Origin of the sequence: Burkholderia sp. Ac-20392 (assembly GCF_017104585.1) — a bacterium.
GTDB lineage: Bacteria > Pseudomonadota > Gammaproteobacteria > Burkholderiales > Burkholderiaceae > Burkholderia > Burkholderia lata.
In genome coordinates this window covers 1-43718 of record NZ_JAAGPB010000024.1, presented here as the reverse complement: position 1 = coordinate 43718, position 43718 = coordinate 1, and the positions used below count along the sequence as shown (strand labels likewise).

At 65.2% G+C, this 43718-nt stretch carries 38 protein-coding genes and 2 tRNA genes; 15 read left to right on the top strand and 25 right to left on the bottom strand.

Annotation, left to right across the window (positions count from 1 at the left end):
* Positions 1-145: 145 nt before the first annotated feature.
* Positions 146-607 carry a (2Fe-2S)-binding protein gene (locus G3N99_RS05965; protein WP_206121892.1) on the bottom strand — a complete coding sequence of 154 codons (462 nt, stop codon included), beginning with the start codon at positions 605-607 and terminating at the stop codon, positions 146-148.
* Positions 608-1246: 639 nt separating this feature from the next.
* Positions 1247-2332: a branched-chain amino acid ABC transporter substrate-binding protein gene (locus tag G3N99_RS05960; protein WP_241011495.1), complete on the bottom strand. Its 1086-nt coding sequence runs from the start codon at positions 2330-2332 to the stop codon at positions 1247-1249.
* A gap of 211 nt (positions 2333-2543) precedes the next feature.
* Between G3N99_RS05960 and G3N99_RS05955 the strand changes: the two genes are divergently transcribed.
* Together G3N99_RS05955 and G3N99_RS05950 are read left to right on the top strand one after the other, a co-directional pair.
* Positions 2544-3647 carry a LysR family transcriptional regulator gene (locus G3N99_RS05955; protein ID WP_346778472.1) on the top strand — a complete coding sequence of 368 codons (1104 nt, stop codon included), beginning with the start codon at positions 2544-2546 and terminating at the stop codon, positions 3645-3647.
* A 23-nt stretch (positions 3648-3670) separates the two neighbouring features.
* The gene (locus G3N99_RS05950) at positions 3671-4192 is read left to right on the top strand and encodes an ureidoglycolate lyase (protein ID WP_206121891.1); all 522 of its coding nucleotides are present in this window, start codon (positions 3671-3673) and stop codon (positions 4190-4192) included.
* Between the two features lie 109 nt (positions 4193-4301).
* On the opposite strand, the gene wecB is transcribed toward G3N99_RS05950, so the two are convergent.
* Positions 4302-5519 (bottom strand): UDP-N-acetylglucosamine 2-epimerase (non-hydrolyzing), encoded by a 1218-nt coding sequence (gene wecB / locus G3N99_RS05945; protein WP_174934789.1) that lies wholly within the window; start codon positions 5517-5519, stop codon positions 4302-4304.
* A 1330-nt stretch (positions 5520-6849) separates the two neighbouring features.
* On the opposite strand from wecB, the gene G3N99_RS05940 reads away from it, so the two are divergent.
* Positions 6850-7938 carry a hypothetical protein gene (locus G3N99_RS05940; protein WP_206121890.1) on the top strand — a complete coding sequence of 363 codons (1089 nt, stop codon included), beginning with the start codon at positions 6850-6852 and terminating at the stop codon, positions 7936-7938.
* 48 nt (positions 7939-7986) lie between these two features.
* Positions 7987-9804, top strand: coding sequence for a glutamine--fructose-6-phosphate transaminase (isomerizing) (glmS, locus tag G3N99_RS05935; protein ID WP_206121889.1), 1818 nt, complete (start codon positions 7987-7989; stop codon positions 9802-9804).
* 51 nt (positions 9805-9855) lie between these two features.
* On the opposite strand, the gene G3N99_RS05930 is transcribed toward glmS, so the two are convergent.
* Positions 9856-9932 (bottom strand) — tRNA-Arg (locus tag G3N99_RS05930).
* Positions 9933-10099: 167 nt separating this feature from the next.
* Positions 10100-10930, bottom strand: coding sequence for an undecaprenyl-diphosphate phosphatase (locus G3N99_RS05925; protein ID WP_011351628.1), 831 nt, complete (start codon positions 10928-10930; stop codon positions 10100-10102).
* Positions 10931-11407: 477 nt separating this feature from the next.
* On the opposite strand from G3N99_RS05925, the gene G3N99_RS05920 reads away from it, so the two are divergent.
* From G3N99_RS05920 to G3N99_RS05895, 6 genes are all read left to right on the top strand, one after another.
* Positions 11408-12319 carry an aldose epimerase gene (locus G3N99_RS05920; RefSeq protein ID WP_206121888.1) on the top strand — a complete coding sequence of 304 codons (912 nt, stop codon included), beginning with the start codon at positions 11408-11410 and terminating at the stop codon, positions 12317-12319.
* 153 nt (positions 12320-12472) lie between these two features.
* Positions 12473-13174: a peptidoglycan DD-metalloendopeptidase family protein gene (locus G3N99_RS05915; RefSeq protein ID WP_174934807.1), complete on the top strand. Its 702-nt coding sequence runs from the start codon at positions 12473-12475 to the stop codon at positions 13172-13174.
* Between the two features lie 68 nt (positions 13175-13242).
* Positions 13243-13389 (top strand): hypothetical protein, encoded by a 147-nt coding sequence (locus G3N99_RS05910; protein WP_174935323.1) that lies wholly within the window; start codon positions 13243-13245, stop codon positions 13387-13389.
* Positions 13390-13541: 152 nt separating this feature from the next.
* Positions 13542-15161, top strand: coding sequence for an acyl-CoA synthetase (locus G3N99_RS05905; protein WP_206121887.1), 1620 nt, complete (start codon positions 13542-13544; stop codon positions 15159-15161).
* Between the two features lie 76 nt (positions 15162-15237).
* Positions 15238-15561, top strand: a complete 324-nt coding sequence (locus G3N99_RS05900) for a DUF2288 domain-containing protein (protein ID WP_069247660.1) — start codon at positions 15238-15240, stop codon at positions 15559-15561.
* A gap of 10 nt (positions 15562-15571) precedes the next feature.
* Positions 15572-16936, top strand: coding sequence for an MATE family efflux transporter (locus G3N99_RS05895; RefSeq protein WP_206121886.1), 1365 nt, complete (start codon positions 15572-15574; stop codon positions 16934-16936).
* A 19-nt stretch (positions 16937-16955) separates the two neighbouring features.
* Here G3N99_RS05895 and G3N99_RS05890 read toward each other — a convergent pair whose 3' ends face one another.
* On the bottom strand, positions 16956-17132 hold the full coding sequence (locus G3N99_RS05890; protein WP_174941319.1) for a hypothetical protein: 177 nt from the start codon (positions 17130-17132) through the stop codon (positions 16956-16958).
* 136 nt (positions 17133-17268) lie between these two features.
* On the opposite strand from G3N99_RS05890, the gene G3N99_RS05885 reads away from it, so the two are divergent.
* Positions 17269-17439 (top strand): hypothetical protein, encoded by a 171-nt coding sequence (locus G3N99_RS05885; protein ID WP_011351621.1) that lies wholly within the window; start codon positions 17269-17271, stop codon positions 17437-17439.
* A gap of 201 nt (positions 17440-17640) precedes the next feature.
* Here the strand turns inward: G3N99_RS05885 and G3N99_RS05880 are convergent, their stop codons facing one another.
* Both G3N99_RS05880 and sixA read right to left on the bottom strand, forming a co-directional pair.
* Complete coding sequence (locus G3N99_RS05880) at positions 17641-18447, bottom strand: GNAT family N-acyltransferase (RefSeq protein ID WP_011351620.1); 807 nt, start codon at positions 18445-18447, stop codon at positions 17641-17643.
* Between the two features lie 170 nt (positions 18448-18617).
* On the bottom strand, positions 18618-19079 hold the full coding sequence (gene sixA / locus G3N99_RS05875) for a phosphohistidine phosphatase SixA (RefSeq protein ID WP_174934815.1): 462 nt from the start codon (positions 19077-19079) through the stop codon (positions 18618-18620).
* Between the two features lie 160 nt (positions 19080-19239).
* Here sixA and G3N99_RS05870 point away from each other — a divergent pair.
* Positions 19240-19316: transfer RNA gene (locus G3N99_RS05870), tRNA-Pro, on the top strand.
* A 354-nt stretch (positions 19317-19670) separates the two neighbouring features.
* A complete protein-coding gene (locus G3N99_RS05865; protein WP_174934827.1) occupies positions 19671-20105 on the top strand; it encodes a hypothetical protein in 435 nt (144 codons plus the stop codon).
* Between the two features lie 97 nt (positions 20106-20202).
* On the opposite strand, the gene ppx is transcribed toward G3N99_RS05865, so the two are convergent.
* Positions 20203-21717: an exopolyphosphatase gene (gene ppx / locus G3N99_RS05860; RefSeq protein ID WP_174934829.1), complete on the bottom strand. Its 1515-nt coding sequence runs from the start codon at positions 21715-21717 to the stop codon at positions 20203-20205.
* Between the two features lie 279 nt (positions 21718-21996).
* On the opposite strand from ppx, the gene ppk1 reads away from it, so the two are divergent.
* A complete protein-coding gene (ppk1, locus tag G3N99_RS05855; RefSeq protein WP_174941237.1) occupies positions 21997-24060 on the top strand; it encodes a polyphosphate kinase 1 in 2064 nt (687 codons plus the stop codon).
* A gap of 128 nt (positions 24061-24188) precedes the next feature.
* On the opposite strand, the gene phoR is transcribed toward ppk1, so the two are convergent.
* From phoR to G3N99_RS05800, 11 genes are all read right to left on the bottom strand, one after another.
* Positions 24189-25508 carry a phosphate regulon sensor histidine kinase PhoR gene (gene phoR, locus G3N99_RS05850; RefSeq protein ID WP_174941235.1) on the bottom strand — a complete coding sequence of 440 codons (1320 nt, stop codon included), beginning with the start codon at positions 25506-25508 and terminating at the stop codon, positions 24189-24191.
* Positions 25509-25565: 57 nt separating this feature from the next.
* Entirely contained in the window at positions 25566-26267 is a 702-nt protein-coding gene (gene phoB, locus G3N99_RS05845) for a phosphate regulon transcriptional regulator PhoB (RefSeq protein ID WP_011351614.1), read from the bottom strand.
* Between the two features lie 31 nt (positions 26268-26298).
* A complete protein-coding gene (phoU, locus tag G3N99_RS05840) occupies positions 26299-27003 on the bottom strand; it encodes a phosphate signaling complex protein PhoU (RefSeq protein WP_043182294.1) in 705 nt (234 codons plus the stop codon).
* 18 nt (positions 27004-27021) lie between these two features.
* The gene (gene pstB / locus G3N99_RS05835) at positions 27022-27870 is read right to left on the bottom strand and encodes a phosphate ABC transporter ATP-binding protein PstB (RefSeq protein WP_011351612.1); all 849 of its coding nucleotides are present in this window, start codon (positions 27868-27870) and stop codon (positions 27022-27024) included.
* 15 nt (positions 27871-27885) lie between these two features.
* Positions 27886-28779 (bottom strand): phosphate ABC transporter permease PstA, encoded by an 894-nt coding sequence (gene pstA, locus G3N99_RS05830; protein WP_206121885.1) that lies wholly within the window; start codon positions 28777-28779, stop codon positions 27886-27888.
* Positions 28776-29762 (bottom strand): phosphate ABC transporter permease PstC, encoded by a 987-nt coding sequence (gene pstC / locus G3N99_RS05825; protein WP_011351610.1) that lies wholly within the window; start codon positions 29760-29762, stop codon positions 28776-28778. The genes pstA and pstC overlap by 4 nt, the downstream gene beginning before the upstream one ends.
* 94 nt (positions 29763-29856) lie before the next feature.
* Entirely contained in the window at positions 29857-30891 is a 1035-nt protein-coding gene (pstS, locus tag G3N99_RS05820) for a phosphate ABC transporter substrate-binding protein PstS (RefSeq protein WP_174934835.1), read from the bottom strand.
* A 454-nt stretch (positions 30892-31345) separates the two neighbouring features.
* Positions 31346-32701, bottom strand: coding sequence for a phosphoglucosamine mutase (glmM, locus tag G3N99_RS05815; protein WP_206121884.1), 1356 nt, complete (start codon positions 32699-32701; stop codon positions 31346-31348).
* Between the two features lie 27 nt (positions 32702-32728).
* Positions 32729-33670, bottom strand: a complete 942-nt coding sequence (gene folP, locus G3N99_RS05810; RefSeq protein WP_206121883.1) for a dihydropteroate synthase — start codon at positions 33668-33670, stop codon at positions 32729-32731.
* A 35-nt stretch (positions 33671-33705) separates the two neighbouring features.
* Complete coding sequence (ftsH, locus tag G3N99_RS05805; RefSeq protein ID WP_122944991.1) at positions 33706-35604, bottom strand: ATP-dependent zinc metalloprotease FtsH; 1899 nt, start codon at positions 35602-35604, stop codon at positions 33706-33708.
* A 166-nt stretch (positions 35605-35770) separates the two neighbouring features.
* Positions 35771-36433 (bottom strand): RlmE family RNA methyltransferase, encoded by a 663-nt coding sequence (locus tag G3N99_RS05800; protein ID WP_174941229.1) that lies wholly within the window; start codon positions 36431-36433, stop codon positions 35771-35773.
* A 193-nt stretch (positions 36434-36626) separates the two neighbouring features.
* On the opposite strand from G3N99_RS05800, the gene G3N99_RS05795 reads away from it, so the two are divergent.
* Positions 36627-37154 (top strand): YhbY family RNA-binding protein, encoded by a 528-nt coding sequence (locus G3N99_RS05795; RefSeq protein WP_166963144.1) that lies wholly within the window; start codon positions 36627-36629, stop codon positions 37152-37154.
* Between the two features lie 79 nt (positions 37155-37233).
* Here the strand turns inward: G3N99_RS05795 and G3N99_RS05790 are convergent, their stop codons facing one another.
* The 5 genes from G3N99_RS05790 to carA all read right to left on the bottom strand — a co-directional run bounded on the left by G3N99_RS05790 (position 37234) and on the right by carA (position 43448).
* Positions 37234-37692, bottom strand: coding sequence for a DUF4149 domain-containing protein (locus tag G3N99_RS05790; protein WP_011351602.1), 459 nt, complete (start codon positions 37690-37692; stop codon positions 37234-37236).
* A gap of 14 nt (positions 37693-37706) precedes the next feature.
* Positions 37707-38183, bottom strand: a complete 477-nt coding sequence (greA, locus tag G3N99_RS05785; RefSeq protein ID WP_011351601.1) for a transcription elongation factor GreA — start codon at positions 38181-38183, stop codon at positions 37707-37709.
* A gap of 118 nt (positions 38184-38301) precedes the next feature.
* Complete coding sequence (gene carB, locus G3N99_RS05780) at positions 38302-41556, bottom strand: carbamoyl-phosphate synthase large subunit (protein WP_174987142.1); 3255 nt, start codon at positions 41554-41556, stop codon at positions 38302-38304.
* Between the two features lie 49 nt (positions 41557-41605).
* Positions 41606-42265: a leucine efflux protein LeuE gene (leuE, locus tag G3N99_RS05775; protein WP_174915262.1), complete on the bottom strand. Its 660-nt coding sequence runs from the start codon at positions 42263-42265 to the stop codon at positions 41606-41608.
* A gap of 37 nt (positions 42266-42302) precedes the next feature.
* Positions 42303-43448, bottom strand: coding sequence for a glutamine-hydrolyzing carbamoyl-phosphate synthase small subunit (carA, locus tag G3N99_RS05770; protein ID WP_041492797.1), 1146 nt, complete (start codon positions 43446-43448; stop codon positions 42303-42305).
* Positions 43449-43718 lie beyond the last annotated feature (270 nt).

Below are 43718 nucleotides of genomic sequence, written 5' to 3'. Positions count from 1 at the left end.
TGCGGATTCGCGCTGACGGGCGGCTGCACCGGCACGGCTGCGCGCACGAGCGACGGCACGCCGAACGCGAGCAGCAGCCCGCCGGACGCGAAGCCGAGCAGCAGCGCGCGGCGGCTTTCGTTATGGACGGAGAGTTCGGGCGCGCTCATGCGGCACCTCCGCGGCGCACGGCCAGGCGGATTGCCGCGCGAATACGCGTATAGGTGCCGCAGCGACAGATGTTGCCGGACATCGCATCGTCGATGTCGGCGTCGGTCGGATGAGGATTCGTCTTCAGCAATGACGCGGCCTGCATGATCTGCCCGGACTGGCAGTAGCCGCACTGTGCGACGTTCAGTTCCTGCCAGGCCTGCTGCAGCGGATGATCGACGTCAGTCGACAGGCCCTCGATCGTCGTCACGCGCTTGCCGGAAGCGGCCGCGACCGGGGTGATGCACGACCGGATCGCAACGCCGTCGAGGTGCACGGTGCACGCGCCGCACAGTGCCATGCCGCAGCCGAACTTGGTGCCGGTGTGGCCGAGGACATCGCGCAGATACCAGAGCAACGGCATGTCGGGATTGCCGTCGAAGTGCTGCTCGCTACCGTTGATGGTCAGCGTGATCATCGTTCACCTCCTGGTCGAGGCGCCCGCATCGCACCACGGGTGCCGGGTGGGGATTCGATCGGCAGCGGGCGCGCTCGGCTGCGCCGGCCCGGTGCCGTCTCGTGGACTGCTCCGCCGGCAGGACCAGCGGTCGATGCGTGGTTATCGGTGCGGCTGGCTGAGGATGGCTATCGGGCATGCGATCCGGATTGATGGCGGACCCGCACCAGCCCGGATTCTGCCCCACGCCAACCGTCACTCAGGCAACACGAGCATGTCGGGACTGCCAGAAACGGCGCCCCGGATCGCGGCACCTGCGTGCCAGGTTCGGCCCCGGCGGCTTCGACATGGCTCAGCGGAGCCAGAATCGTATGTGGAATGGCCCGGGCTCCAACTCTAACTGATGTGCGGCGGTTTTGCGCCGACGGCGCGTATGGGCACTGGCGTGGCGAACCGGGGGAAAGGAGGAAGGGAATCGATGACGCATGACGTGCGTCATGCGGCCGGGACCGACTGACACGCCGGTCCCGGCGAGCGATGAGGGCGCGATGCCGCCGCGTCACCCACGAGCGACGTGGCGCGTACCCAAGGGGATCGAGCGCCACGCCTGAACGGGAAGTCCCGCGAATCAACGCGCGGCGGGTTCGCGGCGGCGCTTCGTTACATCCGCACCACGTCCGCTACCGCCTTCTTGCGGTCCTTGAAGCGATAGATCGTGATCGCGGCATTCTTCAGGTCGCCGTGCGAATCGAACGCAATCCGCCCGGTCACGCCGTCATACTGCGTGGCGGGCATCGCCGCGAGCACTTTCGCCCGATCGGTCGTCCCGGCACGCTTGATCGCATCGTAGATGACGTACACCGCATCGTAGGCAAACGGCGCGTACGCATCGATCTGCGCGTTGTAGCGGGCCACGTACCGATTGTTGAAATCCTGCCCCTTCGGCATCTTCGACAGGGCAAGACCGGCCTCCGAGCAGACCAGGTTGTCGATCGCGTCGCCTGCCAGCCCGATCATCTTGTCGGTGCACGCCCCGTCTCCGCCCAGCACGCGCGCCCGAATCCCCAGATTCGCCGCCTGCTTCACCAGCGGGCCGGCGGTCGCGTCCGATCCTCCGTACATGATCACGTCGGGCTGCAGGCCCTTGATCTTGGTGAGGATGGCGCGAAAGTCGATCGCCTTGTCGTTCGTGGCCTCTCGCGTGACGACCTGGGCACCCGACGCCTTCGCGGCCTTCTCGAACTCGTTCGCGAGCCCCTGGCCGTACGCGGTCGAATCGTCGATGACGGCGACGCGCTTTGCGCCGAGTGTCGTGATCGCGTATCGCGCCAGCGCCGGCCCCTGCATCGCGTCCGTCGCGACCAGGCGATAGGTGGTTCGATAGCCCTGCTGCGTGAACACCGGGTTCGTCGATCCCTGCGATATCTGTGTGACGTGCGCGTCGTTGTAGATCCGGGAGGCCGGAATCGACACGCCCGAATTGATGTCGCCGACAACCGCGACGACGCCGTCGTCCACCAGCTTCTGCGCCACCTGCGTGCCGGTACGCGGATCCGCCGCGTCGTCCTGCGAATCGAGCTGGAAACGCACGGGTTTGCCGCCGACGACCGGCTGCCGGCTGTTGATTTCCTCGATGGCAAGACGCGCGGCATTCTCGCTGTCCTTGCCCATGTTCGCCAGTTGCCCGGTGAGCGGCGCGGCATGCCCGATGAGCACGACGGACGGACTGTCCGCACGGGCCTGCATGCTTGCCGCGACCAGCACGACGGTTGCGCCGACGAGCGGCATGCGGGGAGAGATGGGCTTCACTGGCGGCTCCGTGATCGAAATGAACGAACGGTGCAGCCTCGTCGATTCACGACCGTGCGACTGCATGCGAACCAGTGTTCAATCGCCGAAATTCCGCGTCCAACGACAAATTCCGTTCGCCGCCGACAAATAAAACTTATCGCCCCGCGTGCCGCGCGCGGCCCGGCCATCGAACCGCGCGCGGCAACGAAAGCGCCCATGCTCGTCCGGATTTTCCCGCGTAAACCACGAGGCTTTTCTGCCGCGACGGCTGGCGCGCCGCGCTAAACTGCCGCTCAATCTTGCAAAAATTGGGTCACGCGACATGAACGTGCGTTTTCTCGAGACCTTCGTCTGGCTGGCCCGTTTGCGCAACTTCCGCCTGACTGCCGAACGCATGCACGCGACCCAGGCGGCGATATCGAGCCGCATTTCCGCACTCGAACAGGAAATGGGCGTGCGGCTGTTCGACCGCGGGCCGCGTGAAGTCACGCTGACCCAGGTCGGCACGAAAGCGCTCCCTTTTGCGGAACAGATACTCAAGCTGAACCAGCTGATGCTCGACAGCGTCGGCGACCGCTCGAAGATTTCCGGGCTGCTGAGGCTCGGCGCCGTGGAATCGATCATTCACACGTGGCTGCCGGAACTCCTGAAGCGCGTACGCGACGCGTATCCGAATCTCACCATCGAACTGACCGGCGACACCTCATCGCATCTCGTTGCCCAGCTGGCCAGCGGCCACATCGACGTGGCGCTGCAGACCACCGTGACGACCGGCACGGAGACGTCGAGCATTGCGCTCGGCAGCCTGCCGATGTGCTGGATCGCCAGCCCGTCCCTCAACATCTCGGACGAGGCGCTGTCGGAAGCAGAGCTCGCCGCCTTCCCGATCATCGGGTTCGCGCGCCACTCGCTGCCGCACACCTTCCTCGTCGACCTGTTCGAATCGGTCGGCGAACCGACGGCCCAGATCAACTGCATGTCGTCGGTCGCCGCCATCATCCACATGGTGATCGACGGCTTCGGTATCGCCGTGCTGCCGAGTGCCTTCGTGATGAAGGAGCTGGCCGACGCCCGACTGCAAATGCTGAAAGTCACCCATCGCGTGCCAGCCTTGCCGCTGATCGCCGCCTACCGGCGCAATCCGGACAGCCTGCTGCCCGAGTCGATCGCGCAACTCGCACTCGCCGTCATGCTCGACTTCGCGCTCGTGAACGGTCCGCAATTCGCGCTGCTTCCGGAAACCGTCAACGCGCCCCCGTCAAACACCTGATCCCGACGACACCCCTCTGCGCCATGCCGATCATTTCGATTCAGCCGCTAACAGCGGACGCCTGCTCGCCCTACGGCACGATGCTCGGCAAGCCGCCGAGAACCGAAGACGACGCGTCCGCGTTCCTCAGTCCACCGTCCGATTTCTGGCGCGAACATCTTTTCGATCCGGGCACGCCGGACACGGCCGAAATTCTGTGGGTCCGCTATCGCAATCGCGACATGAGCGTCAGCACGCTCGAAGCACACGATCTGACCGAGCAGGCGATCGTCCCGTTGACCGGTTCGATCGTTCATGTCGTCGCCTGTTCGACGCCCGACAATACGCCTGACCAGTCGACCATGCGCGCGTTCCGCATCGACCCGGGACAAGGGCTCGTGATGCACCCGCTCACGTGGCATGCAACGCGCGTGGAGCAGCCCGAAGTCACCTGCCTGATGTTGACCCGCGCATCGACGACTCGCGATCTCGTCATTCATCTGCGCACCGGCGCGCCGGCACGCGAAAGCCGGATAGGCGCGATCGAAACGCACCGGATCGATTGAGTCCGGCTTCGTCCGTCCCGCACCGCCGTGCCCGATGAATCATGCGTGAAACACCGTCGGCTTCACGCGGTGCCGAAGCCGAGCGCAGGTGTTTCACGCAATCGGGCACTCACCGCGACCTCAACGCCTGCAACCCCAGCGTGAGCGGGTTGAACGGCATCTCCGACGCCCCCATCGAGAAGCTCGTCGCCTTCGACGGCACCCCCGGATTACGCATCAGCGCGTGAACGATCCGCTCGCTCGCATGACCGTCGCCATACGGATTGCTCGCGCGCGCCATTTCCCCGTACGCGCTCTCGCTGTCGAACAGCCGTGACGCCTCCCACACGATCCGCTCCTGATCGGTGCCGACGAGCCGCGCGGTGCCCGCCTGGATCGCCTCCGGCCGCTCCGTCGTCTCGCGCGTGACCAGTACCGGCTTGCCCAGCGCCGGTCCCTCCTCCTGAATGCCGCCCGAATCGGTGATGATGAAATGCGCACGCGACATCAGGAATACGAACGACAGATACTCCTGCGGCTCGATCAGGTAGATGTTCGACAGGTGGCCGAGCCGTGCGCGCGCCGGCTCCCGAACGTTCGGATTCATGTGCAGCGGATAGACGAACTGCGCGTCGGGATAGCGATTCGCGAGCGTGCACAGTGCGTCGCAGAAATTCTGGAACGGCTCGCCGAAACTTTCTCGTCGATGCCCGGTGATCAGCACCACGCGCCGCGACGGTTCGAGAAACGGAAACTGTTCGGCGACCTTTTCCGTCAGCGCGCCGGTACAGTCCAGCATGCGCTTGACCTCGTGCAGCGCATCGATCACGGTGTTGCCCGTCAGCACGACCGCCCCGCCCGGCACGCCCTCGCTGAGCAGGTTGTCGCGTGCCTGCCCGGTCGGCGCGAAATGCCACGACGACACCGCGTCGGTCACGCGGCGGTTCAACTCCTCCGGCCACGGCGACCAGATGTCGCCGCTGCGCAAGCCGGCCTCGACATGCCCGACCGGCAAATAGCGGTAGAACGCAGCAAGACTGACCGCGAGCGTGGTCGTCGTATCGCCGTGTACCAGCACGACGTCCGGACGCAATTCGTCGAAGACGATGCCGATTGCCTGCAGAATGCCCGTCGTCACGTCGGTCAACGTCTGGCTTTGGCGCATCACGTTGAGGTCGTAGTCGGGCTTGATGTCGAATAGCGTCAGCACCTGATCGAGCATTTCGCGATGCTGCGCGGTCACGCATACCCTGGCGTCGACACCCGCTTGCGCCTTCAAGGCACGCACCAGCGGTGCCATCTTGATGGCCTCGGGCCGAGTCCCGAACACAAGCAAAATCTTTTTCATCGTTATCCTCGTTGAGCCATTTCGCGCTGAATGACCCTGCTCGTGGCGCGAAGCATGTATTCAGGCGGCACCTCCCGTACTCGCACGCGGTCGACACGATGGGGTGTCGCGGAGCGAGCGCGCCGCCCGGTTCACGCGGTCTACGCCGCGCGAATCGTCGTACTACCGGCGTCCCGTTGCACTTGATCTGTCACGTCATGAGTCGTTCCTCGCTTGGCCAGGCGTCACGTCTGTTCGTCACGTCTTTTCCTCTACAGCAATATTCAAACCAGCCGCCCTGCGACCGTGCCCGGTTCACACTGCACGCACCACGCACATGCGGTGCGCGACGGAATGTTTCACAACTGCTACGCGTGTCTCAGCGCCAATCAGGCGCGATACAGGCAAACATCGGGGCAGTTGCACGGCCCCTCCGACGACGTCGTCCGACGAATCTCGAACGCATGTCGAGCATCCAATGCGCATCGAATCGCTCGCATCTGTCGAAGCGCGTTGCGCTTCCTTGATCCGCCACTTTTGTCTGTGCAGTCGGCCGCACGATCGAACGCGTGGCCACGGTTGCGCACGAGGGATCAACCCGACACGCAACGTCATTCACGTCGCACGAATCAACGGGGCGCGAAATGTTGCGAATGTGTAACGCGGGTCCGGAACGGGGTGCTTGCATCGGAGTCCGGCCCATGCAGCGCACGTGCTCTCGTCGAACACTCCGGCAATCCGGCCGATGCACACGCAACGAACGACGCGATGCGCATCTCCGTGCAACGTCGTGCCGTCAAGGCGGCGCAGGTTCGGCAGACAATTCGCTCGACGCACGACGCGTACGGGCTGCGACGCCGATCGCGCGCGGGCATTCGGCCTGCGCGCACGCTGATTCTTCGATGAATCAAAATTCGCCACCGTCGCTCGCGCCACGCGCCCACCCTCCACCCCCGCCCCTTGCTGCGCGCGGCATCGCGGCCGATGGCTCACGCCTTGCTTAATGACAGTCAGGTGTGCCCCGAAGCACTCGCCCGGCAGCGGACGAACGGGGACGCCCACGCAGCAACAAGACAGGAAGGAAACGCGACGCGTGCACCCGGAGCGAAAGACAAGCGCTCCTGCGTGCCGAACGTGCCGACGTGCCCTGTTGAAGTACGCGCGATCTACGCGCCTGGTTCCGGCTCCAGAGTAAAGAACCGGCCCGTGAACGCAAATATCGGTACCAGCCTCGGGTTCACCCTCGCCACGGTGAAACGAGCCACAACGTCGACACGCTCGCCAGGCGCGACGCGGCCAACGCCGCGCCCGGCGACGATTGCACAGGACCGCCGCGCAGGAGCCCAAGACCATGAATCGGCCCGCGCTTTGCCCGACCGTACGCTCGCGCGTAGCGGCCACCGTCGCGCTGTGTCGCCGGTGGCACGTCGCCTGCTGTATCGCCGCGTGCGGTTTCGCGCTGCACGCGAGCGCCGCCGAACTCCGCCTCAACGGGCTGTACCAACGCGCCGACGGTGCGATCACCGTGCGCCTGAACGGCGTCGGCATCGACCCGTATTTCGCGGCGAAGGCACTGCTTGCCGCGTCCGACGCGCAACTCGACGCCCGTCAGGCCGCACTCGCGTGGATCGCATGGCTGCTGCCGCGCCAGCGCACGGATGGCAGCTTCGATCGCTACTGCGTGAAGAACGGCCGCTACCGCGCATGTGCCGACGCGGAAACCGACGACGCGATGATGGCGACCTGGATCGAATTGCTTGCCCGCTTCGCGCCGCCCGACGGCTTGCCCGCCGCATGGGAGCTCAGCCTGAACCGCGCCGGCGTGCATCTGGACACGCTGCTCGACAAGCCCTCCGGCGTCTATCAGATCTCGTCATCGCTGCATGTCGCATTGCTGATGGACAACGTCGAAGTACACAGCGCATTCCAGGCCCTCGCGGCGTACTACGTCCGGCGCGCCGACTACACGCATGCGGGGCCGTGGAGCCAGCGTGCCGACCGGCTGGCATCCGCGATCCTGAAGGTGTTCTGGCGCGGCACCGAATCCGGCTTTCGCGCCAGCACGCAGCAGGTCAGCGATACGAGCTTTTATCCCGCGAAGATCGCGCAGATCCTCCCGCTCCTGTCCGGTATTCAGGTTCCCGAACAATCCGGCGAGACGATCTACGCGCAGTGGATGCGGAAGTACGGCAAGAGCTGGCCGCAACTCGCCGACACCGACTATCCGTGGAGCCTGATCGCGCTGGTCGCGCTCAAGATGAACGATTGGGGCACGGTTGCCTGCTGGAAGGCCCGGTCGGGTCCATACCGGCACGGCGCGCACTGGAACGTACTGGAGGAGTCGCTTTATCTGGCATTCGAAAGCCGGATGGCCGACCCCGTCATACCCGCTCGATGCGGATTCACGACGGCGGCGGCAACGGCGACCGCATCGCGCTGACGCAATGGTGCGCGCGGTCCATGATGACTAACAGGGAGGTGACGTGTCATGTGTGGCATCGTCGGCGCGGTCGCGCAACGGGACATCGTCCCGATTCTGATTGAAGGTTTGCGTCGCCTCGAGTATCGCGGCTACGATTCATGCGGCGTGGCGACGGTCGTCGACGGCCAGGCGCGTCGCGAACGCAGCGTGTCGCGCGTCGCCGATCTCGACGCGCACGTGCGCACCGCCGGCCTGACCGGCAGCACCGGCATCGCGCACACGCGCTGGGCGACGCACGGCGCGCCGGCAACCTGCAACGCGCATCCGATCTTCTCGCGCGATGAAATCGCGCTCGTTCACAACGGCATCATTGAAAACCACGAAACGTTGCGCAAGCAACTTTCCGATGCGCACTACGAATTCGATGGCCAGACCGACACCGAGGTCGTCGCGCACCTGATCCACAGCAAGTACCGCGGCGACCTGCTCGCCGCCGTGCGCGCAGCGACTTCACAGCTTCACGGCGCCTATGCGATCGCCGTGTTCAGCAAGCACGAGCCACAACGGCTGATTGGTGCGAAGGTCGGCTCACCGCTCGTCGTCGGCGTGAAGGACGGCGAATGCTTTCTCGCCTCCGACGCACTCGCGCTCGCGGGCATCACCGATCGCTTCATCTTTCTCGAGGAAGGCGACATCGTCGAGTTGACGCCGGGCGGCGTGCGCGTACTCGATCGCGGCGGCGCACCGGTCGAGCGCGCGATACAAACCATTTCCTCCGCGCAGGCCGCGGTCGAACTCGGGCCGTACCGGCATTTCATGCAGAAGGAGATCTTCGAGCAACCGGAGGCCGTGGCCGCGACCATCCCGGATGCGGGGCTGTTCGATCCGGCCGTATTCGGCCCCGACGCCGCGCGGGCGTTCGAGCAGATCGACAACGTGCTGATTCTCGCGTGCGGTACGAGTCACTACTCCGGCCTGACCGCGCGGCGCTGGCTCGAAACGATCGCGCGCGTGCCCGCGCAGGTCGAGATCGCGAGCGAATACCGTTACAGCGACGCGCTCGCGATGCCGAATACGCTGGTGGTGAGCGTGTCGCAATCCGGCGAGACCGCCGACACGCTCGCCGCGCTCAAGTACGCGCAGGCGCTCGGCCATATCGACACCTTGGCGATCTGCAACGTGCCGACCAGCGCGATGATGCGGCAGACCGGCCTGCGCTTCCTGACCCGCGCCGGCCCGGAAATCGGCGTCGCGTCGACCAAGGCGTTCACGACGCAGCTCGTCGCGCTGTTCATTCTCGCCGTCACGCTCGGGCGGCTGCGCGGCTATGTCGACGATGCGCAGCTTGCGCGCTATACGATGCAGTTGCGGCGGCTGCCCGGCGCGCTCGAAGACGTGCTCGGGCTCGAGCCGCAGATCGAGCGCTGGGCGGCGGAGTTCTCGCAGCACGAGAATGCGCTGTTTCTCGGGCGCGGGCTGCACTACCCGATCGCGCTGGAAGGTGCGCTGAAGCTGAAGGAGATTTCGTATATCCACGCGGAGGCGTATCCCGCGGGTGAGCTGAAGCATGGGCCGCTCGCGCTCGTGACGCACACGATGCCCGTCGCGACGATCGCGCCCAACGATGCGCTGCTCGAGAAGCTGAAGTCGAACATGCAGGAAGTGCGCGCGCGCGGCGGGCAGCTTTACGTGTTCGCCGACGCCGATACGCGGATCGACAACAGCGAAGGCGTGTCGGTGCTGCGGATGCCGGATTACTACGGGCTGTTGTCGCCGATCCTGCATGTGGTGCCGTTGCAGTTGCTCGCGTATCACGCGGCATGTTTGCGCGGCGCGGATATCGACAAGCCGAGGAATCTGGCGAAATCGGTGACGGTTGAGTGACGGGGTTGGGTGACCCGGGGCGGACTGGTGAAGGTCTTTGAGGGATGTAGCTGGCCCGCCCTACACGATTCGAACGTGTGACCTACGGCTTAGAAGGCCGTTGCTCTATCCAACTGAGCTAAGGGCGGTCGGGGAGAAAAGACACGGCTGGCGCGGACCGCATTTGACACAAGGCATCGAGCAACGACAAAGCCACCCAACTCGAAACCCCGAAACAAAACGGGCCCGGCATGAAGCCGAGCCCGAAATTATACCCGATCATCGCGCCACATCACGCGAGCCGGCCAACCCAGCGTCAAACCGGCTGCGGATGCAGCATGAACCAGCCGAGGCAGAACACGCCGGCGATCACGCAATACACGCCGAACGAAGCCAGCCGGCCACGCCCTTCGAAGTAGCGCATCAGGAACCGCACGCTCAGGTACGCGGCGATCGCCGTCAGCACACCGCCGAGCAGCGCATCGGCGAGCTGGTCGCGCGCATGGAACAGCTTCGGCAACTCGAGCACACCCGCCGCGAAGATGATCGGCGTACCGAGCAGGAACGAGAATTCCGCGGCCTTCTCCGCCGTCAGCCCTGCTGCATTGCCGGCGATCATCGTCAGACCGCTGCGCGAGAAACCCGGAATCAGCGCGCCGATCTGCGCGAGACCCACGAAGAACGCCTGCTTGAACGTCATTTTCTCGGGCGCCTGATGTGCGCGGCTACGCTGGATGCGATCGCCAAGCCACAGCAGCACGCCGTTCACGATCAGCGCGATCGCGACGATCCGCAGGTCGTGGAACACGCGTTCGATGCGCTTCTCGAGGAGCAGCCCGACGATGCCGGTCGGGATCGTCCCGATGATGAGCGCCCACATCAGGTGCCCGTCATCGTTCTTGCGGCCGCCGAGCTGCGCGAAGAAGCCGCCGATCAGCGCGACCCAGCGTGCGCGGAAATACCACAGCAGCGCCAGCGCGGTGCCGAGGTGCAGCGCGACGAGGAACGGCAGCAGTTGCGGTGCGTGCTTGTCGATGTGCATGCCGAACAGCGCCGGCACGAGCAGCGTATGGCCAAGGCTGCTGACGGGGAAGAGTTCGGTGACGCCCTGCAGGACGCTCAGGAATACCAGAAACCAGAGACTCACGCGTCGGTCCTTTTATGAAGATTGAGCGGGAAGAAAAGCGGACGACGCGATGCGCGTCCGAAAAAACGCGCCCCGATTATGCCGAGCCAGGATTACTGCGCCAAGGCATTTGGCTGGATATTGCGGCAATGCACACAAACGCTTGCAATTTGTAAGCAGTCAGAAAGCAAAAAGCCCGCCATTTGCATGGCGGGCCTTTCGACTTCGGCAGGAATTGCCGTCAGCGGCCGAGCTGATAGAAAAATAATACCGTGCTGCCTGTGAACATGCCGAACAGTGCGATACCCATTGCCATTGCCAGATCCATGGCCCCCTCCACGAAGTGTCATGACCCGGCAACCTCACCGGTTTAAAGGCATTATCCCGACCGTTGACAGTCTTAAAAACTCGCGATTTCCCGAGAAGGGTTTTCCCCGAGCCGCCACGGCCCGATAATGGAGCGCGCCGTTCCCGTCCAACCGCCCAACCCGATTCGCCATGCCGACCTTCCAGCAACACGAGATTCACGAACTTCACGCCGGCCCGTCGCTCGTCCGGGTCGCTCCGCAATTCGGCGGCCGCCTGCTGTCATGGGATGTCGACGGCGAACCGGTGATCTTCTGGCCGGAAACAGCCGACTGGAGCAACCTCGCGCGCGTGCGCGGCGGCAACCCGCTGCTGTTCCCGTTCCTCGGCCGTCACCGCGTCGACGGCGAACTCGGCCGCTGGCGCGATGCCGCCGGCGTGGTGCGCGACCTGCCGATGCACGGCTTCGCGCGCGACCTGCCGTTCGCCGCGCAACCGTCGGCCGATGGCGCCGCGCTGTCGATGACGCTCGACGCGACCGACGCGCTGCGCGCGAGCTACCCGTTCGATTTCCGGTTCGAAACGACCTACCGGCTGGCCGACTCGCACACGCTCGAAGTCGCGCTGACGACGACCAATCGCAGCGACACGCCGCTGCCCTACTACGCCGGCCACCATTTCTATTTCGCGCTGCCGCACGGCGAGCGCGCCGAAACCACGCTCGAACTGCCGCCGACGCATCGTTGCGCGCAGCAGGCGGACGGTTCGATCAGTACGCCCGAACCGGGCGAAGCCCGTTATCGCCTCGACAACCCGGACATCCTCGACCGCTTCCACTGCCTCGACGGCGTGCCGGCCACGCCGGTGCGCATCGTGATGCCGGGCCGCCGCCGCACGATCGAGATCGCGCTCGACGTGCCGGGCTCGATCCCGTGGTACGCGGTGACGACCTGGACCGAAAAGCCGGATTCGGACTTCTATTGCGTCGAGCCGTGGCTCGGCCTGCCGGATGCGATCCACAACGGCCTCGGGCTGCGCATGCTCGCGCCGGGCGCGACGGAAACCGCCACCCTGCGGATTCGCGTCCTCCCGCTCGCCGGCTGATTACGTAGGCCAAGACACCGTCAATCCGCGCGCCGAACCGGCGCGCCGCAGCCCCGGCAACGACCCAAACTGCGGTGCGCGGGTCGAACCCGTTAAAATCGGACGTTTTGTGTTGCCTGCCGCGTCACGAGCGGCAGGGTTTTGCGAGGTTCAATGTTCGGAACAACAACGAAGCGACTCTTCGCAGCCGCCTGCGCCGCCCTGCTCGTCGCGTGCGGCTCCGCGCCTGTCGGCCCCGGGTTCTATCGCGTCGAGCGCGGCGATACGCTCTACAAGATCGCGCGCGACAACCGCACGTCGGTGTCGAACGTCGTGCGCTGGAACCAGATGACGAACCCCGATGCGATCGAAGTCGGCCAGGTGCTGCGCGTCGCGCCGCCGCCCGGCACGACCACCGCATCGACGCCGTCGACCACCGGCACCGGCAGTGCCGGCCGGGCCCGCCCCGCGCCTTCCGCACCGGTCGAATCGGCCGTCAAGCCGGCCACGAGCATCGCGCTGATCTGGCCGGCAGCCGGCAACGTGGTCCGCACGTTCGACGGCTCGAAATCGAAGGGCATCGACATCGCGAACTCGCCGGGCACGCCGGTGGTCGCGGCTGCGCCGGGTGTGGTGGTCTACGCGGGTAACGGGCTGCGCGGCTACGGCAACCTGATCATCCTCAAGCACAACGCCGACTACCTGACCGCCTACGCGCACAACCGCGCGCTGCTGGTGAAGGAAGGCCAGTCGGTCACGCAGGGGCAGTCGATCGCCGAGATGGGCAACAGCGACAGCGATCGCGTCGCGCTGCATTTCGAGCTGCGCTACGGCGGCCGATCGATCGACCCGTCACGCTACCTGCCGGCACGTTGAGCGCCCGATGGACGATACGCGATGCCGGCGCGCATCGCGTGCCGTCGCGGCGAAACTCGGGAAAGGTGATGTCAGCGCTTGCGCAGACGTCCGGTGAACCGGCCGGACAACGGATCGACGTGACGGGCAAACGCTACCAGTACGCCGATTCCGATCAGGCTGAACCCCGCAGCTATCAGAAGCAAATCCATGGTCACACACTGATTTTTTCGTGATCTTATGCGTCATTGTGGAATCGTGCACTGAGCCGAGGCCATTGGACGAGTACGAAGATTCCCTACCCTCAGACGCCATTGTGGATTCGTCTGCGTGAAATCCTGATGTAATCCGCTCGCGCGACACCCCGTTCGCCCCAGGAGACACCTCGATGCTGCCCGCCGCCGACCGCTACGACGACCTGCTCTCCCGCTTCGCGTGGGGCGTTCCGGCGCGCTACAACATTGGCGTGGACGTCTGCGACAAATGGGCCGACGGCAGCGGACGCCTCGCGCTGATCCACGAAACGGCGCAAGGCGACGTCTTTCGCATCACGTTCGACGACTTGAAGAATGCCTCTAACCGGCTCGCGAACAGTTTTGTGCGCGCAGGCCTGAAGCGCGGCGACCGTATCGGCATCTTTCTCGCGCAGGGTCCCGAAACGGCCATCGCGCACCTCGCCGCGTACAAGCTCGGCGCGATCGCGGTGCCGCTCTTCACGTTGTTCGGCGTCGATGCGCTCGAATACCGGCTCGCGAACAGCGAGGCGGCCGCACTCGTCACCGACGCGGCCGGCTACGCGAAAATCGCGCCGCTGCGCGCCCAGCTGCCGGCATTGCATACCGTCTACTGCATCGGCGACGATGCGCCCGATCAGCCGGGCGTGCTGCACTACGACGCAGCGCTCGCCGCCGAAACGCCCGATTTCGTGCCGGCCGATACGGCCGCCGACGATCCGGCGGTCATCATCTATACGTCCGGCACGACGGGCAAACCAAAAGGCGCGCTGCACGCGCATCGCGTGCTGCTGGGCCACCTGCCGGGCGTCGAGATGTCGCAGCAGTGCTTCCCGCGCGACGCGCGCCTGTTCTGGACGCCCGCCGACTGGGCATGGATCGGCGGCCTCCTCGACGTGCTGTTGCCGTCATGGCATCACGGCGTGCCCGTGCTTGCGCGCCGCTTCGAGAAATTCGACGGCGATGCGGCATTCGCGCTGATGGCACGGCACGGCGTCACCCATGCGTTCCTGCCGCCCACCGCGCTGAAGCTGATGCGCACCGTCGCGGCACCGCGCGAACGCTACGCGCTGTCGCTGAAATCCGTCGCGAGCGGCGGGGAATCGCTCGGCACCGAGCTGACGGCCTGGGGTCGCGACGCGCTCGGTGTGACGATCAACGAGTTCTACGGGCAAACCGAGTGCAACATGGTGCTGTCGTCGTGCGCGGCGCTGTTCGATGCGCAGCCTGGCGCAATCGGCAAGGCGGTGCCCGGCCATGCGGTCGCGATCGTCGACGCGGACGGCATGCCGCTACCGCCCGGCGTCGAAGGGCGCATCGCGGTGCGCCGCCCCGATCCGGTGATGTTCCTCGAATACTGGCGCAACGCCGACGCGACGCGCGACAAGTTCGCCGGCGACTACCTGCTCACCGGCGACACGGGCACGATCGACGCCGACGGCTTCGTGCGCTTCGTCGGCCGCGACGATGACGTGATCACGAGCGCCGGCTACCGGATCGGCCCGGGCCCGATCGAGGACTGCCTGCTCACGCATCCGGCGGTGCGGATGGCAGCCGTCGTCGGCGTGCCCGATGCAACGCGCACCGAGATCGTCAAGGCGTTCGTGGTGCTGAATCCCGGCCACACCGGCGACGAAGCGCTCGTGCAGGCGCTGCAGGCACACGTGCGCACACGCCTCGCCGCGCACGAGTATCCGCGCGCGATCGCGTTCGTCGACAGCCTGCCGATGACCGCGACCGGCAAGATCGTGCGCCGCGCGCTGCGCGACGCGTAGGCCGGCCGCCACCCGCGCCGCCCGCCGGTCCGGATGGTTTATAGTGGCGCCACTACGCAGTCTTTCCAAGAAAACGATGTCCTCTGATCACCACTCCGACGCGGGCGCGTCGCACAGCCCGCTCTACGCCAAACTCCTCGGCGAAACCGCCAAGATCGACTGGTGCGATCTCGAACGCTTCTTCGCGCAGGGCAAGCTGCTGTCCGTTGCACGCGACCTCGATCTCGTCAGCGTCGCGGAAGCCGTTGCCGACGACGATGCCGAGCAGGTCACGCGCTGGCTGTCGGCAGGCCTCGTCGCACGCATGCCGGCCGAAACCGCCGCCGATTACGCAGCGCGCAACCCGGAGCTGTGGGCGGTCGTCGTATCGCCGTGGGTCTGCGTGCAGGAACGCGCCTGACGCGTCCGCCATGTCCGAATCCGCGTTACCGCACGGGGCCGGCTCGGCCCCCGTCACGCATCGGCGTGTCCTCGCGCTCGCGTTCCCGATCGTCCTCGCGAACCTGACCCAGCCGATCCTCGGTGCCGTCGACACGGCCGTCGCCGGCCACCTCGACGGTACGCAGTACCTCGGCGGCGTCGCGCTCGGCGGGCTGTTCTTCAATTTCGTGTTCTGGGGGTTCGGTTTCCTGCGGATGGGGACGACCGGCCTCGTCGCGCAGGCGCATGGCGCCGGCGACGCCGCCGGGATCCGCCTGAACCTGCTGCGCGCGTTGATCGTCGCGTTCGCACTTGGCGCCGCGGTGCTGGCGCTGCAGGTGCCGCTGCTGTCCGTTGCGCTGTCCGCGCTCGGCGGCAGCGATGCCGTCCGCACGACGGCGCTTGCCTACAGTCATGCGCGCATCTGGAGCGCACCGTTCGCGCTCGCGAACTACGTCGTGCTCGGCTACCTGCTCGGCATGCAGCGCGTGCGGCTCGCGCTCGTCGCGCAAGTGTTCATCAATGCGGTGAACATCGGCGCCGTGCTGCTCTACGTGTATGGCTTCGGCTGGGGCATTGCCGGCATCGGCGCCGCGACGGCCACCGCAGACGCATGCGGTTTCGCGCTCGGCGCATGGATGCTGTGGCGACTGCGGCCGCGCGGCCTTGCGCCGATCGCGGTACGTGCGCTCGCCGATCGCGTCGCGCTCAAGCGGCTGATCGTGCTCAATCGCGACATCTTCCTGCGCACGCTGTGCCTGCTCGGCGCATTCGGCTGGTTCGCGCACCTTGGTGCGAAACAGGGCGATGCGACGCTCGCGGCAAACGCGCTGCTGCTGAATTTCCAGACGTTCATGGCGTACGGCCTCGACGGCTTCGCGCATGCGGCCGAGGCGCTCGTCGGCGCGGCCGCCGGTGCGCGCGACCGCAGCGCGTTCCGGCAGGCCGTGCGCGTCACGCTGTTCTGGTCGGCGCTCGGCGCGCTGCTGTTCGCGCTCGTGTACTGGGCCGCCGGCGGCTGGATCGTCGCGCGCCTGACCGACCAGGCCGAGATCCGCGAAGTGGCGCTGCGCTACCTGCCGTGGGCCGCGATCTCGCCGATCGTGTCGGTCTGGGGCTTCCTGCTCGACGGCGTGTTCATCGGCGCCACGCAGACGCAATCGCTGATGCGTGCGATGGTCGCGTCGTTCTCGATCTTCGTCGTGGCCACGCTCGCCGCCGTCGGCACGTTCGGCAATCACGGCCTCTGGTTCGCGCTGCTGCTGTTCATGGCCGCACGCGGTGCGACGCTGGCACGCTACCTGCCGGCGCTGTTGCGGCACATCGGCACCGACGCGCCCGCGGCCCGCGCCTGACGGCGGGTCGACCCGGCCGTTATTGCGTGGGTTTCGGCGGCGGCGCGTCGAGCATCGACGGCGGCGTCATGTCGGTCGGCACGCCGTGATAGTCGGCCGGATCTTCCGGCGGATGGCCGCGACGGGCCTGATGCGGATCGCTGGTACAGGCGGCGAGGAAAGATGCGGCCAGCACGGCCAGCATGAAACGGGTCATCGGGTATGGCTCCGGAAATCGGCGCGCCCATCGCACGCCGGGACCGCGCCGAGTCTAGCGGAAATCCTGCTTCGGAGTCGCGCTGCGCATGTCCTACTATGTACGCATGGCGCTGTGCCGTGGAAAGGAGGCTGCCATGTCGTCTGAAGAAATTGCCGGCCTGATCGGCCTGTTCGTCGGTCTGATGGTGCTCGTCGCCCTGTCGTTCTTCGAGTCGCGCGAATACAAGCGCAGCCATGAAGGCGAAGGGATGATCCATCACTGGATGGCCGAACACCACCTGCTCGACTGGCGGCGCAAGCACTAGGCGCGCCGCTGCCGTCCGGCCCTTCCCGGGGCCGCTCCCGAACGTGCCGTCCCGCGGCACGCTGGTGATCGCATATCGCCGAAATTAACAGGGTCCGACTCACACACATCGACCAGATGGACGAACGCCGCCGCGCGGCTCGTGCCACGCGGCGGCGTTCGCTTGCGCGCACCCGGACGGGTGCACCGCGATTCAGACGGCTCAGCCCAGGAAGTGGCGGGCGTAGCGCGCGTTGATGTCGGACAGGCGGAACAGCGTCAGGAAATCCGCGCAGTTGAAGTCGGGATCCCAGGCCGGCGCACCGCAGATCTTCGCGCCGAGACGCAGGTAACCCTTGATCAGCGGCGGCGGCGCCACGACGGTGCCCGTCTGCAGTTCGTCGACCGGCAGGGCCGTGTGCGGGAACGCGCGATATTCGGGCGCCGTCAGCGAGCCTGCCGACAGCGACTGGTACAGGTTCGCCGCATAGTGGCCGCCGTCGGCCATCGACACGCTCGCGCAGCCGAGCATCGTCTCGTAGCCGTTCTGCATCATGTACGCGCCAAGGCCGCCCCACAGCGCCATGATGACGGCGCCGCTGCGGTAGTCGCTGTGCACGCACGAGCGACCGACCTCGACCATCTTGCCGCGCAGGTGCGTGAGGCGTGACAGGTCGAATTCGCCTTCGGCATACAGGCGGCCGACACGCGCCGCCTGGTGCGGCGGCAGCACGCGATACGTGCCGACGACCTTCAGGGTGTCGAGATCGCGAACCAGCAGGTGGTCGCAGTACGCATCGAACGGATCGACGTCGAGACCGGAGGGGCCGCTGACCTGCGCGCCCATCTCTTCGGCGAACACGCTGTAACGCAGGCGCTGGGCTTCGCGCAATTCGTCTTCCGTACGCGCCCACGCGGCGCGCAGGCGATACTCCGATGTGACGGTTTCAGCAGCGCGCGGCAGGTGGCGCCGCGACGTGTCGAGGGGCAGCGAGGCAAAAGGGAGCGTAGGCGTCGGCAGTTCTCGCATTAGGCTTTCCTGGTCGTAAGGAATAGGACGACATGCCCGCCAATGTAGTAATCGGCCGTGACCGTTATGTGGCACGACCGTGTCCTTTCAATGACGTGTCGCCGAATTGACTTTAGCAGAAAGCTTGCGAAACCGTATGATGAATCCCTTCAAAGCCCTTCAGGCGGGCCTCACAGCAGATCGGGCGTCAATACCGCGCGCAGCACGGCCTGACGGCTGCCGTCACGCGTGCGGCTCGCGAGCCACACGATTCCGCCCTTCTTGACGCTCCAGCTGTCGTCGCCGCCGGCGATCAGTTGCGCGGCAACGCTGCCGAGCGTCGGCTGGTGCCCGACGATCACGACCGTCGGCGCGATGCCTTCCGGCCAGCCGGCCGCCGCCAGCACGTCGTCGACGCTGCCGCCCGGTGCGAGCGCATCGACTGTCCGGTACTGGTCGGTCAGCGCTTCGACGGTCTGCACGGTGCGGGCCGCCGGGCTCGCGAGGATCACCGCGTTCGTCTCGAGCCGCCCGCGCAGCCATTTGGCCATCGCCTGCGCGTCCTTGCGGCCCCGGACGGTCAACTGGCGGGCGAGATCGCTCGACGCGTAGTCTTCGGCTTCGGCATGGCGCCACAGGATCAGGTTCATCATGATGTTCTCCTTGCTTCGGCGAGCGGCCCCGCGCCCATGCGTCTGGGCCCGCCGATTACCGGGCGAATTGTCGCAAATCGGGACGGCTCGCCGCCGCGGCATTTACCCGCATATAGGGATTGACCGGATCGAACGTTCAACGATACAATCTTTGGCTCGTCGGAGCGTAGCGCAGCCTGGTAGCGCATCTGATTTGGGATCAGAGGGTCGTAGGTTCGAATCCTATCGCTCCGACCAAAGGAATCAAGGGGTTACGGTTAAACACCGTAGCCCCTTTTCCGTTTCTGGGCCCTTTTGAGCGTCAGTCGGGATTCCCGGTTCGCAGCGCCTCAGTTCATTGTAGGGATCAATTTGGGCGTCGACGCGACAACGATCGACGCACCACGGCGGCCATTGTTCGATGGTCAGCGCAGCGCAAATGGCCGACGGCCTTTCACTTTCAATGCAGGAAAACCGCCTGGAAATGATCGAGCGCCCGCCTCGCCGGCTCATCGGGTCGCCGACGGCATACGAGCCAACGCGCCATCCGCAGCCCGCATACGGCACTTGCCGGAACACGCGATAATGCGCGTGGACAACCCGCCACCGCGCATGAAAAACAACATTCTCAAGACCGCACTCTGCGCATCGCTGCTCGCGTTCGCGACTGCCGGCACCGCGTCGGCCAAAGCACTCGACGACGCGCTCGACTGCCACTCGACCGGCCACAAGTTCGTCGCACCGCTGCTCGCCGCCGGCGACATCCAGTCGGAGCCGATGCACGTCGAATCCAACTCGGTCAACGCCTTCCGCACGAGCCGCTCGCTGACGGCGTACGGATTCGGCGTGTATGTCGTACTCGGATACCAGGCGAACGACCCGATCTTCCGCGCGGGCGACGGCACGCCGATCGGCGACTGGGCCTATGGCGTCGTGGTGCGCGGGACGAAAAGCGCGGTGGAGGAAGCCGTGCGCAAGGCCGGCAGCGACGCGACCGTCAAGCAGGCGTTTCCATTCCTGACCGCGATCGTCTGCTCGTCGGACTGAGCGGCCGTCAGGACGATCATGCGGCCATCCTGAGGGAGTGCCAAGCCTTCCGCTGCCCGGCCCCTCCCAGCCCCGCTATCGACCTCGCGTCGACCCGTTACGCGCCGGTGTACACCACGCGATACGGGATACCGACCTTCTCCCACTCGGCCGCCTCCTGGCTGAGGCTGTAGTCGGTCAGCGGATTCTGCTCGACCCATGCGCTCGGCAGGCGCACTTCATACCCGCCCTTCTTCATCTGCGAAACGGAAATGTCCGGCAGCCCGGCATCGGTCCGGCGCCGGCACAGCAGCGCCGCGAGCCGCAGGCAGAACAGCAGCGGCCACTCGACCTCGCGCGCCTGCGACAGCTTGCCGAGCTTGCCCGCGTGACCGAGCACCAGCGCGGCGAGACGCGCCTGGTCGGTGCGCGAAAAACCCGGCATGTCCGCGTTGCTCGCGATATAGGCCGAGTGCTTGTGATACGCGCTGTGCGAGATCGACAAACCGATCTCGTGCAACGCGGCCGCCCAGCCAAGGAACATCCGCCCTTCCTCGCGCGCTTCTTCATCGGCTTCTTCGAGCTCGTCGAAGAAACGCCCCGCCAGCGCGCCGATCCGCTCGGCCTGCGCGCGATCGACACCGTAGCGGCGCGTGAAGCCCTCGACGGTCACCGCGCGCATGTCCTCGTGCTGCGTCCGGCCGAGCAGGTCGTACAGCACACCGAGACGCAGCGCGCCGTCGGTCGTATCGACGTAGTCGACACCGAGTTCCTCGAACACCGCGAGCATGATTGCGAGGCCGCCCGCGAGCACCGGCACGCGATCGGGCTTCAGCGCGATCAGCTTCAGCCGGTTGACGTTCTCCGACTTGATCAGCGCCCGCTTCAGCCGTTCGAGGCCGCCGCGCGAAATGCCGTGCGTGATGCCCGGATCGTTGAAACCGTTCGCCTCGACGAGTTCCGCGAGTGCACGCGCGGTGCCCGACGAGCCGATCGCCTGGTCCCAGCCCGCCTTCTTGTACTCGCTTGAAATGATCTGGATCTCGCGCTTGGCCGCGAGTTCGGCCTGCCGCATCGTGTATTCGTCGACGTTGCCGGCCGGGAAGAACGTGCGGCTGTGGCTCACGCAGCCGATATAGAGGCTCTCCATCACGATCGGCGTGTAGTGCGAGCCGATGATGAATTCGGTGGAGCCGCCGCCGATGTCGACGACGAGCCGCTTGCCGGCGCTTGCCGGCACCGAGTGCGCGGCACCCGCGTAGATCAGCCGCGCTTCTTCGCGGCCCGCAATCACTTCGATCGGGAAACCGAGTGCCGCTTCGGCCTCACCGAGAAATTCGCCCGCATTCTTCGCGACGCGCAGCGTGTTGGTCGCCACCGCGCGCACATGATCGGGATGGAAATCGCGCAGGCGCTCGCCGAACCGCTTGAGCGCCTCCCAGCCACGCTCCTGCGACGCGCGATCGAGCATCTTGTCGCTCGACAGGCCTGCGGCCAGCCGGACCGGCTCGCGCAGCGCGTCGACGGGATAGATCTGGCTGCCTGCCGGCGTTTCCTCGACACGACCGACGATCAGCCGGAAGCTGTTCGAGCCGAGATCCACGGCAGCCAGCAAGTGGGGGGTTGTAACCATCAGAAGGGGGCTCCGTGCGCGTTCTCCCACGGCAGCCTATGCGGCAACCCTGGGCGATCAATCAAAGGCGACATTTTAAGCGTGGAACGCTTGCCATTGCCACGCTTCACGGGCATGCACTCTGCTCGTTTGCATATCGTCGAAACATTTATGAGACGAAATGGTTACAGCGTAGAATTTCCCGATATAAATACATTATTGTCATCAGCACGTCATCGTACCGTGAGAGTTTCCGAGCGTCCTTTCGAATCATCGCCTGAATCACCCCCTACTCTGCCGATGTCCGTCCGTTATCCGCTTCTCAATCGTGAACTCGGCATCCTCGGTTTCAACGAGCGCGTGCTGGCCCAGGCAGCCGATCCGCAAGTCCCGTTGCTCGAGCGCCTCCGCTTCATCTGCATCACCAGCAGCAACCTCGACGAATTCTTCGAAGTCCGGATGGCCGGGCTGCAGGAGCAGATCCGCGACAACCCCGGCGCACTGACGCCCGACGGCATGTCGTTACAACATGCTTACGACCTCGTCGTCGAACGCGCGCAACGGCTCGTCCATCGACAGTACACGATGCTGCACGAAACCGTGCTGCCCGCGCTCGAACAGGAAGGCATCTACTTCCATGCGAGCGACACGTGGAACGACGAGCAGCTCGAATGGGCGCGACACTACTTCCTCGACGAGCTGTTGCCCGTACTGACGCCGATCGGCCTCGATCCCGCCCACCCGTTCCCGCGCGTGCTGAACAAGAGCCTGAACTTCGTCGTCGAGCTCGAAGGCCGCGACGCATTCGGCCGCCAGGCCGTGATGGGTATCGTGCAGGCGCCGCGCGCGCTGCCGCGCGTCGTGCGCATGCCGCACGCGCTGTCGGGCTTCGAGCACGGCTTCGTGCTGTTGAGTTCGTTCATGCAGTACTTCGTCGGTGAACTCTTCCCGCAACTGACCGTGAAGAGTTGCAACCAGTTCCGCATCACGCGCAACAGCGAGCTGTTCGTCGACGAAGACGAAATCACGAACCTGCGCGTCGCGCTGCAGGGCGAACTGCCCGCGCGCCACCTCGGCAACGCGGTGCGCCTCGAAGTGTCGGCCGACACGCCGCCGCACATCGTGCGGCGCCTGCTCGTGGAAAGCGAACTCAGCGAGAAGGACTGCTATCGCGTGGCGGGATCGGTGAATCTCGTGCGGCTGATGCAGATTCCCGATCTCGTCGATCGCCCCGACCTGAAATTCACGCCGTTCACCGCGTCGACCCCGTCCGCGATCACCAACGCGCCGACGATGTTCGACGCGATCGACAACGGCGACATCCTGCTGCACCACCCGTACGAGAGTTTCCAGCCGGTGCTCGAACTGCTGCAGCAGGCCGCGAGGGATCCGAGCGTCGTTGCGATCAAGCAGACGATCTACCGCACCGGCACCGATTCGCCGCTGATGGACGCGCTGATGGAAGCCGCGCGCAACGGCAAGGAAGTGACGGTCGTCGTCGAGCTGCTCGCGCGCTTCGACGAGGAAACCAACATCAACTGGGCGTCGCAGCTCGAAGCCGTCGGCGCGCATGTCGTGTACGGCGTGGTCGGCCACAAGTGCCACGCGAAGATGATGCTGATCGTGCGACGCGTCGTGCAGGCCGGCAAGGCGTCGCTGCGCCGCTACGTGCACCTCGGCACCGGCAACTACCACCCGCGTACGGCTCGCCTCTACACCGACTTCGGGCTGATGACGGCCGACCAGAAGATCTGCGAGGACGTCCATCACGTGTTCCAGCAACTGACCGGCATCGGCGGCGAGCTCACGCTGCACGAGCTGTGGCAGTCGCCGTTCACGCTGCATCCGCGCATCATCGACGCGATCCGCGTCGAGATCGACAATGCACGCGCCGGCAAGCGCGCACGCGTCGTCGCAAAGATGAACGCGCTGCTGGAGCCGACGGTGATCGCCGCGCTGTACGAAGCGTCGCAGGCCGGCGTCAAGGTCGACCTGATCGTGCGCGGCGTCTGCGCGCTGAAACCCGGCGTGCCGGGGCTGTCGGAAAACATCACCGTGCGCTCGATCGTCGGCCGCTTCCTCGAGCACCACCGGATCTACTATTTCCACGCGAACGGCGCCGAGGACGTCTATCTGTCGAGCGCCGACTGGATGGACCGCAACCTGTTCCGCCGCGTCGAAGTCGCGTTCCCGATCCGCGATCGCAAGCTCAAGCGGCGCGTGATCGCCGAAGGCCTGTCGGTGTGCCTCGGCGACAACCAGTCGGCATGGCAGATGCACAGCGACGGCCACTACCGTCGCCGTCGCGCCGGCAAGACGATCCGCAACGCGCAACTCGGGTTGCTCGCGAAGTTCTGTTCCTGAACCGGCAACACGGCGCGAATCGCGCGCCGCGTCGCCAATAAAAAAAGCGCAGCCCGCGGGCTGCGCTTTTTTGTTGCGGATCCAACATGCCGCCGCTCGCCGAACGAGTGACGGATGCCGTTACGCGATCATGCCTCGTATGCGGCCGGCCGGATCGCGATGATGCGCGAGCCCGGGAAGCGCGCGGTGAACGTGCTGCCACGCCCTTCCTCGCTCTGCACGTACAGGTGCGCGTCATGCCGCTGCAGCACGTGCTTGACGATCGCAAGGCCGAGCCCCGTGCCACCCGTGTCGCGCGAACGACTGCGGTCGACACGGTAGAAGCGTTCGGTCAACCGCGGCAAGTCTGCGGCCGGAATACCGAAGCCGCTGTCCGTGACGGAAAACACGCCTTGCGCACCTTCGCGCCGCCACGTCACGACGATCTTGCCGCCTTCCGGCGTATAGCGGATCGCATTCGTGACGAGATTCGCGAACGCGCTGAACAGCTCCGTCTGCGCGCCGGTGACGCCGAGCGTCTCGTCGATCGTGAACGCGATGTCGTGATGCCCGTTCGACAGCGTCTGCGCGTCCTCCTTCAGATGGTCGAACACGGCGCGCATGTCGATCGCGCGATCGAGCGGCGGCTTGCTCTCGCCCTCCAGCTTCGCGAGCACCAGCAGGTCGGTCACGATGTGCCGCATCCGCGAGGCCTGCTGCTCCATCATCTCGAGATAGCGGGCACGGTCTTCCTCGTTCAGCGGCAGCTCGCGCATCGTCTCGAGAAACCCCGACAGCACGGTGAGCGGTGTCTTCAACTCGTGCGACACGTTCGCGACGAAGTCGCGCCGCATCGCGTCGGTCCGCTCGAGCTCGGTGATGTCCTGCGTGAGCAGCAGCTTGCGATTCTCGCCGTACGGAAACACCTGCACTTCCAGCACGTTCTGCCGTGAATCGCCCATGCCGCGCATCACGAGCGTCTCGTCGTAATGCTGCGCGTTCAGATAGCGGACGAACTCGGGATGGCGAACCAGGTTGGTGATGTGCTGGCGCAGGTCGCGCTTCGCGTCGAGGCCGAAGTGAACTTCGGCGATCGCATTGCACCACTCGATCTGGTCGTGGTCATCGAGCATCGCGACGCCGTTCGGCGACGCCTGGATCGCCTGGATGAAGCGCGAGTGCTGCTGCTCAACCTGACGCACCTGGGCATGCCACTGCTTCGCAAGCTTGTGCAGACGATAGTAGATCTCACCCCAGATGCCCGGCGCACTCGGCACCTCGCCATAGACCGGTGCATCGAGCAGCCGCCACAGACGTTGCGTATGAAAGGTGCTGAAAAAGCCCTGCGCGACCAGCATCACGGCCACGAACACGAGGCCCGCGGTCGGGCCGGCGAAGACGCCGACCAATACGCCGATCAGCACGAGCAGCACGAGCGACACCAGAAAGCGCGCCCAGATGATGTTCATGATTCAGCGCCCGAAAGAATGAACGGCATGCCGTGGCACACGGCATGCGTGGATACGTTACGCGTGCTTGGCGAGCCGGTAGCCGCTGCCGCGCACGGTCTCGATCATCGCATCGCAGCCGGCCGGTTTCAAGGCCGCGCGCAATCGTTTGATGTGCACGTCGACGGTGCGCTCCTCGACGAACACGTGGTCGCCCCACACCTGGTCGAGCAGTTGCGTGCGGCTGTGCACGCGCTCCGGATGCGTCATGAAGAAATGCAGCAGGCGGAACTCGGTCGGGCCGAGATCGAGCTTGATCTCGCTGCCTTCCGCATGCGCGGCGACGCGATGCGTGGCCGGGTCGAGGCGCAGCCCGTTGATCGCCACGACGTCCTCGGTCAGCTGCGGCGCGCGGCGGCGCAGCACGGCCTTGATCCGCGCCATCAGCTCCTTCGGCGAGAACGGCTTCGTCACGTAGTCGTCCGCGCCGATTTCGAGGCCGAGCACCTTGTCCTGCTCGTCGCCGCGGGCAGTCAGCATGATGATCGGGATGTGCTTGGTCCGTTCGTTGTTGCGCAGGTCGCGCGCAAACGCGATACCGGACTTGCCCGGCAGCATCCAGTCGAGCAGTACGAGATCGGGCAGCACGTCGCTGATCAGGTTTTGAGCCTGTTCGGCGTTGTACGCGCGGATCGGGCAGTGACCGGCGTGCTGGAGATTCACCGAGATCAGTTCGGAAATCGCGGGCTCATCTTCAACGACGAGAATGTTGCTGGGCATCGGCACCTCTATTCTTCCTGTACGGAGTCGATTAACTGTTGGCTTCGCGATCGAGCGTGTCGCGCGGCTGGTGCCGCACGTCGGTGCCCTTCACGATGTAGATGATGAATTCGGCGATGTTCTTCGCGTGGTCGCCGATCCGCTCGATCGCCTTCGCGATGAACAGATACTCGAGACCGACCGAGATCGTGCGCGGATCTTCCTGCATGTACGACACGAGCTTGCGCACGAACGCGCGGAATTCCAGGTCGATTTCCTTGTCGTCCTTGACGATCTGTGCGGCGGCCACCGTATCGAGACGCGCGAACGCGTCGAGTGCGCGGCGCAGGATCGTCACGGCCATTTCGCCCGACACCTTGATCTCGGCGATGTTGACCGTGCGCGCGGCCGGCTCGTCGACCAGGCGACGCACACGCTTCGCGATCTTCTCGGCCTCGTCGCCTGCGCGCTCGAGGTTCGTAATCGTTTTCGAAATCGACATCAAAAGGCGCAGGTCACGCGCAGCAGGCTGCCTCCGCGCGATGATGTTGCCGCACTCCTGGTCGATGTCGACTTCCATCGCGTTCAGGACTTCCTCGTTCGCGATCACCTTTTCGGCTGCATCGCGATCGAATTCGTTCAGCGCGTGCATCGCGCCGACGATCTGCGACTCGACGAGCCCGCCCATTTCCAGCACTTTCGACGACACGGCATTCAGGTCCGCGTCGAACTGGCTCGACAGATGTTTATCCGACATGGCTGTTGTTCTCCGTCATCAACCGAAGCGGCCGGTGATGTAGTCTTCCGTTTCCTTGCGTACCGGCTTGATGAAGATCTTTTCGGTCTCGCCGAATTCGATCAGCTCGCCCAGGTACATGTAGGCCGTGAAATCCGAGCAGCGTGCGGCCTGCTGCATGTTGTGCGTGACGATCACGACCGTGTAGTCGCTCTTCAGCTCCGCGATCAGCTCTTCGATGCGGCCCGTCGAGATCGGGTCGAGCGCCGAGCACGGTTCGTCGAGCAGCAGCACTTCCGGACGGATCGCGATGCCGCGCGCGATGCACAGACGCTGCTGCTGGCCGCCCGAGAGGCCATAGCCGCTCTGGTTCAGCTTGTCCTTCACTTCGTTCCACAGCGCGGCCTTCGTGAGCGCCCACTCGACGCGGTCGTCCATTTCCGAGCGCGTGAGCTTTTCGAACATCTTCACGCCAAACGCGATGTTGTCGTAGATCGACATCGGGAACGGGGTCGGCTTCTGGAACACCATGCCGATACGCGCGCGCAGCAGCGAGATGTCGCGCTTCGTCGTCAGCAGGTTCTCGCCGTCCATCATGATTTCGCCTTCGGCGCGCTGCTCCGGATAGAGCGCGAACATCTTGTTGAACGTGCGCAGCAGCGTCGACTTGCCACAGCCCGACGGGCCGATGAACGCTGTCACCTTCCCTTCGGGAATGCTCAGGTTGATGTTCTTCAACGCATGGAACTTGTTGTAGAAGAAGTTGAGGTTGTTGACCTCGATCTTCGCGTTCAGCGGCTCGAGCGGACGGCCGTGCGCCGCTTCTTGCGTGCCGGCCGGCGCTGCAGTGCGCTCGACAGGATTCAGGTGGCTTTCTGCCATATTCATCGGATTGCTCCGCCGTTACTTTTTCGAGAAGATCGAGCGCGCCAGGATGTTGAGTCCGAGCACCCCGAGCGTAATCAGGAACACGCCCGCCCACGCCAGCGACTGCCATTCCGCGAACGGGCTCATCGCGAACTTGTAGATCGTGACCGGCAGGTTCGCCATCGGCTGGCTCATGTCCCACGAGAAGAACTGGTTCGACAGCGCGGTGAACAGCAGCGGCGCCGTTTCGCCGGCGATACGCGCGATGGCGAGCAGCACGCCCGTCACGATGCCGCCGACCGATGCGCGCAGCGTGATCTTCAGCACCATGCGCCACTTCGGCGTGCCGAGCGCGAAGGCCGCTTCGCGCAGCGCGTTCGGCACGAGCTTCAGCATGTTCTCGGTCGTGCGGATCACGATCGGAATCTGCAGCAGGGCGAGCGCGATCACGCCGGCCCAGCCCGAGAAGCGCCCCGACTTCGCGACGACGATCGCGTACACGAACAGGCCGATGACGATCGACGGCGCGGACAGCAGGATGTCGTTGATGAAGCGGATCGTGCTGGCCAACAGGTTCTTCTGGCCGTATTCGGCGAGATAGACGCCCGCGAGGATGCCGATCGGCGTGCCGACCAGCGTGCCGAAACCGCACAGCAGCAAGCTGCCGACGATCGCGTTCGCGAGACCGCCGCCTTCCGTGTTCGGTGCCGGCGTCGATTCCGTGAACAGTTGCAGCGACAGGCCGCTCACGCCGAGATGCACCGTCGTGTAGAGAATCCACACGAGCCACAGCAGGCCGAAGGCCATCGCGCCGAGCGATGCGGCCAGCGCGATCGCGTTGATGGCCTTGCGCTTGCGCTGCAGGCGGTTGCGCATCGCGTCGAGCACGGCGCCGTCCGGACCCGGGAAATTCATGATGGGCTCGCTCATTTCTTGCCCTCTCCCTTCTCGAGACGAAGCAGCAGCAGTTTGGAGATGGACAGCACGATGAACGTGATCACGAACAGGATCAGGCCCAGCTCCATCAGCGCGGACGTATGCAGGCCCGGTTGCGCTTCAGCGAATTCGTTCGCGAGCGCCGACGTGATGCTGTTGCCCGGGGCGAACAGAGAAATGCTGTCGAGCAGGTTCGTATTGCCGATCACGAAGGTCACGGCCATCGTCTCGCCGAGCGCGCGGCCGAGGCCGAGCATCACGCCGCCGATCACGCCGGTCTTCGTATAGGGCAGCACGACCTTCCACATCACTTCCCAGGTCGTGCAGCCGATCCCGTAGGCCGATTCCTTCAGCAGCACGGGCGTGACTTCGAACACGTCACGCATCACCGATGCGATGTACGGGATGATCATGATCGCGAGGATCACGCCGGCTGCCAGGATGCCGATACCGATCGGCGGGCCGGCGGTCAGCGGACCGAGAATCCACACGTCCTTGAACAGGTGGCCGAGCGGCTTCTGGAAATATTCCGCGAAGATCGGGGCGAACACTAGCAGGCCCCACATGCCGTACACGATCGACGGAATCGCGGCGAGCAGCTCGATCGCGATGCCGAGCGGGCGGCGCAGCCACACGGGCGACAGCTCGGTGAGGAACAGCGCGATGCCGAAGCTGACCGGCACGGCGATGACGAGCGCGATGACCGACGTCACGATCGTGCCGTAGATCGGCACGAGCGCGCCGTAGATGTCCGAGTTGGGATCCCACTCGGATTGCCACAGGAAGCCGAGGCCGAACTTCTGGATGGTCGGCATCGACGCAATGATCAGGGAAACGATGATCCCGCCGAGCAGCAGCAGGGTCACGATGGCGGCAAGCCGTGCAAGACCGCCGAATACGACATCCCCGAGGCGGCTCGGCGCGCGTTGCTGCGCAACGTCGGCGGACCGTGAGGACGTATAGGAAATATCAGACATGGGTGCCTGCTTTTGATTGCCGGGCGCCGTAACGCCCGGCTTTACCGCACACACTGCCCGACCGGCACGGCCGGGCAGCGAACCGCTGCAATGCTTACTCTGCGGCGACCGACTTGCCCGAAGCGTCCGTCACCTTCGCCTTCCACTGCTTGCGGATTTCCACTTCGACTGCCGGCGGCAGCGAGATGTAGTCGAGGCTGTCAGCAGCCTTCTCGCCGTTCTTGAACGCCCAGCTGAAGAACTTCAGCGTTTCCGCGCCCTGCTCCGGCTTGTCCTGCTTCGCGTGCAGCAGCACGAACGTCGCGCCGACGACCGGCCATGCTTCCTTGCCCGGCTGGTTCGTCAGGATCTGGTAGAACGACTTCGACCAGTTCGCGCCAGCAGCAGCGGCCTTGAACGTTTCCGTCTTCGGCTCGACCACCGTGCCCGTCGAGTTCTTCAGGGCCGTGTAGACCATGTTGTTCTTCTTCGCGTACGCCCATTCGACGTAGCCGACTGCGCCCGGCAGACGCTGCACGAAGGCTGCGACGCCGTCGTTGCCCTTGCCGCCCGTGCCCGTCGGCCAGTTGACCGTCGTGCCTTCGCCGACCTTCGACTTCCACTCGTCGTTGACCTTCGACAGGTAGTTCGTCCAGATGAAGCTCGTGCCCGAGCCGTCAGCGCGGCGAACCACGGCGATGTCCGTGTCCGGCAGCTTGACCTTCGGGTTCAGCGCGGCGATCGCCGGGTCGTTCCACTTCTTGATCTTGCCGAGGTAAATGTCGCCGAGCACCGGGCCCGACAGCGTCAGTTCACCGGCCTTCACGCCCGGCACGTTGACGACCGGCACCACGCCGCCGACCACCGTCGGGAACTGGAACAGGCCTTCCTTTGCAAGCTCGTCATCCTTCAGCGGAGCGTCCGAACCGGCAAAATCGACCGTCTTCGCGACGATCTGCTTCAGGCCGCCCGACGAGCCGATACCTTGGTAGTTGACCTTCGCGCCGCCGGTCTGCTGGTAGTCAGCAGCCCATTTCGTATAGATCGGCATCGCGAACGTGCTGCCTGCGCCCGTGATGTCGGCAGCGTGAGCGGCGACGGCGAAAAGCGCGCCAGCCAGGCCGGCAATCGCGGTTTGCATCAATTTCATGAGACCTCCAGTGTGTGAGCGGATGACTACGGCACCGCGAAGGTTAGGGGCTCCTCATGACGGTAATGTGACAATCGATGAAACTGGCGTGACAGTAACATGACTGGTTGAAAGGGAGTATCGGGTGCCGGTCGCGCGGCGCGCGGACGGCGCCGGAACGGCGGTGGCGGCAAGAACTGCCTGCCTGGAAGGGAGGGGACACTACCCGTTTTACCTGGGTGCGAGCGGATCGTAGCGCAGTGTCTGCGCCATGGAAAGCCCCCGCTCGTGACTGGCCCGATATTTGGGGTCAGACTATTTCTCGACTGCGGAATTCAGTGGGCAACGTGCCCTTCTTATCGGTATCGCAAACCTTTGCGTCTGACGAAATCGCGGCGCCCCGAAGGCGCCGCGTACACGTTCCCAGGAACGCCGACGCCAGGGCGTTTGACCGCCCCGCGCCGGGCCCTGCGCGTCAGGTCGTCGCCGCGCGCACCGCGTCGGCGATCGTCTCCGCATGACGGACCGCGTCAGCGGCCTGCCGCGCTTCGACCATCACGCGCAGCACGGGCTCCGTGCCCGATGCGCGGATCAGCACGCGGCCGCTGCCGGCGAGTGCGGCTTCGGCCGCGTCGATCGCGGCACGAATCGACGTACTGCCCTTCCAGTCGGCGCCCGGCTTCATCCGGACGTTGATCAGCTTCTGCGGGAACAGCGTGACACCGTCGAGCATCTGCGCGAGGGTCTGGCCGCTGCGCTTCAGCGCGGCCAGCACGAGCAGCGCCGACACGATGCCGTCGCCGGTCGAGTGGCGGTCGAGCGACAGGATGTGGCCCGAGCCTTCCGCGCCGAGTTGCCAGCCGTGCTCGCGCAACTGTTCGAGCACGTAGCGATCGCCGACCGCCGCGCGGACGAACTTCACGCCCTCGCGCTGCAGCGCGACTTCGACCGCGAGGTTCGTCATCAGCGTGCCGACCGCACCTTCGACATTGCCGTCGGTCGCGATCCGGTCCTTCACGAGCACGTAGAGCAGCTCGTCGCCGTTGTACAGGCGACCGGTCGCATCGACCACCTGCAGGCGGTCCGCATCGCCGTCGAGCGCGATGCCGAGATCGGCGTGGTTCGCGCGCACCGCGCGCACCAGCGCGTCGGGCGCGGTCGCACCGACGCCGTCGTTGATGTTGAAGCCGTTCGGCGCGACGCCGATCGGGATCACGTCCGCGCCGAGTTCGTGGAACACGTGCGGCGCGATCTGGTACGCGGCACCGTGCGCACAGTCGATCACCAGCTTCAGCCCGCGCAGGTTGAACGCGGCCGGGAACGTGCTCTTGCAGAACTCGATGTAGCGGCCGGCCGCATCGTCAAGGCGGCGCGCCTTGCCGAGACCGTCGGACGATGCGCATTCGAGCGGCTTGTCGAGCCACGCTTCGATCGCGGCTTCGGTGTCGTCCGGCAGCTTGTTGCCGTCAGCGGAGAAAAACTTGATCCCGTTGTCGTGATACGGGTTGTGCGATGCGCTGATCACGACACCCGCCGACAGGCGCAGCGCGCGCGTCAGGTACGCGACGCCCGGTGTCGGCATCGGGCCGGCCAGCATCACGTCAACGCCGGCCGCCGAGAATCCGGCCTCGAGCGCGGCTTCGAGCATGTAGCCCGACACGCGCGTGTCCTTGCCGATCAGCACGGTCGGACGCGAGCCTGCCGCGACCTCGGCCGAGCTGGCCAGTATCTTGCCGGCCGCATAGCCGAGACGCAACACGAAATCCGGTGTGATGGGTGCGTCGCCCACCGTACCGCGAATGCCGTCCGTGCCGAAATATCGACGTCCCATGGGGTCCTTCCTCCTTCGTTTTCTGACTTATCGTTGCCGCGCAGCTTCGCGCACGGCATTCCATATTTTCAGCGCGTCGACCGTTGCCGCGACGTCGTGCACGCGCACGATCGCCGCCCCGCGCTCGACCGCGCACAATGCGGCCCCCACGCTCGCCGCGACGCGCTCCATCGGCGGCTTGCCGCCGATCACCGCGCCGAGCATCGACTTGCGCGACATGCCCGCGAGGATCGGATACGCGCGTCCGTCGGGCCGCGCGGGTGCCGTGTCCGGCAACGCGGCCAGCAGCGCGTAGTTGTCGTCGATGACCGCCTTGCCGAATCCAAAGCCGGGATCGACGCAGATCCGCTCCGCCGCAATCCCCGCATCGCGCAGCGCCTGCGCGCGCTCGGCGAGAAAATCGCGCACGTCGGTCACGACGTCGCCGTAATCGGGTTCGCCGACCTGCATCGTTTGCGGCTCACCCAGCATGTGCATCGCACACAGCCCGCAGTTGCCGTCGCGCACCGCATCGATCGCACCTGGCTGGCGGAACCCCCAGATGTCGTTGATCAGGTCGGCGCCTGCGGCCAGCGCCGCACGCATCACTGCGGGCTTGTACGTATCGATCGACAGCGGCACGTTCAGCGGCCGCAGCGCTTCCACGAGCGGGATCACGCGCGCGAGCTCCTCGTCGAGCGGCACGGGCGGCGCGCCGGGGCGCGTCGATTCACCGCCGATATCGAGAAGGTCGACGCCTTCGGCAATCATCCGCTCGGCCTGGCGCAGCGCATCGTCGCGCGCGAGGAAGCGGCCGCCGTCCGAAAACGAATCAGGTGTGGCGTTGAGGATGCCCATCACCAGCGGGCGTTCGAACGTCAGTTCGAAGCGGCCGCACTGGAGTGGCGCGGGAATGAATGGGGAAACAGCGGAATCGGGCACGAGCAACTGGCGTGAATGAATGCAAAACGGGCCGGTGTGAAGCCACACCAGCCCGTGAACGGCGCTAAAGCGCTATGCGGAGATTACGCCGCCGGCGAAGCAGGTGCCGGCGCATTGCCGGGCTTCACCTCGGCGCTGCTGCCACCACCCGACGAATCGCCGCCGACAGCCGGCGAACTCTTCGGGGAGCGCGGCGGACGGCCTTCCATGATGTCGTTGATCTGATCGGCATCGATCGTCTCCCACTCCATCAGTGCGGCGGTCATCGCCTCGACCTTGTCCCGGTTCTCGTCGAGCAGGCGGCGCGCAAGGCTGTACTGCTCGTCGAGCACGCGGCGGATTTCCGAGTCGACCTTCTGCTGCGTCGCTTCCGAGATCGTGCGCGTGAAGCCACGGCCGAACGGCGATGCATCGTTCTCGTCGTCGACGTAGACCATCGGCCCGAGCGCGTCGGTCATGCCGAAACGGGCCACCATCGCACGCGCCGTCTGCGTTGCCTTGTTGAAGTCGTCCGAGGCGCCGGTGCTGACGAGGTTCATGAACAACTCTTCCGCCACCCGGCCACCGAACAGGATCGCGAGACGATCCATCAGGTAATCCTTCGAGTACGTCTCGTTGTCATGCTCCGGCAACTGCCACGTGACACCCAGCGCACGGCCGCGCGGAATGATCGTGACCTTGTGCACGGGGTCGGCCTTCGGCAACAGCTTCGCGATCACCGCGTGGCCCGACTCGTGATAGGCGGTCGCCCGCTTCGCTTCCTCGCGGATCACGGCCGACTTGCGCTCCGGACCCATGAAGATCTTGTCCTTCGCGTCCTCGAAATCCTGCATCTCGACGATACGCTTGCCGCGGCGTGCGGCGAACAGCGCAGCCTCGTTCACGAGGTTCGCGAGATCGGCGCCCGAGAAGCCCGGCGTGCCGCGCGCGATGACTGCCGCATCGACGTCGTTCGAGATCGGTACCTTGCGCAGGTGCACGCGCATGATCTGTTCGCGGCCGCGGATGTCCGGCAGGCCAACGTAGACCTGGCGGTCGAAACGGCCCGGACGCAGCAGCGCCTTGTCGAGCACGTCGGAACGGTTGGTTGCGGCGATCACGATCACGCCCGAGTTCGCCTCGAAGCCGTCCATCTCGACGAGCATCTGGTTCAGCGTCTGTTCGCGTTCGTCGTTACCGCCGCCCATGCCGGCGCCGCGATGACGGCCGACCGCATCGATTTCGTCGATGAACACGATACACGGTGCATGCTTCTTCGCCTGCTCGAACATGTCGCGCACACGCGCCGCGCCGACGCCGACGAACATTTCGACGAAGTCGGAACCCGAAATGCTGAAGAACGGCACCTTCGCTTCACCCGCGATCGCGCGGGCCAGTAGCGTCTTGCCGGTACCCGGAGGGCCGACGAGCAGCACGCCGCGCGGAATGCGACCGCCCAGCTTCTGGAATTTCTGCGGATCGCGCAGGAAGTCGACGAGCTCGGACACTTCTTCCTTCGCTTCGTCGCAGCCCGCGACGTCGGAGAAGTTCACCGCGTTGTTGTTCTCGTCGATCAGCCGCGCTCGCGACTTGCCGAACGAGAATGCGCCGCCTTTGCCGCCTCCCTGCATCTGCCGCATCATGTAGAACCAGAACACGATGATCAGGATCGTCGGCCCGAGGTAGTACAGCGCGGACATCAGCGCGTTCGGCTCGTCGTCGGCCTTGCCGCTGACCTGCACGCCGTACTTCATCAGATCGCCAACCATCCAGATGTCGCCGGGCGACACGATCTGGTATTTCTGGCCATCAGCCGGAGTGACGGTGAGGTTGCGCCCCTGAACGATGACGTTCTTGACCTTGCCGTTCTTGGCGTCGTCCATGAACTGCGAATAGGACACGCCTTCCTGGACGCGGGGCTTGTCGAACTGCTTGAACACCGTAAACAGCACCAGTGCGATCACCAGCCACACCGCTGCCTTCGAAAACATATTGTTGTTCAAAGCACCACTCCTTCACTCGTAGACGAGCGCCTACATTTTCCTTGCGGCGCCCCTCGGTCATTCTAATCCAGTCCGACCACCCTCGCCATAAGCATTGACAACCGCCGCGATAGCGCGTCGCTTGTCTGGCAAGGGCCGGAGCCCGTTTGCGGCACCCCGTTGCGCATCAGCGCGGACGTTTCAGATGCCGACCCAAAATGAACGTTTCGGACGATTTGTCGCGGGACGCCTTCGGCTTGCGCGGCGCGACGATCTTAAACTGCTGTTTGAATTTCTCGACGATCTGGCTGTAGCCGCTGCCGTGAAAACACTTCACGAGCAGCGCACCGTCCGGCTTCAGATGATTCTGCGCGAATTCGAGCGCCAGATCGCATAGATGCTCGATGCGCGCCGCGTCCGCCGAGGCCACGCCAGAGAGGTTGGGGGCCATGTCGGAAATAACAAGGTCCACGTCGCGCCCTTCGAGCACTTCTTCGAGCTGGTGAAGGACTTCATCCTCACGGAAGTCGCCCTGGAGGAAGTGGACGTCGGCGATCGGCTCCATCGGCAGGATGTCGAGCGCCACGATCGTGCCGTCGATGCCGCCTTCGCGCTCCGCGTCACGCTTCTTGCCCTGCGCGAGCTTGTTGCGGGCATACTGGCTCCAGCTGCCCGGCGTCGCGCCGAGGTCGACGATCACCTGGCCCGGACGGATCAGTTTGTCCTGCTCGTCGATTTCCTTCAGCTTGTACGCGGCGCGCGCGCGATAGCCCTCCCGCTGCGCCATTTTGACGTAGGGGTCGTTGATGTGGTCGTGCAGCCAGTGCTGGTTGAAGCGGTTTTTTGCCATTCGAGAGAGAGATTGCTGCTAATTGCTTCGTGAAGCCGCGCTTTTAGCGGATAATACGCGTCTTCTTCGCGCGGCTGCGGCCCCTTTTCAGGCCCAAGCCGCGATTTTACGTGGTTTCGGCGCACGGCTGACGCGGTAACTTCCCGCGATCGCTTTTCGGTCAGCGCGCCCTTATTAAGATTTCGACATTTCCATGCCCGCCCTTTCGCTTTCTCCCGCCGAGCGCTCCGCGCTGCGCTCCCAGGCCCATGCGCTCAAGCCCGTCGTGCTGATCGGCGCCGAAGGGCTGACCGACGCCGTGCTGAAGGAAATCAAGGTGCACCTCAACGCGCACCAACTGATCAAGATCCGCGTGTTCGGCGACGAGCGCGACGAGCGCATCGCGATCTACGACGAGATCTGCGATCGCCTGAGCGCGGCGCCGATCCAGCACATCGGCAAGCTGCTGGTGATCTGGAAGCCCGAAGCCGCCGCAGCAGCCCCGGCCCGCGGCCGTCGTGCCGGCACGCTGCCGAGCGCGGCCGAAGCCGTCGACGACAAGAAAGGCCGTGCACCGCGCACCGTCAAGGTCGTCAAGGTGTCGCCGAACGCGAGCCCGGTGCGCCGTCCGAAGCCGACGAAGGTCGTCGTACGCGGCAACGAGCGTGTGACGGCAGGCGGTAACGTGAAGCGCGCCAAGAAGCGCCAGGCCAGCACGAAGCGTCCGTTCCAGGACAAGTAAGCATTGGGGCGGCACGGCTACGCCGTACCGCCGCCCTGCCCGCGGGCCCGGCATCGACCGGGCCTGCGCGGCATTCGCGTCAGGCGTCTCGCGCCGGCAGACGCCAGATCAGCATCAGCCCCAGCACGCTCTCGACGAGGTAGAACACGCTCGAGACGCCGTGCAGCATCCCGAAGCGGCTCGCATACGGCGAGTTCGCAATATCGGTGCCCGCGTCCATCGCAGCCACCCGCAGCGCGTTCATGAACGGCTGCAGCGCAAAATACCCGACCAGCACGCACACGACCATCGCGGCGACGACCCAGCGCACGCGGCGATATTCGTTGCTGCCCCGCCGCACCTGCTGGTTCGACAGCGCAAGCAGCAGCACGCCGCATACGACACCGAGGATCGCCTCGATACGGAACAGCTGGGCGGCGACCGAACCGGCCGTCATCCGCTCCAGCGTCTTGAACAGTACGGGCGCGACCGCATACCCGATCGTCAGCAGGCTGCCGACCCACACGGCCGACAGCAGACGGAACACGCGATGCGGCATCACGTCGCCCCGCTTCAGATGTAGCTGACCGAGATGATTTCGTACTCGCGCACGCCGCTCGGCGCCTGCACGGCCGCGACGTCGCCTTCGGACTTGCCGATCAGTGCGCGTGCGATCGGCGAGCTGACCGAGATCAGGCCGTGATCGATATCGGCTTCGTCGTCACCGACGATCTGGTACTTGACGGTGTCGCCCGACTCGAGATCCTCGAGTTCGACGGTCGATGCGAAAACCACACGGCCTTCGGCATCGAGCACAGTCGGATCGATGACCTGCGCAGCCGACAGCTTCGATTCGAGTTCCGCGATACGACCCTCGATGAAGCCCTGCTTTTCCTTCGCAGCATCGTATTCGGCGTTTTCGGACAGATCGCCCTGTGCGCGGGCCTCCGAGATCGCGTTGATCACGGCCGGCCGCTCGACGGACTTGAGGCGCTGCAATTCATCGCGCAGGAGTTCTGCGCCACGCTTTGTCAACGGAATGGTGCTCATAAACGGCTCAATCGCTAAAAACGGCTATAAAAAAAATCACCGCGATTAAGCGCGTTTCCGATGCACTGGAAACACCGCCTAATCGCGGCACGTGTTGCTTCGACAGGTAACTGACTGCTTAGTTTAGGCGAGCGTGAAGACCTTGTAAATCATAGACTTCCAGATCCTTCAGGTAGCGCAAGCCTTCAACCGCCGCGCGCGCGCCGGACATCGTCGTGTAGTACGTGACCTTGTGCGCCTGTGCGCTCATGCGGATCGAACGCGAATCGGCGATCGCCTGGCGCGTTTCATCGACCGTCGTGAACACGAGTGCGATCTCGCCGTTCTTGATCATGTCGACGATGTGCGGACGGCCATCCTTCACCTTGTTCACGACCTTCACCGGCACGCCGGCCGCTTCGATCGCGGCAGCCGTACCCTTGGTCGCGACGATCGGGTAGCCGAGGTCGTGCAGCATGCGCGCGACTTCGACTGCCTTCGGCTTGTCGGCGTCCATCACGGTCAGCAGCACCGTGCCCGACTCCGGCAGGCGCGAACCGGCCGCGAGCTGCGACTTGAACAGCGCTTCGCCGAACGTCTGGCCGACACCCATCACTTCGCCGGTCGAACGCATTTCAGGCCCGAGGACCGGATCGACGGTCGGGAACTTGACGAACGGGAACACCGCTTCCTTCACGCTGAAGTACGGCGGCACGACTTCCTTCGTCACGCCCTGCTGCGCGAGCTTCTGGCCGACCATCGCGCGCGCCGCGATCTTCGCGAGCGGCAGGCTGGTCGCCTTCGACACGTACGGCACCGTGCGCGATGCGCGCGGGTTCACTTCCAGCACGTAGATGATGTCCTGCTTCGAACCGTCCGCCTGCGGCACCTGCTGGATCGCGAACTGCACGTTCATCAGGCCGACCACGTTCAGCGCCTTTGCCATCGCACCCGTCTGGCGCTTCAGCTCGGCCACGGTTTCCTTCGACAGCGAGTACGGCGGCAGCGAGCATGCCGAGTCGCCCGAGTGGACGCCCGCCTGCTCGATGTGCTCCATCACGCCGCCGATGAACACGGCTTCGCCGTCGCAGATGCAGTCGACGTCGCACTCGATCGCGTCGTTCAGGAAGCGGTCGAGCAGCACCGGCGAATCGTTCGACACCTTCACGGCCTCGCGCATGTAGCGCTCGAGGTCGCGCGGCTCGTGGACGATTTCCATCGCGCGGCCACCCAGCACGTACGACGGGCGCACGACCAGCGGATAGCCGATTTCAGCAGCCAGCGCGAGCGCTTCGTCTTCGGCGCGTGCGGTGCGGTTCGGCGGCTGGCGCAGGCCGAGGTCCTGCAGCAGCTTCTGGAAGCGTTCGCGGTCTTCGGCCGCATCGATCATGTCCGGCGACGTGCCGACGATCGGCACACCGTGCGCTTCGAGGTCGAGCGCGAGCTTCAGCGGCGTCTGGCCGCCGTACTGGACGATCACGCCGACCGGCTTTTCCTTGTCGACGATCTCGAGCACGTCTTCCAGCGTCAGCGGCTCGAAGTACAGGCGGTCGGACGTGTCATAGTCGGTCGACACCGTTTCCGGGTTGCAGTTGACCATGATAGTTTCGTAGCCGTCCTCGCGCATCGCGAGCGCCGCGTGCACGCAGCAGTAGTCGAACTCGATGCCCTGGCCGATCCGGTTCGGGCCGCCGCCCAGCACCATGATCTTCTTGTTGGTGGTCGGCTGCGCCTCGCACTCTTCCTCATAGGTCGAGTACATGTACGCGGTTTTCGTCGCGAATTCGGCCGCGCAGGTGTCGACGCGCTTGTAGACCGGGCGCACGTTGAGTTCGACGCGGCGCTTGCGGACGTCTTCCGGCGTCGCGCCGAGCAGCTTCGCGAGGCGGCGGTCGGAGAAGCCGCTCTGCTTCAGGTAGCGCAGTTCGTCGAACGACAGCGACGCGAGCGTGCGGCCGCCGAGCGCCTTTTCCTTCAGGATGATCTGCTCGATCTGCTCGAGGAACCACGGGTCGATCGCGGTTTCCGCGAAGATTTCCTGGGCGGTCATGCCGATGCGGAATGCGTCGCCGACGTACCAGATGCGGTCCGGACCCGGCTCGTGGATCTCGATCGCGATCTCGTCGCGGTTGGTCGACTTCTCATCGAGACCGTCGACACCGACTTCGAGGCCGCGCAGCGCCTTCTGGAACGATTCCTGGAACGTGCGGCCGATCGCCATCACTTCGCCGACCGACTTCATCTGCGTGGTCAGGCGCGAATCGGCTTCGCGGAATTTTTCGAACGCGAAGCGCGGGATCTTCGTGACGACGTAGTCGATCGTCGGCTCGAACGACGCCGGGGTCTGGCCGCCGGTGATTTCGTTCTTCAGCTCGTCGAGCGTGTAGCCGACTGCCAGCTTCGCCGCGACCTTCGCGATCGGGAAGCCCGTCGCCTTCGATGCGAGCGCCGACGAACGCGACACGCGCGGGTTCATTTCGATGACGACCATGCGGCCGTCCTTCGGGTTGATCGAGAACTGCACGTTCGAGCCGCCCGTGTCGACGCCGATCTCGCGCAGCACCGCGAGCGATGCGTTACGCAGGATCTGGTATTCCTTGTCGGTGAGCGTCTGCGCCGGCGCGACCGTGATCGAGTCGCCGGTGTGCACGCCCATCGGGTCGAGGTTCTCGATCGAGCAGACGATGATGCAGTTGTCGGCGCGGTCGCGCACGACTTCCATCTCGTATTCCTTCCAGCCGAGCAGCGACTCTTCGATCAGCAGCTCGCGCGTGGGCGAGAGATCCAGGCCGCGCTTGCAGATCTCTTCGAACTCTTCGCGGTTGTACGCAATGCCGCCGCCCGAGCCGCCAAGCGTGAACGACGGACGGATCACGACCGGGTAGCCGCTGCCGCCGGTGAGCGCCATGATCTCGGCGTGCACCTGGGTCGCTTCTTCCAGCGAGTGCGCGATGCCCGACTTCGCGGAACCGAGACCGATCTTGGTCATCGCTTCCTTGAATTTCTGGCGGTCTTCCGCCTTGTCGATCGCTTCCGGCGACGCGCCGATCAGCTCGACGCCGAACTTCTCGAGCACGCCGTGGTGATGCAGGTCGAGCGCGCAGTTCAGCGCGGTCTGGCCGCCCATCGTCGGCAGGATCGCGTCCGGGCGCTCCTTCTCGATGATGCGCGCGACGACTTCCCACGTGATCGGCTCGATGTAGGTCACGTCGGCCGTGTTCGGGTCGGTCATGATCGTCGCCGGGTTGCTGTTGACGAGAACGACCTTGTAGCCCTCCTCACGCAACGCCTTGCAAGCCTGCGCGCCCGAATAGTCGAACTCGCACGCCTGGCCGATGATGATCGGGCCGGCGCCGATGATGAGGATGCTCTTGATGTCTGTGCGTTTTGGCATGGCTTGTGAATTCAATAAGTAATCGTTGTCGTGGGTCGGCCGGCTGCGCTCAGCTCATCGTGGCGAGCGCGAGCTTCACCGAGAATCCGATGAACAGGCCGCCCACGCTGCTCGCCGCGCCTGCTGCAAGCTTGCGGCGGCGACGGAAGTGCTCGGCAAGCCGCGCACCCGCGAAGATCAGCGTGCTCAGGTACAGGAAGCTCGCGCATTGCGCGATCGCCCCGAGCACGACGAACGACAGCGCGGGATGCGGGAATGCCGGGTCGACGAACTGGATGAAGAACGAGATGAAGAACAGGATCGCCTTCGGATTCAGCAGGCTCACGATCAGCGCCTTGCGGAACGGCCGCTCGCCGTCGACCGCGGGCGGCGCATCGGCCGGCGCATGGGCCGGCGCGCGCAGCTTCTGCCACGCGCTGCGCAGCATGCCGGTGCCGATGTAGAGCAGATACGCGGCGCCGCCGTATTTCACGACGGAGAACAGCAGCGGGTTCGCCTTCAGCAGCGACGCGACGCCGGCGGCGGACAGCACCATCAGCACCGTGTCGCCGACGAACACGCCGCACGCGGCGCGATAGCCGGCCTTCACGCCGCGCTGCGCCGCGAGCGACAGCACGTACATCGAGTTCGGCCCCGGCAGCAGGATGATGAAGATCACGCCGAACACGTAGGTCCAGATATCCGTGATGCCGAGTGCGTGGCCGAACATGATGCGAATCTCCCGTCCTTCGGTTGCGTCGTTGACGTTAAGCGTTGCGCTGCTTCGCCGCGTCCATCAGCGCGGTGAAACGGTCGAACAGATAGCCGATGTCATGCGGGCCGGGCGACGCTTCCGGGTGGCCCTGGAAGCAGAATGCCGGCTTGTCGGTCAGCTCGAAGCCCTGCAGCGTGCCGTCGAACAGCGACACGTGCGTCACGCGCGCGTTGGCCGGCAGCGAATCCGCATCGACCGCGAAGCCGTGGTTCTGCGACGTGATCACCACGCGACCGTCGCCGAGATCCTTCACCGGGTGGTTCGCGCCGTGGTGGCCCGTCTTCATCTTCAGCGTCTTCGCGCCGACCGCGAGGCCCATGATCTGGTGACCCAGGCAGATGCCGAAGGTCGGCACGCCGCGCTCGATGAATTGCTTCGTGGCCGCGATCGCGTAGTCGCACGGTTCCGGATCGCCGGGGCCGTTCGACAGGAACACGCCGTCCGGATTCAGTGCGAGCGCATCTTCCGCGCTCGCCTGTGCCGGCAGCACCGTCACGTGGCAGCCGCGCTCCGCGAGCATGCGCAGGATGTTGTACTTGACGCCGAAATCGTATGCGACGACGCGATACTTCGGCGCTTCCTGCATGCCGTAGCCGCCTTCGAGGCGCCATTCGGTCTGCTTCCATTCGAACGGCTTCGTGGTCGACACGACCTTCGCGAGATCCATGCCCGCGAGACCCGGGAACGAGCGCGCGAGCTCGATCGCCTTCGCTTCGTCGTCCGAACCCGTCAGGATGCAGCCGTTCTGCGCGCCCTTGTCGCGCAGGATACGGGTCAGCTTGCGGGTGTCGATGCCGGCGATCGCGACGACACCTTCGTCGCGCAGGTAATCGCCGAGCGTGCGGTCCATGCGGAAGTTCGATGCGAGCGAGGGCAGATCGCGGATGATCAGGCCGGCGGCATGGACTTTCGTGGCTTCGACGTCTTCGGCGTTGACGCCGACGTTGCCGATATGCGGATAGGTGAGCGTGACGATCTGGCGCGAGTAGCTCGGATCAGTCAGGATTTCCTGATAGCCGGTGATCGCGGTATTGAACACGACTTCGCCGATCGTGTGGCCTTCGGCCCCGATCGAATAACCACGAAAGACCGTGCCGTCGGCGAGTGCAAGCAAGGCGGGAGTAAAAGACGGCAACACGGGAGGCTCCTTGGGGAACACCCTGCTGCCGACCTGTCTACCCTGCCGCGCGAGCGCCGCGCTGCGTGGGCGCGCGTGGTCGCTTGCTGGACGCGGCCTGCGTTGTCGAGACGCGAACCCGGCGCGTGGCGCACGAGGCTTCGCGGCATCGCCCGGCAGGCGGCGTGCGGCGGATGAACGGGATGAATGAGGTGGGCGCTAGGGTGCGAGGTTGATCAGCACAAACTTTCAAATTATAGCCTGAAAATGGCCCTATCTTCAATCGATATG

Bases quoted from the DNA above. Each gene is read 5' to 3' on its own strand.
- G3N99_RS05965 (WP_206121892.1), bottom strand. From the start codon at position 607: ATGATCACGCTGACCATCAACGGTAGCGAGCAGCACTTCGACGGCAAT.
- G3N99_RS05960 (WP_241011495.1), bottom strand. From the start codon at position 2,332: ATGCAGGCCCGTGCGGACAGTCCGTCCGTCGTGCTCATCGGGCATGCC.
- G3N99_RS05950 (WP_206121891.1), top strand. From the start codon at position 3,671: ATGCCGATCATTTCGATTCAGCCGCTAACAGCGGACGCCTGCTCGCCC.
- wecB (WP_174934789.1), bottom strand. From the start codon at position 5,519: ATGAAAAAGATTTTGCTTGTGTTCGGGACTCGGCCCGAGGCCATCAAG.
- G3N99_RS05940 (WP_206121890.1), top strand. From the start codon at position 6,850: ATGAATCGGCCCGCGCTTTGCCCGACCGTACGCTCGCGCGTAGCGGCC.
- glmS (WP_206121889.1), top strand. From the start codon at position 7,987: ATGTGTGGCATCGTCGGCGCGGTCGCGCAACGGGACATCGTCCCGATT.
- G3N99_RS05920 (WP_206121888.1), top strand. From the start codon at position 11,408: ATGCCGACCTTCCAGCAACACGAGATTCACGAACTTCACGCCGGCCCG.
- G3N99_RS05915 (WP_174934807.1), top strand. From the start codon at position 12,473: ATGTTCGGAACAACAACGAAGCGACTCTTCGCAGCCGCCTGCGCCGCC.
- G3N99_RS05910 (WP_174935323.1), top strand. From the start codon at position 13,243: ATGTCAGCGCTTGCGCAGACGTCCGGTGAACCGGCCGGACAACGGATC.
- G3N99_RS05905 (WP_206121887.1), top strand. From the start codon at position 13,542: ATGCTGCCCGCCGCCGACCGCTACGACGACCTGCTCTCCCGCTTCGCG.
- G3N99_RS05900 (WP_069247660.1), top strand. From the start codon at position 15,238: ATGTCCTCTGATCACCACTCCGACGCGGGCGCGTCGCACAGCCCGCTC.
- G3N99_RS05895 (WP_206121886.1), top strand. From the start codon at position 15,572: ATGTCCGAATCCGCGTTACCGCACGGGGCCGGCTCGGCCCCCGTCACG.
- G3N99_RS05890 (WP_174941319.1), bottom strand. From the start codon at position 17,132: ATGACCCGTTTCATGCTGGCCGTGCTGGCCGCATCTTTCCTCGCCGCC.
- G3N99_RS05885 (WP_011351621.1), top strand. From the start codon at position 17,269: ATGTCGTCTGAAGAAATTGCCGGCCTGATCGGCCTGTTCGTCGGTCTG.
- G3N99_RS05880 (WP_011351620.1), bottom strand. From the start codon at position 18,447: ATGCGAGAACTGCCGACGCCTACGCTCCCTTTTGCCTCGCTGCCCCTC.
- sixA (WP_174934815.1), bottom strand. From the start codon at position 19,079: ATGATGAACCTGATCCTGTGGCGCCATGCCGAAGCCGAAGACTACGCG.
- G3N99_RS05865 (WP_174934827.1), top strand. From the start codon at position 19,671: ATGAAAAACAACATTCTCAAGACCGCACTCTGCGCATCGCTGCTCGCG.
- ppx (WP_174934829.1), bottom strand. From the start codon at position 21,717: ATGGTTACAACCCCCCACTTGCTGGCTGCCGTGGATCTCGGCTCGAAC.
- ppk1 (WP_174941237.1), top strand. From the start codon at position 21,997: ATGTCCGTCCGTTATCCGCTTCTCAATCGTGAACTCGGCATCCTCGGT.
- phoR (WP_174941235.1), bottom strand. From the start codon at position 25,508: ATGAACATCATCTGGGCGCGCTTTCTGGTGTCGCTCGTGCTGCTCGTG.
- phoB (WP_011351614.1), bottom strand. From the start codon at position 26,267: ATGCCCAGCAACATTCTCGTCGTTGAAGATGAGCCCGCGATTTCCGAA.
- phoU (WP_043182294.1), bottom strand. From the start codon at position 27,003: ATGTCGGATAAACATCTGTCGAGCCAGTTCGACGCGGACCTGAATGCC.
- pstB (WP_011351612.1), bottom strand. From the start codon at position 27,870: ATGAATATGGCAGAAAGCCACCTGAATCCTGTCGAGCGCACTGCAGCG.
- pstA (WP_206121885.1), bottom strand. From the start codon at position 28,779: ATGAGCGAGCCCATCATGAATTTCCCGGGTCCGGACGGCGCCGTGCTC.
- pstC (WP_011351610.1), bottom strand. From the start codon at position 29,762: ATGTCTGATATTTCCTATACGTCCTCACGGTCCGCCGACGTTGCGCAG.
- pstS (WP_174934835.1), bottom strand. From the start codon at position 30,891: ATGAAATTGATGCAAACCGCGATTGCCGGCCTGGCTGGCGCGCTTTTC.
- glmM (WP_206121884.1), bottom strand. From the start codon at position 32,701: ATGGGACGTCGATATTTCGGCACGGACGGCATTCGCGGTACGGTGGGC.
- G3N99_RS05800 (WP_174941229.1), bottom strand. From the start codon at position 36,433: ATGGCAAAAAACCGCTTCAACCAGCACTGGCTGCACGACCACATCAAC.
- G3N99_RS05795 (WP_166963144.1), top strand. From the start codon at position 36,627: ATGCCCGCCCTTTCGCTTTCTCCCGCCGAGCGCTCCGCGCTGCGCTCC.
- G3N99_RS05790 (WP_011351602.1), bottom strand. From the start codon at position 37,692: ATGCCGCATCGCGTGTTCCGTCTGCTGTCGGCCGTGTGGGTCGGCAGC.
- greA (WP_011351601.1), bottom strand. From the start codon at position 38,183: ATGAGCACCATTCCGTTGACAAAGCGTGGCGCAGAACTCCTGCGCGAT.
- carB (WP_174987142.1), bottom strand. From the start codon at position 41,556: ATGCCAAAACGCACAGACATCAAGAGCATCCTCATCATCGGCGCCGGC.
- leuE (WP_174915262.1), bottom strand. From the start codon at position 42,265: ATGTTCGGCCACGCACTCGGCATCACGGATATCTGGACCTACGTGTTC.